Raw genomic sequence first — 56814 nt, 5'->3', positions numbered from 1 at the left:
GGCCGGCACCGTCGTCGCCCCAGGCGGCGACGGTGCCGTCCTCGCGGAGCGCCACGCTGTGCCCGTACCCGGCGGCGACCGCGACGACACCGGTCAGCCCGGCGGGGACGTCGCTCTCTCCGTCCCTGTCGCTCCCCTCGGCGACGACGCTGCCGTCGGCGCGGACGGCGAGGTCGTGGGTCCGTCCCGCCGCGACCGCGACGATGTCGGAGTAGCCCGCGAAGATGTCGTCGGGGCCGTCGTAGCCCCAGCTCACGACGCTGCCGTCTCTCGTGACGGCGAGGGTGTGGAAGGACGCGGCGGAGATCGCCACGACGTCGTCCAGACCGGGAGGCGCCTCCAGCACTCGCCCCTGGTCGTACCCCCAGATCGCCACTGTCCCGTCGTCGCGGAGCGCGACGCTGTGGGTGCCGCTCGAGTCGATCGCGGTGACGCCGCTCAGCCCCGCCGGCGGCTCGGTGTACCGGTCCTCCGGGGGGAAGAGCGGCGCAACGGTGCCGTCCTCGAGAAGCGCCAGATCGGGGGAGACGGCCGCGACGCCGAGGAGGTCGTCCGCCGGGATGGGGCCGCCCTCGAGATTGTCACCCCAGACGGCCACTGTGCCGTCGCTCCTCGCCGCGACGCCGTAGTACTGGCCGGCCGCGATGGAGACGGCGTCGGTCAGATCCTCGGGGGCGCTCGTCCGACCGTCCTCGTCGTATCCCCAGCCCACGACGCGCCCGCCCGCGACGGGAGCGTCGGCCGCGTGAGCCGCGGCCGCGGTGCCGGTGAGCGGCCCGTCGAGGGCGGCGAGGCCGGTCCCGAGGAGGAGGGCGCCGGTGAGGAGCGCGAGCGGGCGGACAGTGCTTCGAAGGCGCATGGGGTCTTCCGGTCGGGTCGGCCGTCGTCGGCCGCCCTGCGACCGTGACAGCTGCGAGCGCCGTGGGCAACGCCCTCTTCCGGCCACGTCCGGAAGAGGGCGCCCAAGCGGACGTCCTTCGTCGGCCCCGCTCGGCTGATCCTGTTCACGACGGAGGAAGGATGAGGCTCCGGCGCCCGTTCCGCGCGGATCGCGGGGTCCTGGAGCAGATCCATCCTTCGTTGTGAACACCGTCTGGACGAGGTCCTGCGTCGGCGATGCTCCGAAGCCCGGCTTCGACCTCGTCAGGACCCGAACCCGGCTCCCGTCGGCTCCTCGGCGTTCCGGATGACGGTGAGCAGGAGGTCGTTCAGCTGCTGGGCGGCGGGGGCGCTCAGGCCGACGTCACTGAGGTCGTTGGTCGCGAGCGCGACCGCGCGCGCCGCGGTGAGGACGCGCTCCCCGTCGGCGGTCGTACGGATGGGTGTGCGTCGGCCCTTCCCGCGGACTCCGACACGCTCGATCAGCCCTCGCCGCTCCATGCCGTCGAGGACCTCGGACATCGACCTCGACGCGGCCGAGCGCCGGGGAGGCGTCCCCCTGCAGTCCGGCGACGCGCTCGTCGTCCGCAGCGGGTGGGGCTTCTCCTGGGACTCGGAGGAGCAGGCCCCCGGCATGACCGTCGACGCCGTGACCTGGATGCACGAGCGGGGCGTAGCGCTCTACGCGGGGGACGTCGGCGACAGCTTCCCCCCTCACGATCCCGAGATGCCGATGCCGATGCACATGGTCGCGCTCGCACGGCTGGGTATGCCCCTCATCGACAGTGCGGACGTGGAGCAGCTCGCCGTGGTCTGCGCCGAGCTGTCCCGCTGGTCGTTCCTGCTCAGCGTGGCCCCACCGCGCCTGCTCGGGCTCACCGGCGTTCCGGTCAATCCGATCGCCGTCTTCTGAGGTGCGGCGCCGCCGCCCCGCGGATCGCCGCCGAGGACCCGCCGCTCGCCCCTCAGCGGCTGAGGAGGGCCACGAGGTCGGTCGCGATGCGGTGCTCGACGTCGGCCGGGACGGGCTGCACGGCGGCGTCGAGGTCCGCGGTGACGACGGCGGCGAGGCTCCGTGCCTGGAGGGTCAGGCCGAGGTCCATCGCCTGGATCGGGTTGCCGCCGGCCGCCGTGAGGTTGATCATCCGGCCGTTCTCGAGGCGGACGATCCGCTTGCCGTTCTTCAGGCGGATGCCCTGCCGGCGCTGGCCGTCGGCGAACTCGGTGGTCGACTCCGTGGCGGCCGCGAGGGCGTCCTCGTCGATCTCCCACGGGAAGTGGCCGACGCCCGCGATCACGGCGCCGTCGGCGAAGGCGTCGATCTCCGCCGCGCCGATGACGCCGGGTGCTCCGGTGGCGGTGAAGACGAACTGCGCGTCCGAGAGGACGTCGGCGACGGGTCCGACGCGGTGGCCGCGGAGGATCGCCTGCAGCGAGCGGATCGGGTCGACGTCGGCGACGGAGACCCGCGCTCCGAGCTGCGAGAGGGTGTCGGCGACCCCGCGCCCGCACGGGCCGTAGCCGATGACCGCGGCGCGGGTGCCCGGGATCATGAGGTTCGTGGCGTTCATGAAGCCCTGGACGACGCTCTGGCCGACCCCGTACTCGTTCTCGACGATCAGCTTGAGGGGCGAGTCGTTGATGACGACGACCGGTCGCGGGAGGGTCGCGCTGTTCTCCCGCAGGCGGATGCCGCCGGTGGTGGTCTCCTCGGTGCCGCCGAGGTAGTGGTCCGGGACGCCCGAATCGATCAGGCGGAGGGTGAGGTCGGCGCCGTTGTCGAGGGTGAGGTCGGGATTGTGCTCGAGCACCTTCTCGATGTTGCGGAGGTGCTCCGCCTCGCCGTCGCTCTGCTGCGTGTGCACGTGCACGCCGAGGGCGCGGAGGTCGTCGGCGACGTCGTCCTTCGTGGTTCCGGGCGAGCCCGTCAGAGCGATGTCCATCCCGGCCTCGACGAGGAGCGAGACGAGGGCGGCGGTCTTGGGCTCGACGTGGAGGCAGATCGCCAGCTTCTTCCCGGAGAGCACCGGAGCGAGCTCCCGGACCGCCTGCGCGGTGAGGGGCATGTGGTCGAGAGCCCAGCGGCTCGCCGGGTGGGAGAGGGAGGAGGTCATGGCGGGTCCTGTCTGGAGTGGGTACGTGGGCGTCGAGTGGGGGCGTCGTGTGGCCGGCGGCGCGGGAGTCGCGTCAGGGCGCTCGGCCCCCGGCGGGCTGCCGCCGCGCCCGGCGTCGCGCGTGCGTCGAGTGCGCGGTCCTGCACGCGACGTCCTGAGGAGGCCGATCGCCGGGGACGGCCGCGAGGCCTCGCGCGGGGCTGATCTCCGTGCGACGGAGCCTGAGGTGCATCTCCTCACGCCGGGCCGAGGTCGGCACGGCGCGGATCGTCATCGGTGAGGACACCAGCCCAGTCTGTCGACCCGGACGAGCCCTCGCTCGGATGATCGTGCCCGGCAGCGGCACCCCGGGAGGGGCCGACCTGTCGTGCGGTGACGTCCCGCACGGATCGACAGGCGCGCCGCGTCCGCTCACCCTCTGGTGACTGGGCGAGGGGCGTCGAAGAAGAGGTAGGACACGAAGTGGATCGCGCGAAGCCGGAACCACGCGAAGGCTCGGTCGCGAGCGCGGCCCGACGGAGCGCCACCGCTACCCTGACGCCATGCGCCGCATCCTCGACGACCCTCTTCGGAACCGCGTCCGCACTGGCTCTCCGTCCGTCGCCTCGGCCTGATGGAGCGGCGACGGGCGGACCGCTCGGAGCCGGTTCGCGAGTTCCGGCCCTCGAGGGCCCGGCAGGAGAACGAGTCGCGACGCCTGAGGCCCGTCGCCGTCCTCCCCGCGCTGGTCCTGCTGGCGGGGAGCGTCTGGGGAGTCGTGATCGCCGACGACCGCGGTGCCGGGCTGGCCGTCTACCTCGGGCTGTTCGGCTTCGCCACCGTGGTGGCTCTGGTGATCGTCGGAGTGCTGGCGCTCCGCAACCGGCGGTTCCTCGCCAGCGCGTCGCTGCGGATCTCGAACCGGGCGATCGAGTGCACAGACGCTCGAGGCAGGGTCGTGACCTTCGAGCGGGCCGACCCGTCGGTGAAGGCGCTGCTCGCATGGGTGCCCGCCGGCCCCAACAGTGAGGGGATCGATCTGCCGCCGTCGCTCATCCTGTTCTTGTCGGACGGAAGCCGGTCGCTGCGGCTCCGCGGGGCGGACTGGGAGATCGATGATCTGCGGGCCGTCGTCGCCGCCGTGACGACGCCGCTCTTGCCGGCGGCGCGTGGCGTGCACACCGGTGGCCGGAGCGTGTGGGCGCGCCTGACCGGAGCCGCTCGTCGGCAGGAGATCGAGGCGCCGCCCGCCGCGGAGAAGACGCTCAGCCCCTCCGAGATCAACGAGCTGATCCCCGGCACGATGAGCTTCCGCGAGACCCGTCCGCTGACGTTCGCCCTCCTGATCGGGTTCGGCTCGGCGGCTCTCGTGCTGGGCGTCGTCGTCGGCGTCGCCTTCGTGGTGGTGCCCGGGTAGCGGAGGAATTCGGCGCCGTGCCGGGGACCGCTGAGCGGGAGACGCGGGCGACAGGCCCACGCCCCCGATCGGCGACCTCGCCGGGGTGATCCTGCCCGCGCCCTAGGCTCCACGCATGACACTCACCCAGGACTCCGGTTGGATCTGGTTCGGACTCGCGATCGTCACCGCCGGTCTCGCCGAGCAGAAGGGCCGCTCGCGCTGGCGGTGGTTCGTGCTGGGGCTGCTGTTCGGGCCGATCGCGACGGCCCTCGTCGTGCTGTGGGCGCGACCGGAGGGCGGAGTGGCGACGGACGTGCGCTGGAACTTCGCGATCGGCGCCGGCGTCGCTGCGGCGGCGCTCGTCCTCGTCGCCGTGACCTCGGCCCTCTGGCTGCTTCTCATCCCGGCGGCGATCGCGGCGCTCGCCGCCGGGCTGCTCGCCTGGCTGAGCCGCCGCGTCCCCTACGAGGACCTGCCCCGCTGACGACCGCTAGAGGCTGGTCGAGCATCGGAACTCGAGATCTCGCGGCCCGAGGCGGCAGGCGCGTCACTCCTCGGACAGGGTCGATGACCTCGCGAGAGTCTGCCGGCCGCGGCGTCAGCGTTCCGGCCAGGCCTCCCACGCTCGACTGAAGGGCGCGGTCAGCTGCTGCCCGTCGTGGCCGATCCTGTGATGTACCCCCACGTCGTTGCTGTAGCCGCTCGACCAGCCGAGCTCACTGCCGCTCCCGATGCGGTAGCCGACGATGATGCCGTCCTTGCCGGCGGCGATGCTCTCCTCGTAGCGGCCCGCGACGACATCGAAGACGCTGCGCTCGAGGTCGTCCGCGAGGGCGGTCCACTCGTCGTCGCAGGCGTCGCAGCCGCAGACGGGGTAGTTGAAGCGGTGCAGTGCTCCGGCGTGGAGGAGGACGCCGGGGAAGACGGTCCAGACGATCGTCAGAGGTGCGGCGTCGACCGCCCGCGGCGTCACGCGGACGGCGCGGGCGGCCCAGGAGATCTCCGCTTCGTCTCGTGAGGCCAGGGCCGGGTCGTCCTCGACCGTGACGTCGTAGGTGCGCTCGAGGTGCTCGAGCAGGGCGTCCGCGACGGTGTGCAGCGGCTGGAAACGCTCGAGATCGCTCGTGACGGAGTAGCTCTCGTCCGGAGGCGACTCACCCAGCCAGCGAGTGCCGTAGGGGATGGGTCGGCCGTCCTCGCCGATGAAGACGCGGTCCGCGACAGCCGGTCGAGCGTAGTCCGTCATGGACGAGAGGGTACGACGCGAGCCGTCCCGCCGTCGGCCGCTGAATTTCCGGTGACAGCTCACGGACGAGGAATCCGTAGCTGGAGTCCACCAACCATCGAGGTTGACGTCTTGGTCGTCAGAAGTCCCCGCCAGAACGGTTTGCAGCGTCTCGCAGACTTCGTTCGATGCCATTCCATGCCAGGCGACGGGGCCGGTGTCGGGAAGCTCGACCGGCCGGTTCGAGCCCCTATCGGATGGAACGATTAGGCGGTCACCTCCGTCGAGCTGAGCGTCGAGAGCTGATCAATTCTGGTGACCCGACCGGTGGGACGAGTCCAGACCGAATGTGAGTCGTCCCTCGTCGCGGCGGCTTAGCTGTTGAACTGCAGTCGGATCTGCCAGCTACCACCGGACGGGTGAGCGGCCCAGGTCTCGCTTCCGGGGCAGGTGTCTGAGCGGTGTTCGCGCTGAGTAGCCGCCGCCCTTCGTGTCCGCAAGCGAGTAATCCCATGTGCGTGGAGAGCGTTCCAGAGTCCTCGATCAGTAGCTGGACGCTCAACCTTGCTGGCGGGATACCCCTACTTTTTGCACGCCGTCTTGCGGTCAGCCTGCAGCTGGCGGGCGGCTTGGCCCTAGTCGGGAGCGGTTAGACGACCGAGCCGAGCGCGACCCTCCGCGAGCTTTCGTTGGTTCTCGGGATCGGCTATCCACTCAGCTCTGATGCGGCAAAGGTGACATGTCACCTCATCGAGAACGCTTGACGTCTGGTGTGGGCTGGTTGCGCCGCAAGGATAGAAGCCGCTGCGGCTCTCGAGGTGAACTTTCTGCATGCTTCCATTTTGAGTCCTCGAGCTACGAGCAGTTGATGCCACCACCTTCGGCCGTTGATCCAGCGACATGGACCGTCATGATCGTCCGCTACGAAGTTCCCGTCGGCGGGAGCTGGCGTGAGGACGTCGGCCTGTTCGATGTTCCTCGAGGTCAGCGCCTCTGAGACCGATTGTCTCGCGCGTCCACGGATCCTCGACGGTCGTGATGTCTTGAGGAACACTCCCGCGTCCCTCCCTCGGGACACTCGAACAGTCGATCCGACGGGGACCGCCTGAACCCGCCTCCCGCCTATCGGAGACGGGACTTTTCACCGTCGAAGCCGAGGTCACGCTGTTCACCTCGCGCCGCCGCCCCACCCAGCCGCACGTCCCCCTCCGGATACGCGTCGTGCGAGAAGCACAGCCGCACGCCCTCCGCCTCCACACGCTCGAGCAACTCGGACGTCCGCTCGTGCGCCCGCGCGTCGTCGCTGATGAACCGCGGCAGCCGGCGCAGGCGCCCGGACCAGCCGAGGAACTCCCGCCCCCACGCCGCGTCGCCGGCCACCAGCACGCGCCCCTCGACGAGCGCCCCCAGGTGCCCGCGCGCATGCCCCGGGAGCGGCACCACGAGCAGCGACCCGTCGCCGAACAGGTCGAATCCGGTCAGCCCCTTGATCGTCGTCGCGGGCTGCTCGTCCGCCACGATCCCGGCCGCGAACCACGGCGGCAGCAGCGCGCGGAAGATCCCCTCGCGCACGCGGTTCCGCCGCACGGAGGCGACCTGGCCCGACGACAGCACGAACGTCGCGTCCGGGAACCAGCGCACGCCGCCCACGTGGTCCGGGTGCAGGTGCGTGAGCACCACGAACTCGACGTCGGCCGGGGTCAGGCCGAGGGCGAGCAGCCGCTGGTCGACGGTCTCGTCGTCCGGCACCGTCGCGGGCAGGATGCGCTCGTACAGCCGTCCGACGAGGCCCGTTCCGCGGAACGTCGGCGGGTAGCCCGCGTCCACGAGCACCCGCCGGCCGCTCGCGTGCGTGTAGAGGAAGACGTTCGAGGGGAAGACGCGGCGGGGGAGCCCCTTCCCGCGGAACACCCGGGACAGCGGGAAGACGGTGCTCCCGCACGCCATCACCTGCAGCGACGACTCAGCCACGCGTCGTCCTCAGGTGCTCGCCGACCCGGCGGATGCCCTCGGCCAGCGGCACGGTCGGCTCGTAGCCGAGCTCGGTCCGCGCCCGCGAGATGTCGAGGGTCTGCGCGTAGGCGAGGGTCGCCACGGTGTAGCGGGTGAACGGCGGCTCGCGGCCGGGCAGCAGCCGGTAGACCCGCTCCAGGATCTCGGCGAGCGCGGTCAGCACGCGCAGGTCCACCCGGATGAAGCGCGGCTCCTCGCCCATCGCGGCGAAGAAGCGCTCGAGGAGGTCGCCGAGCGGAGCGGGCTCGCCGTTGGTGATGTTGTAGACGCCGCCGTCGGCCACGGGAGCGTCGGCGGCGAGCACCAGCGCGTGCGCGGCGTTCTCGACGCAGGTGATGTCGACGGGGTTCCGACCGCCGTCGAAGAGGGGGATGCCGCGGCGGCGGCTCGCGGCGACGAAGCGGGGGAGGAGGCTGGGGTCGCCGACGCCGATCAGGCCGCGGGGGCGCAGGATCACGAGCTCGGGGATCCGGCCGGCGCGGTGCGCCTCCTGCAGCAGCCGCTCCGCCTCGATCTTGCTGCGGATGTAGAGGCTCATCCGGCTGCCGGCGTCGACCTCCTCCTCCCGCACCAGGTACTGGTGGCGCCGGGCGGAGTAGATGCTCGGCGAGGAGACGAAGACGAAGCGGCGGATCCCGCAGCGCTCGGCCAGCGCGATCATCGCCTCCGTCCCCGCGACGTTCGCGCGCTCGAACTCGCTCCACGTGCCCCACGGGCTCGACAGAGCGGCGGCGTGCACGAGCACGTCGGCCTCGACGTCCGTCGCGCCCAGCTCGGCGAGGTCGGCGCGGAGGACCGTGGCGCCCTCCTCCTCCAGCCGCGCCAGCGCCTCGGGGGCGCGACCGGTGGCGAGCACGTCGTCGCCCGCGGCCAGGAACTCGCGCACCGCGTAGCCGCCGAGGAAGCCCGTCGCCCCGGTGATCAGCACGCGGCGCCGGCGCTCAGCGGACATCGACGACCTCCAGCCCGCGCTTGCGGCCCCAGTACCAGAGCAGGATCCCCAGGTACCCGAGCGCCTTGCCCTTCCGGATCGACATCAGCACGACCGCGTCCTTGTCGAGCAGCGCCTCGCTCCGCCCGATCACCTGGCAGACCTTCAGGTGCAGCTCCAGGTCCTCGTCGGTGTCGTCGATGCTCGAGCGCGGGAAACCGTCGACCTGGAGGTACAGCGCGGCGTCGATCGCGAGGTTGCAGCCGGCGGCCATGAACATCCGGTACCGCTGGCCGGGGCGGCGGTAGAAGACGCCCGGGGCGTGCTCCATCAGGCGGATCAGCGCGGTGCCGAGCACGCCGTCGTACCAGCGGTAGACGGCTTCGTCCCGCCGCGGGGACAGGCGGCCGCCGACGAAGCGGGCGCCGCCGCGGAGGTCGGCCTTGAGGCGCGCCACCCAGTCGGCGCTCGGCAGGCAGTCGGCGTCCGTGCGGGCGACGGCCGTCGCGCCCTCGGCGATCGCGTGGCGGAAGCCGGTGTCGGAGGCGGCTCCCGTGCCCTTCTGCGCCTCGTCGATCACGGCGACCTGCCGCTCCGGGCACCGGCGGCGGAACTCCTCGATCACGGCGCGCGAGCCGTCGGTGCTGCCGTTGTCGACGAGCAGGAGGGTGAAGTCCGGATCGGTCTGGCGGGCGAGCGCGTCGAGGGCGCCGCCGAGCAGCTTCTCCTCGTCGAGGAAGGGCACGACCACCCAGAAACCGCGCGCGTCCATCCGTCCCCCGCTCCGGGACCATGGTGTCGGCGGGGGCCCGTGCCGTCAAACCGCGCCGAACAGTGCGCGCGGAGGTGCAGAGGCGCGCTATACAGGGATTCGCTCCGCACGTCCCGGGGCAGGAAGGGGCCCGCGTGCCCGACCTCCTCCCGCTCCGCGTCCTCGGCACGGGCGAAGCGCTGCCCGAGCGGATCGTCACGACCGCCGAGGTCGCCGCGCTCTGCGGCCTGCCCGCCGACGAGGCCGAGCGCCGCTCCGGCGTGCGCACCCGCCACTGGGTCACCGACGACGAGGACCCGCTGGAGCTCGGCCTGCTCGCCGCCCGTCGGGCGCTCGCGGCGGCCGGGCTCGACACGGTCGACGTGGTGCTCAACGCCTCGGGCACTCAGCTGCAGGCGATCCCGGACGGAGGCGCGCTGCTCGCGGCGGGACTCGGCCTCGACGACGTCTCGGCGTACAGCGTCGGCGCCACCTGCCTGTCGTTCCTCTTCGCTCTGCAGGAGGCGGGGTTCCTCCTCGCCACGGGTCGCGCCGACACCGTGCTCATCGTCTCGACCGACTGCGGCAGCCGCGGCATCGACCCGGGCCAGCCCGAGAGCGCCCTGCTCTTCGGCGACGCGGCCGCCGCCGTCGTGATCGGACGCGCCGAGACTCCGGGGCAGGGCCTGGTCACCACGCACTTCCGCACCCGCCCGAGCGGTGTGCGCCACGCGGAGCTGCGCGGCTTCGGCTCGCGGATCCGGATCGAGGAGGCGCCCGACCGGCTCGCCGACTTCCGCTTCGACATGCAGGGCAAGGCGCTGCTCGTCGACGCGCTGCGGCACTTCCCGGCGTTCCTCGAGGAGGTGCGGCCCGGCCTCTCGACCGGGCTCCCCGGCATCGACCGCGTGGTCCCGCACCAGACCAGCGCGGCCGGGCTCGAGGGCATGGCCCGCCTCTGGGGCCGCGACCGGATGACGATCACGCTCGGCGAGGTCGGCAACACGATCGGCAGCGCGATCCCGCTGGCCCTGCACCGCTCGCGCGTGCGGCCGGGGGAGTCGGTGCTGCTGGTGGGCACGGGCGCGGGCACGCACTACGGCGCGGTGGTCCTGCAGGCGTGAGCGGTGGCAGCGCCTAGCCGAGGAGCGACAGGGCCGAGAGCCCGAGGAACGGCGCCATCACCACGAGGCAAACCGCGGCGGAGCGACCGAACCCGTGGGAGGAGTCCCGCCCGCCGACCAGACGGGCGAGCAGCCCCGTGACCAGCGGCGGGAGCAGGAACAGCAGCAGCCACGGAGCCAGGACGTCCGCGGCCGGTGCCGTCCAGTCGGGCTGGTCGTCGCGGTCCAGGGGAGGGAGGCGCACGAGGAAGAACGCGGCCGTGAGGACGATCGCGGGGAGGACCGACAGGCAGGTGAGCGTGATCGCGGTGAACCTCGCCCCGTCGTCCCGGGAGTACCGGGCACGGTCGGGGTCGGGCGCGGGCCCCCGATCGGTGTCCTCGTCCCAGCCCGGACTGCTGAATCGGATGCTTCCCATGAGGCGATCATGCCGTTCCGGAGCGGGGCCCCGGCCCGGCCGACGGAACCTCCGTCATCCCCGCCGTTCGACCAGTGCCCGCAGCGCGTCGCGGACGAACCGGGCGCCGGCGACTCCGCCGTAGTGCGCCGAGAACCGCTCGTCGTCGACGTACATCTCGCCGAGCCCGAGCAGGTACTCGTCGCTCGGGCCGCCGGGCGCGTCGCGGGGCGTGCCCGGCACCTGGGCGAGCCAGGCGCGGTGCCGCTCGGCGAGCGCGAGAGCCTCCTCCCCGGTCGGATCCGCCCCGCTGGCCGCCGCGGCGGTCCAGGCGCCGGCGAGGTCCGCCTGCCTCCGCTGCCACTGCTCGCGGTCCTCCGCGCTCATCGAGCGCCACCAGCGGTCGCCGTCGGCGTACGCCGGGGCACCCCAGCGGCGCTCCACCTCCTCACGGTGCTCCGCGTGGTCGAACCCGTCGAACATCTCCTCGGCCATCGGCCCGTTCCCTTCTCTCATCGTGGTGATCGTCCCGGCGACCGCCCGGATGCGGCGGTCGAGCCGTCGGCGCTCCTCCTGGAGCACGTCGAGGTGCCGCTCGAGAGCGGCCACCGGCTCCGCGTCGCGCCGCAGGATCCGCCCGATCTCGGGCAGTCCGAGACCGAGGTCGCGCAGCAGCAGGATCCGCTGCAGCGTCACGAGCGCGGCGGCGTCGTAGTAGCGGTAGCCGTTCGCGCCCACCCGGCTCGCCGGGAGCAGTCCCTCGGCCCCGTAGTGCCGAAGCGTCCGGCTGGTCGTGCCGGCCAGCCGCGCCACCTCGTGCACGGTCCACTCCTGCTCCACAGCGCCCTCCGTCTCCGCGTCGCCGGGGACTCCGGCGGCGATGGAAGCGACGGTACGGGTTGACGCGGCGTCAACGTCAAGCGGCGGGGACGGATCCGCTAGCGGGCGCCGATCCTGCGCGTTCCCACCCGGAGGACGAGCTCGGTCACCGGCACCGCGGCGATCAAGCAGCAGGCCGCGGGCACCACGGTCAGCAGTGCGACGACAGCGTCCGTCCCGTCGCCCGCGTCGGTCCACGCCGCGATCGAGACCACGATCCAGGCGATCGCGAGGATGCAGACCGTAGAAGCGGTCCAGAGGACCGGCCAGGGCGCGCGACCCCGTCCCGCGGAGTAGGGGAGCCCGCCGACGGCCGCCGTCACGGCGGTCGCCAGAAGCGCTCGGGCCAGCGGGAGGAGCAGCTCGCCGGCGTCCCGGCCGGTGTCGAGGGAGGACAGGGCGAACAGGACCGAGGTCGTCGCGAGCGAGAGGACGCCGGCGACGGCGACGAGCGTCAGCAGGGTCCGGATCAGGAGCCTCACCGGTCGCGTCCGGCGAGGAACGCGCCGCGCTCCTCCAGCAGCCGCCGCAGGTGCCGGTCGAGCACCAGCCGCTCCGCGATCCGCCCGAGGACGCCGAGCGGGGCGGAGTACTCGAGCCGGTCGATCATCACGGAGCCGGAGCCGTGGGGCTCGAAGCGGTGCTCGTGCCGGAAGGTCGCGAAGGGCCCGCGGGTCTGCTCGTCGACGAAGGAGTGCGGGGCGTCGAGCGCGGTGACGGTGCTGGTCAGCCGGAGCGGGACGCCGAAGTGCCGGGCGCTCCAGGTCACGTGCTCGCCCAGGCCGATCAGCCCGGTGGTCGTCCCGGAGACCGCGCGCTCGCGAGCGCCGGCCTGCGAGGCGGTGTGCAGGTCGATGTCGCGCGCCCGGTCGAACATCTCGGCGGCCGGGCGGGCGGAGCGGGTCACGACCTGGAGGAGCACGGTGTCGATCCTGCCCGCCGCGCCCGCAGCCGGCCACGGACGCGCCGGTCCGCCCGCCTCACCAGCTCGTCACCACGGTCCGCGTGATCACCCACCCCTCGTCGCGGCGGACGAGGCGGCTCGTCAGCTGGAGCCGCCAGGTCGCGTGCAGGCGGCCGATGGTCGCCTCGGTGATGGTGCGGGAGGTGAGCACCGGGTGCGCGGCGCCGCCCGAGAGGGCGCTCTCGACGTGGTCGATCTCGTGGTACTCCTTGCGCGCCTCGTCGATGTCGGCGAGCCACTCCTCCCGCGACTGCACCAGGCCGGTCGGGTGCTCGATCACGAAGCGCTCGTCGAGCAGCGCCTCGAGCGCGGGCAGGTCCACCAGCTCCAGCGCGTCGAAGAGGGCGGCGTGCACCGCGGTCGGGCCGTCGTCCTCCAGCTCGTCGCCCCTGCCGGCGGTCCCGTCGCCGCTCATGCCGGCGGTCCCGTCGTCGCGCGGCGGACGAGCTGCGTCGGCAGCTGCACGTGCAGCGAGCGCGGCTCGCGCCCGGCCATCAGGGCGATCAGCATCTCGGCGGCGGTCGCTCCGAGCGTCTGCATCGGCTGGCGGACGGTGGTCAGCGGCGGATCGAAGCGCGCGGCCTCGGGCACGTCGTCGAAGCCGATCACCGACAGGTCGTGGGGCACGGCGAGGCCCAGGTGCGCGGCGGTCTCGATGATCGCCAGCGCCGAGACGTCGTTGGCGGCGAAGACCGCGGTCGGGCGGTCGGGCAGCGACAGGAGCGAGGAGGCGGGCCGCCGGGCGGTGTCGCGGTGGTAGTTGCCCACCCGCAGCAGGCGCTCGTCGAAGGCGATGCCGGCCTCCGCCAGCGCCGCCCGGTAGCCGGCCTCGCGCAGCCGCGCCGAGCGCAGGTCGCCGCGACCCGCGACGAAGCCGATGCGGCGGTGCCCGAGGGCGACGAGGTGGCGGGTGGCGAGCAGGGCGCCGCCGAAGTTGTCGGACTCGACGGTCGGCAGGTCGGCGCGGCCGGTGTGCGGGTCCACGGCGACGAGCGGGATGTCGGAGGGGGCGCTCACCACGCTCGGCGTCACCATGATCGCCCCGTCGATGAGGGTGCCGCTGAGCCGGCTGAGCGAGCGCCGCTCCCAGCCCTCCTGCTCGCCCTCGTGGGAGCCGGAGTAGGCGAGCAGGTCGAACCGCGACTCCGCCAGCACCGACCCCACGCCCTTCAGGATCTCGGCGCTGAACGGCTCGAACCCCGCGACGAGCACGCCGATCACGCCCGTGCGCCGGGAGCGCATGCTGCTCGCGACGAGGCTCGACTCGTAGCCGAGCTCGCGCACGACCTCGAGCACGCGGGTGGCGGTGGAGGGGGCGATGCCGTAGCGGCCGTTCACGGCCTTGGACACCGTCGCCACCGAGACGCCGGCGGCAGCGGCGACGTCGTGGATGGTCGGTCGGGTGGTCATGTGGCCGACTGTAACCCGTGCTTCGAAAACCATTTCGAAAACGTTTGACCACTTTCGCAAGCACTGCGGACACTGACTCCACCCGCGAAGGCGGGAACCCCCACGGCGCCGGTGCACCAGGCGGCGCCCTCGATGAAGAGAACGGTTGGACGATGAAGTTCAGGAAGATCGCAGTGGCGACAGCAGCCCTGCTCGGCACGGTCGCGGCCCTCACCGGCTGCTCGGGCCAGGACTCGGGATCGAGCGACGGCACCGTCGCGATGACCCTCTGGCAGAACTCGACCACGGGCCCCGGCCAGGAGTTCTGGGACAAGACGATCGCGGACTTCGAGGCCGCGAACCCCGGAGTGACCATCGAGTCGCAGGCCATCCAGAACGAGGACCTCGACGGCAAGCTCCAGACGGCGCTCAACTCGGGCGACGCCCCCGACGTCTTCCTCCAGCGCGGAGGCGGCAAGCTCGCCGCCATGGTCGCGGGCGGACAGCTGAAGGACCTCACCGGCGGCATCTCGGACCAGGCGCGCAGCGAGATCCCCGAGGGCTCGTTCTCGGCGAACACGCTCGACGACAAGGTCTGGGCGATGCCGGTCGCCGTCCTCCCGGGCGGCCTGTTCTACAGCCAGGACCTCTTCACGGCGGCGGGCGTCACCGAGACGCCGAAGACCATCGACGAGCTCGACTCGGCGATCACGAAGATCAAGGGCAGCGGAGCCCAGGCCGTCGCGCTCGGCGCGAAGGACGCCTGGCCCGCCGCGCACTGGTACTACTTCTTCGCGCTCCGCGAGTGCAGCGCCGACACCATGGCCGAGGCGGCCGACACCAAGGACTTCTCGGACGACTGCTGGGTCCGCGCGGGCGAGGACCTGCAGGACTTCTCGGCCACCGAGCCGTTCAACGAGGGCTTCCTCACGACCGCCGCCCAGCAGGGCGCGGGCAGCTCGGCCGGACTCCTCGCCAACCACCAGGCGTCGATGGAGCTCATGGGCGCGTGGAACCCCGGCGTGATCGCCTCCCTCACCCCCGACGAGAAGCCGCTGCCCGACCTGGGCTGGTTCCCGTTCCCCGAGATCGACGGCGGCGACGGCGAGGCCGGCGCGATCATGGGCGGTGTCGACGGCTACTCCTGCTCCGTGGGCGCTCCCGACGAGTGCGTCGACTTCCTCAACTACCTGGCCACCTCCGACGTGCAGAAGGAGTACTACGCGGCCTTCAACGCGCCCCCGGTGAACACCGTTGCGCAGGAGGCGGTCACCGAGCCGTACCTGCAGCAGATCCTCGAGGCCTACAACTCGGCCCCGTACGTCTCGCAGTGGCTCGACACCGTCTACGGCCTCAACGTCGGCAACGCGCTGAACGTCGGAGTCGTCGACCTGCTGGCCGGCAAGAGCGACCCCGAGCAGCTGGTCGAGGCCGTCAACGCCGCCGCGGCGAAGGCCTAGCCACCATGGCACTCCGCGAGAGCCCGCTCCTCGGAGTGGATGAGCCCCGCGGGACCGCGCGCACCGGAGGCGTCACCTCGACGCCTCCGGTGCGCCGGCGCCGCCGCAGCGTGGGCTGGGCGGGGCGCTTCGAGATCGCGCTCCTGGTCGGCCCGGCGCTGATCGTCTTCCTCGCCTTCGTGATCTTCCCGGTCGTGATGGCGGCCTACTACGGCTTCTTCAGCTGGCAGGGCTACGGAGTGCCGACGGACTTCGTCGGCTTCCGCAACTACCTGACGATCCTGCAGGACCCCACCTTCCACGACGCCCTCGCGCACAACGGCATCATCGTGGTGCTCTCGCTCGTGCTCCAGGGGCCGGTCGCGATCCTCCTGGCGCTGCTGCTGAACCGCAAGCTGCGCGGGCAGTCGATCATCCGCGTCCTGATCTTCGTGCCGTACGTGATCTCGGAGGTCGTCGTCGGCACCGGCTGGAGCCTGATGCTCCAGACCAGCGGCGCGGTCAACGGCCTGCTCGAGAAGGTCGGCCTCGGCGCGCTGAAGCAGGACTGGCTCTCGGATCCGGCGATCGCGATCTGGACGCTGATGCTGATCATCACTTGGAAGTACATCGGCTTCGCCGTGATCCTCTTCCTCGCGGGTCTGCAGGGCATCCCCGAGGAGCTGTCCGAGGCCGCGGCCATCGACGGCGCCTCCTACTGGCAGGTGCAGCGGCGGATCACCCTGCCCCTGCTCGCGCCGACCCTGCGGATCTGGGCGTTCCTGTCGATCATCGGCGCACTGCAGCTGTTCGACCTCGTCTACATCATCTGGGGCCAGTACGTGTCCTCGACCGCGGGCACCTCGACCATGGCGATCTACCTGGTCACCAACGGCCGCAACGCCGGCAACTACGGGTACGGGAACGCCGTCGCGGTGGTCCTGTTCCTGATCTCGCTCGTGGTGGCGCTGCTCTACCAGCGCTTCGTGCTCCGGCGCGACACCGCGGGCGCACTGACGGGAGACAAGCGATGACCGGCACGACGATGACGGCCCCGCCTATCACTCCGGAGACCCCTCGGCCTCTCGCGGCGAAGCGGCGCCGGCAGCCCCTGGGCCGCGGCACCACGATCGCCTACGTCGTGGCGATCGTCGTGATCGCGCTGATGCTCGCCCCGGTGGCGTACATCATCCTCGGCGGCTTCCGCACGAACGCGCAGATCACCACCGACCCGGCGGGCCTGCCCTCGCCGTGGAACGTGCAGAACTACCTCGACGTGATCACCGGCGGAGTCTTCTGGCAGGAGGTCGGCAACTCCACCATCGCCGGCCTCGCGACGACGCTCGGCGTGGTCGTGCTCGGCCTGATGGCGAGCTACGTCCTGGCCCGCTACGACTTCACCGGACGCGGCGTGTTCTACGCGCTCTTCGCCGCCGGCCTGATGTTCCCGATGACCGTGGCGATCACTCCTCTCTACCTGGTGATCAAGAGCCTCGGCCTGATGAACTCGCTCGCCGGAGTGGTGCTGCCGCAGATCGCGTTCGGCCTGCCGACCACGATCATCATCCTGGTACCGTTCCTCCGCGCGATCCCGGACGAGATCCAGGAGGCGGCCTTCATCGACGGCTGCAGCCGGATCGGCTTCTTCTTCCGGATGGTCGTGCGCCTGGCGATGCCCGGCGTGATCACCACGGGGATCCTCGCGTTCATCGCGAGCTGGAACAGCTACCTGCTGCCCCTGTTCATCCTCAACAACGAGTCCACCTTCACGCTCCCGCTCGGAGTCCAGGCGTTCTCGTCGCAGTACTCGGTCGACACGGCGAAGGTGCTCGCCTTCGTGTCGCTGTCGATGATCCCGGCGCTGATCTTCTTCAGCGTCTTCGAGCGCCGCATCGTCGGCGGGCTGACGGGGGCGGTGAAGGGATGAGCGGATCGCTCCGCCCGTCCGCCGCGTCCCCCGTCCCGTCCGCACCCGTCGCCCCACCCGCAGAGAGGGTCGCACCGTGACCGCACCGCACGCACCAGAGGACCCACAGGCTCCGTCCGCCCGCACCACCGAGCTGCTGGGCCGGATGACGCTGGAGGAGAAGCTCTCCCAGCTGGTCGGCTACTGGGTCGACCAGGGCGGCGAGGTCGTCGCCCCGCTCGCCGGCGAGATGGCCACCTCGACCGGGTACGCCGAGGCGACCCGCGAGGGGATCGGCCAGCTGACCCGCGTCTACGGCACGCGCCCCGTCGATCCGCTCGAGCGCGCTCAGTGGCTGTGGGCGGAGCAGCGCCGGCTCGTCGAGGAGACGCGGCTGGGCATCCCGGCGATCGTCCACGAGGAGTGCCTGACCGGGCTCGCCGCCTGGCAGGCCGCGACGTTCCCGACTCCGCTCGCCTGGGGAGCCTCGTTCGACCCGGAGCTCGTGGCCGAGCTCGGCGCCGTGATCGGCGGCTCGATGCGCGAGCTCGGGATCCACCAGGGCCTGGCGCCCGTGCTCGACGTGATCCGCGACCCCCGCTGGGGCCGGGTCGACGAGTGCATCGCCGAGGACCCGTACGTCGTCGGCACGATCGGCACCGCGTACGTGCAGGGGCTGCAGTCCACCGGCGTCGACGCGACGCTGAAGCACTTCATCGGCTACTCCGCCTCCCGCGGCGGCCGCAACCACGCGCCGGTGCACGCCGGACCGCGCGAGATCGCGGACGTGCTGCTGCCGCCGTTCGAGATGGCGATCCGCGACGGGGGCGCCCGCTCGGTGATGAACTCCTACGCCGAGATCGACGGGGACCCGGTCGGAGCGACGCCCGCCTACCTCACGGGCGTGCTGCGCGAGCGCTGGGGCTTCGACGGCGTGGTCGTCGCCGACTACTTCTCCGTCGCGTTCCTCCACCTCATGCACGCGGTCGCCGCCGACCTGGGCGAGGCGGCCGAGCTGGCGCTCGCCGCGGGGATCGACGTGGAGCTTCCCACGGGCGACGCGTTCCTCGCGCCGCTGGCCGCGCGGATCCGGGCCGGGGAGGCCGACGAGGCGCTCGTCGACCGGGCTGTGCTGCGGGTGCTCGCGCAGAAGGAGCGGCTCGGACTGCTCGACGCGCGCTTCGACGACGCCCCCGAGTCGATCGACCTCGACTCGCCGGCCCACCGCGACATCGCCCGCCGCCTGGCCGAGGAGTCGGTGGTGCTGCTCGCGAACGACGGCGTCCTGCCGCTCGCTGCGCCGCGCCGCCTCGCGCTGATCGGTCCCAACGCCGACAGCGCGCCCGCGCTCATGGGCTGCTACTCCTTCGCCAACCACGTGCTGGCGCACCACCCGGGCGTGCCGCTGGGCTTCGAGATCCCGACGGTCGCGGACGCGCTGGCCGGCGAGTTCGGCTCGGCCGAGCTGCTGCTCGCCGAGGGCTGCTCGGTCGAGGGCGACGACGCCTCCGGGATCGCGGAGGCGGTCCGGGCGGCCGCCGACTCCGACGTGGCGATCGTAATCGTCGGCGACCGGGCGGGCCTGTTCGGCCGCGGCACGGTCGGCGAGGGCAACGACGTCGAGAGCCTCGAGCTCTCGGGCCGCCAGCGCGAGCTGGTCGAGGCCGTCGTGGCGACGGGGACCCCGGTCGTGCTCGTGCTGCTGACCGGCCGCCCCTATGCCGTGGGCTGGGCGCTCGACGGGCCGTCGGCTCCCGCCGCCGTGCTGCAGGCGTTCTTCCCGGGGGAGGAGGGCGCCGGCGCGATCGCGGGCGTCGTCTCGGGACGGGTCGACCCCTCCGGCCACCTGCCGGTCTCGCTGCCGCGCTCCGCCGGAGCGCAGCCGTTCTCGTACCTGCACCCGATCCTCGGCGGGCCGTCGGACGTGACCTCCGCCGACAGCACGCCGGTGCGGCCGTTCGGCCACGGCCTCTCGTACACGGCCTTCGCCCGGACGGAGCTGGCGGTCGAGGAGTCCGCCCCGACGGACGGCTCCTTCACGGCGACCGTGCGCGTGCGCAACACGGGCGAGCGGGCGGGCACCGACCTGGTGCAGCTGTACGCCCGCGACGTGTTCGCGAGCGTGACCCGGCCGGTGGCGCAGCTGCTCGGCTACGCGCGGGTCGCGCTCGAGCCCGGCGAGGAGGCGGAGGTCCGCTTCGAGGTCCCGGCCGCGCGCCTGGCCTTCACCGGACGTGAAGGCGTGCGGATCGTCGAGCCCGGCCGCGTCGAGCTGTGGGTGGGCCCGGACTGCGCGACGCGCGAGACGGAGGCGGCGCTCGAGCTGGTCGGCCCGGCCGCCGCGATCGACGCCTCGTCGCAGCGCCTCGTCGGCACGCGGGTCCAGCGGGCGGGAGCGGGCGTCCCGGCCTGACCCCGTGCACAACGCTGGAAGGATCGCTCCGGCGGGCCGTGGATCCGCGGATCCCGGTGCCCGCGGGGCGATCCTTCCTGCAGTGTGAGCACGGCTCCGGCTCCGGCACCGCTCTGGCGCGGCTCGGACGGGCGCGGCAGGCTGGGGGGATGAGCGACGACGCGAAGCAGACCCTCCTCCGCTACCTGCAGGAGGGGCGCGACGCCCTGCTGCAGAAGCTCGACGGGCTCGACGAGTACGACGTGCGGCGGCCGCTGGTCTCGACGGGCACGAACCTGCTCGGCCTGGTGAAGCACGTGGCGGGCACCGAGGCGGGCTACCTCGGCGCCGTGTTCGGGCGGCCGTTCCCGGAGCCGATGCCGTGGATGGAGGACGAGTCGGAGCCGAACTCGGACATGTGGGCGACGGCCGACGAGTCGACGGCCGACGTCGTCGCGCTGTACCGCCGCGTGTGGGCCCACTCCGACGCGACGGTCGCGGCCCTCCCGCTCGACGCTCCCGGGCAGGTCCCCTGGTGGACGAACCGCGACGTGACGCTGCACCGGATCCTCGTCCACATCACCGCGGAGACGCACCGGCACGCCGGCCACGCCGACATCGTCCGCGAGCTGATCGACGGGCGGGTCGGACTCCGGACGCCCGGCGACAACCTCCCGCCGGTGCCGGAGGAGTGGTGGCCGGAGTACCGGGAGCGCCTCGAGTCGCTGGCGCGCGCCGTCCGCGACCGGGCCTGACGTGCCGGCGTCCGTCGGCATCGCGGTCACGCCCGCGCGCGCGGCCCGGCTGCTCGACGAGCTCGATCCCGCGACGGAGGCGGCGCTCGACGCGGCCCTGGGCGGTCGCGGTCGGGGCCGGGCCGCCCTGCAGCGGCGCCGCGACGGGGCGTCGCCGGAGGAGCGGAGGCAGCGGGCCGCGCTCGAGCGCCGGGCGTTCAGCGCGGAGGCGGACCCCGCGGCGCTCGAGGAGCTGGCACTGCTGCGGGCGCAGCGCCGCGAGCGGGAGGAGGCGCTCGACGCCGCGGTCGCGGGACTGGCCGCGTCCGTCGGGCCCGCAGCGGCCCAGGGCCGGATCGGCCGCGGGACGGCGAGCGGCCGGACCGGTGGGGACGAGACCGGCGAGACCACCGGAGGCGACGACGCCGACTCCCGCACCTCCGCCACGCCCCGCCCGCGCCGCCGCCTCGAGGTGATCGCCGCCCTCGTCGCCGTGCTCGGGCTCGCCGCCCTCGGCACGGCCGCCTCCGTCGCGCTGGCCCCTCGCCCGTCGCTGGAGGTCTTCACCGAGCCCTGGGCCGTCCCCGACGACGTCGCCACGCGCCCGCTGTCGACCCTCGCAAGCCTCCGCGTCTTCCACTGGGGGCCGACGCGCTACCTGGGCAGCATCGCCGGAGTCGACTACTTCGCCACCCTCAGCCTCGACTCCTTCTCGGCCGCGGAGCTCGCCGACGAGTCCGTCTGCCTCTACGGGCTCGCGCGCTCCGACGGCGACGTCGTCGTCACGGACTGCGCGGCGACCGCCGACTTCGTCGCGAGCGGCATGACCCTCTCGCCCGACGACTACCAGGGCGACGCGGGCGGCACCGGAGTCGCCTGGGGTCCGACCGGAGGGATCCGCTCGGCCGGCTGAGGCGGCTCCGCCCGACTCCACCGGGCCCGCCCGCCGTCCCCGATCAGCCCGCCCCAGGCCCCGCCCGTCAGACCCGCCGCGTCGACGCCCGCTCCACCAGCGGCATCGGCACCAGCACCCGCTCGCCCGGCGCGCCGCTCAGCAGCAGCTCGACCGCCCGGCGGCCCATCTCCTCGTGCGGCAGCGCCACGGTCGTCAGCCCGGGGCGGAGGTAGGCGGCCAGCTCGTCGTCGTCGAACGACACCACGGCGACGTCGCCGGGGATCGAGAGCCCCGCCTCCGCGACCGCCTGGTAAGCCGCCTCACGCCGAGCGGCTTCGGGCACGACGGCGCGGGCGGACAGGTCGCCTTCGCCGACCCGGACGCGGGAGTCGGCTTCGCGTTCCTCACCAACCGGATGGAGGGGGTCGGCGACGTGCGCGCGACCCGCGTCGTCGAGGCGCTCGCGACCGCGCTGCGACTGCCCGCTCCGCGCGGACTCTGACCCCTCCGCGCGGACTCTGGCCCCTCCGCGCGGACTCTGGCCCCTCCGCTCCACCCCCGTCAAGGGGTGGGGCGCCCGGTCGGCGCCGTCCTAGCGTCGGGGGACGGGCCGACCGGAGGGGCGGTCCGGGATCCAGGGGAGGGCGAGATGCAGAAGCTGTACTACGCGAGCGGATTCGTGCTGCTGGGCGACGAGGTGTGCTCGGCGGTCGTCGAGTACGCGCAGGCGCTGGCGAACGTGGGGAAGTCGGACCTGGTCGTGGTGCCGTCGCTCTCGGACGAGGGGCTGCGAGGCGAGACCCGTCTCCTGGTCGGACCGGCCAGCCAGCTCTTCACCAGCCCGGCGCTCGACCGCGGCGTCGACCTCGACGACCCGGAGGCGGTGGAGTCGATGCGCGAGAAGACCCGACGGCTCCAGCCCGCGCGGCCGACCGTGCAGCCGCGCGGCGAGGGCGACGACAGCGAGGACGACGGCGGGACCGACTACCTCTGACGCCTCAGGTGTCGAGCGTGGTGCTGGGGCGCTCGCCGAAGCGGTGGGCGTACGAGGCCGAGAACCGGCCGAGGTGCGCGAAGCCCCAGCGCCGTGCGACCTCGCTGACGCTGACGACTCCGGACTCGCCCGCCCGCAGCTCCTTCTGCACGCCGTCCAGCCGGATCCGCCGCAGGTAGTCGACCGCGGTGAAGCCGAACTCGCGCCGGAACTCGGTCTGCAGCGTCCGCAGGCCGATGCCCGCCGCGTCGGCGATCTGCTCGGTCCGGAGCGGCTCGTGGGCGTGCTCGTACATGTACTCGATCGCCTGGCGGAGGCGCCCCGAGCGGGGTACTCCGAGGTCGCCGGGAGTGTCCAGCGTCGAGTGCGGGAAGGTCTCGAGCAGGGCGACGGCGACCGCGCGGTCGGCCTCGCGGCGCAGCAGCGGCGAGCTGTCGGCGTCGTAGATCACCCGGGCGACCGTCGCGACGGTCGCCGACCAGCGCCGCAGCGCCGCGCCCTCGGGCCGTGAGGTCGTGTCGAAGAGGAGGGGGCCGCGGGTGCCCTCGACCTCCTCCGCGATGCCCTCGAGGTACGCGCCGTCGAAGTGGATGAGGTTCTGGCGGTAGTCGTGGAACTCGAACCGGCTGGGACGGTCGTTGACGAAGATCGCCGGCTGCCCGAATCCGAGGGTCACCGCGTCGCCGTCGAGATCGGTGACGCCCGCGCCGGCGGTCAGCCACGAGACGACGTACTCGCCCTCGGTCTGGATCGAGCCCTGCACGGAGCCGGCGAACTGGCTGCCGCGGAGCGTCACATCGCCGTCGCCGACGGAGGTGTAGCGGTACGAGAAGTCCTCGCCGGGCTCGACGACGAAGCGGTGCCCGTTGTACGACTGCTCGAAGAGGGCCCGCGCCTGCTCGATGTCACGCCCGCCGATGTCGGAGCGCATGACCTCGTCCTTCTCGTTCATCCCGATCAGGGTCGCACGAGGAGCGCTCCTCACCGCGTGCCCCGAACGGGGAATTCGTTAAGCGGATAAACCAGTCGCGGGTCCGGCGGCGCGGGTCATGGCCTGGACGGTCGCCGCCTGGAACTGCGTGAGCAGCACCACGGTGTGCCGCGCTCCGGCTTCCACGGCGAGCGAGAAGGTGGCGCCGGCCGGAGTGGCCCGCCAGGAGCGGATGTCGCGGGTGCCGACGCGGGTCGAGTCGCCGGTGCCGGCGCTCCGCAGCACCAGGGAGTCGGGCAGCACGCAGAGCGCGCCCGTCACGCCGTCGACAGTGGAGGAGCACTCGAAGCCTGCGTCGTCGTGCACTGCACCGGCGAGCTCGACGAAGTCGGTGACCTCCATCGGCTCGTCGTCGTCGCGCCTGGACACGGCGCGCTCAGGCAGCGTGCGTGAGCCCGGAGGACTCGGGCTGCTGCGCCGGCTCGGTGACGATCCGCAGGCCCCGGCCGCTGTTGGCCTCCTCCATCAGTGCGCGCACCCAGGTGGCGTTGATCGCCGGCATGCGGCTTCCGTGGAACGAGAACTGGAGGGGGATGGTCGGGTGCAGCCACAGCGTCTGGCGTCCGGTGCCGTGCGCGCTCGAGGCGTCGAGCTGGAAGGCGAACGCCTCGTCGCGGCGGAACTTGTTGATCATGACGATCTGGAGGTGCGCGAGCGCGCGGTCGTCGATCTCGTGCGAGGTGGGGGGAGTGCCGTAGAGGAGAGCGCCCATGGTGCGTGCCGCCGTTCTGTGCTGTGTCGCGGGTGCCGACCGCGACGGTGGGGTGCCCCGGCGAGTGCCGCCGGGAGGGGGAGTGCGAGATGGTGGGGGTGTTCGCGGGGAGCAGGACCCGGGGTGTGCTGTGCCGCCGAGTCGAGTGTCCGGAGTGTCGATCCGGGGGTGCCGGGCTCCGGGATGTCGAGCCCGGATGCCGTCGCGCCGAGCCGTCGATCCCCGTTGACGCCTGCTCTGCAGGCCCGTGGAGTCGGGCGGTCGGGCCGTCCCTCCGGCTGTTCTCCGAAAGTACGCCCCTCGTTCGGAGCGCACGTGCCGCTATCCGGAATGCGAAGCAGTGGCCCCGGCCGCCGGGCGGACTCCCAGCCGGGTGACTCCGGGGCTCAGTTGCGGGGTGCCGCCGGTGGGCGGTGCGGCTGCGTCGAGACGGCGCGCTCGTGCGCGAGACGCCGTCTCGGCAGTGGTGTCCCGGCGAGACGGCGGTGTCTCGGCGTGTGCGGCCGGGAGGGGGAGGAGCGCTTCTGAGCGAGTCGTCACGCCGCCGTCTCGGCGCTCAGAAGGCGTAGCGGACGCGGCAGTAGGGGAGGCGCTCGGCGAGGAGGGCGCGGAAGCGGTCGAGGCTGGCGCGCTTGAGGTCGCGTCGGTAGCGGATGTTGACGGCGCCGTTCTCGGAGAGCTTCTGCTCCTGGCGCCCCGGCTGCCAGAGCAGCGACTCCGCCTTCGGGTGCCAGCCGAGGTTCACCTCGTGCAGGCCCTCGTTGTGGGTGAGGAGGATCACCTCGGCCGCGAGCTGCGCCTTCGACCGCGGGTGGAGGGCGGCGTCGAGCTGGTCGAAGAGCTCGGTCCAGTCCTGCTGCCAGGTCTCGGTGAGGATCACCGGCGAGAAGTTGACGTGCACCTCGTAGCCGGCGTCGACGAAGTCGTTGATCGCCGCGATCCGCTCGGCCATCGGCGAGGTGCGGATATCGGTGACCTTCGCTGTCTCGGCGGGCATCAGCGAGAAGCGGATGCGCGTGCGCCCGAGCGGGTCCCACTCGAGGAGCTCGCGGTTGACGTACTTGGTCGCGAAGGACGCCTTGGCGGTGGGCGACATCCGGAACAGCTCGCAGAGGTCGCGGACGTTCCCGCTCAGCAGCGCATCGACGGAGCAGTCGCTGTTCTCGCCGATGTCGTAGACCCAGGCCTCCGGGTCGCACTGGTTCGCCTCGGCCTTGGGGCCCTGCTTGGCGATGTGCCGGGCCAGGTGGCGCTGGATCTGCTCGATGTTCGTGAAGAGCGTGATCGGGTTGCTGTAGCCCTTCCTCCGCGGCACGTAGCAGTACACGCACGCCATGGCGCAGCCGTTGGCGGTGGAGGGGGCGATGAAGTCGGCCGAGCGGCCGTTCGGGCGCGTGACGAGCGACTTCTTCACCCCGAGCACGAGCGCCTCCGTTTTGATGCGCACCCAGCGCGCGACGTTCGCCTCGTCGCCGTGCACCTCCGGGATCAGCCAGTGCGACTCGACGGGCACGATCTCGGCGCCCGGCCACCGCGCCACGACCTCCTGCCCACGGGGCAGCTCGAGCGCGGCCGGCTCGGCGTAGATCCGCCGGATGTCGAGCAGGCGCAGCTCGCGGACCTGCCCGGACGCGGGGTTCGGAGCGGTGTCGGACATGAGTCCGTTCTACCGGCGACCACCGACATCCGCGGGGGCGGGGCCGTCGCCCGCCCCACAGGTCCTGCGCCCGCCTGCAGGCACCGTTCCGCCGCTCCCTCAGGATAAAGGCATGCCCTCCTCCGCCGACCGCTTCCGCCGCGCCGCCGTCGAGCTCGCGCAGACCTCCGAGCGGCAGGTCGAGTGGGCGCTCGCCGTCGCTGACGACGCGCGCCTCCTCGCCCTGATCGACGAGCTGCCCGCGCAGCACCGGCAGCCGTCCCTCCTCTTCTCGGTCGCGCGGCTGCTCGGCGTGCCCGACGTCGACGGCGCCGGATTCGCCGCGTGGCTCCGGAGCGAGTGGGCGCGGGTGGCGCCGGTCGCCGCCGAGCGGAGGACGCAGACCAACGAGGCGCTGCGGTGCGCGCCCCTGGTCGCAGCGCTGGAGCGGATCACGGAGCCCGGCGAGCCGGTGGCGCTCGTCGAGATCGGCGCCTCCGCGGGGCTCTGCCTGGCGCCGGAGCGCTACTCCTACGCCTTCACGGCGAGCGACGGCGAGACGCGGCTCGGGTCGGGCGCGCCTCTGCTGCGGTGCGCGGTGAGCGGAGGCGCGGCGCCGGCGCGGCTGCCGGTCGTCGCGTGGCGCCGGGGGCTCGACCTGGCGCCGCTCGACGTCCGCTCGCCCGAGGACGTCGCCTGGTTGGAGGCGCTGCTCCCGCCCGACCGCCCGGAGCGGACCGCGCGGCTCCGCTCGGCCGTGGAGACTCTGCAGGACGACCCGCCGACGATCGTCGCGGGCGATGCGGCCGCCGAGCTGCCCGCCCTGCTCGACGCGGTGCCGCCGGGTCTGCGGACGGTCGTCGTCTCGCTCGGGACCCTGGTCTACCTTCCCTGGGCCGCGCGCGAGAGCGTCCTGGCGACGGTCGCCGATCGCGGCGCGAGCCTGGTGACGCTCGAGGCGGAGGCGCTGCTCCCGCACCTCGTCGCCGCGCGCGGGGACCGCACGGCACCCGAGCCGACCCCGTTCCTGCTCGCCGCCGACGGCGTCCCGCTCGCTAGCGCGGCCGCCCATGGCGGCACCCTCTCCTGGCTGGCCTGAGGCGCGCTCCCGCGCCGTGTGCGGGGTGCCCCAAGCTCGGGAGGTGCCCGGCGCCCGGTGCTCGCTCCGCGCCGGCGCTCGATCCGCGCCCACTGTTCAAGAGTTGTCGCACTCAGCGTCGAGTGCGACAACTCCTGGACTCTCGCGGAGGAGCGAGCCCGAAGCCCGAAGCCCAACGCGCAGCGACCAGAGCTCTGAGCTCAGGCGCTCGGCCCGATCGTCCGCCCACTGTTCACGAGTTGTCGCACTCAGCGTCGAGTGCGACAACTCCCGGACAGTCGCGAAGGAGAGGGCGTCGAAGTGCAGCGCTCAGAGCTCAGAGCTCGGAGTCCCGGCGCTCGACGCGCCCACTGTTCAAGAGTTGTCGCACTCGGCGTCGACTGCGACGACTCCTGGACTCTCGCGGAGGGGAGGACGGTCGAGCGCAGGACTCAGAGCTCAGAGCCAGAGCTCAGAGCGTCCAGCGTCCAGCGCCCCAGCGCCCTACAGCCCGTCGACCACGAGCTGCGTCGCGCGCGGGACGTACGAGGTGTTCGTCGTCGGGTCCCAGCCCACGAGCGCGACCGCGTCGCCGCCGACGCGCGCGGTGATGCCCACGAGCGAGAACGGCTTGCCGCCCACGGCTCCGGACACCTTCCAGCCGAGCGTCTCGTCGGCGCCGGTCAGCGTCTGCTCGGTGCGCTCGACGGTCGTCTCGACCGGCACGCCCTGCATGGCGAAGAGCGTCGAGCCGGAGGCGCAGCGGGTGGTCGCGTCGGTGGCGCTCGCGAGGAGCGAGGCGGCCGCGTCGGCGGTGCCGGTGCTCGACACGACGGCGGTCATGGAGCGGTCGGCGCTGGTGCCGTACGAGAGTCCGGCGGCGGGCTGCGCGGTGTCCCAGCCCAGGCCGAACGGCGAGAGGCAGCTCGCGTCGGTCGCGGTGAGGCCGGGGTAGATCGAGTCGAGCATCTCCTGGATGCTCGCGTACTCGCCGGGCACGAACTGCACGCCGGTCAGCACGGCGGCCACCTGCTCGCTGGTCTTCTGAGCGGTGTCGGCGGTCGGGGCGGCGGCCGTCGCGGTGGCGGACGGGGCGGCCGACGACGAGGGGAGCGTCGGAGTGAACGGGCGGAGCGTCGATCCGCTCGTCGCGGTCCCCGCGCAGCCCGAGAGGACGAGCAGCAGCGCGCCTCCGATCAGAGTCGTGCGCAGCAGTGTCTTGGACATCATGTCTCCCCCTTCGCCCGCCGGCGCCGCACCGGGGCGCCTGAGGCTAGCAGAGCCCCGCGTCCCGGAGGCGGCCCGGCGCCGCCCGCAGGACGGAGGCGGCCCGGTGGCACCCGCAGACCGGAGGCGGTCCGGCAGTGCGTGCGGATCGGAGTCGGCCCGGCCCCACTCGCACAACGGAGCCCGGAACTCCGAGCCCACGCCTCCGACGGCCGTTCCCGCCGCCTCCGCTCCGCAGCTCAGATCTCGGTGTGCCCGAGCTCGGCTCCCGCGAGCAGGCGGATCTCCGGCTCGGCGATGCCCTCCAGCTCGAGCACCACGACGCGGTTGCGGCCGGCGCGGGTGACCGGCGAGGGGACGATCAGCGTCCGCTGCGGTCCGCGGCGCCAGTAGCGTCCGAGGAGGAAGCCGTTCACCCAGACCAGGCCCTTGCCCCAGTGCAGCGTGTCCACGTACAGGTCGGCCTGCTCGTCGAGGTCGAACGAGCCGGAGGCGAGCTGCGGCCCGGCCGAGAACGCCGGTGCCGCGACGGCCAGGTCGGGGAGGCACTCGAGCGCGAGGGCGCGCGCCGCCCAGCCGGTCAGCGGGGCGCCGTCGAGCGTCACGCCTCCGATCAGGCCCTTGTGCTCGCCGATGCGCGTGCCGTAGTTCACCCGGCCCTGGTTCTCGACCAGGATCGCGAGCTCGCCCCGTCCGCTCGGCAGCGTCAGCGCCCGCTCGTGGTGGTCGCGCGCCAGCACGCCCACCGGCACGCCGTCCAGCAGCACCCAGGCGCGGTCGCGCACCTCCTCGCCCACCACGAGGCGGGCCGGAGCGGAGGAGCCGTCGAGCGTCGTCGTGAAGAGCACGAAGCCGTCGTCGTGGCCGAGGTCGTCGAAGCTGGCCATCGCGTCGAGGTGCGCGGCCGGTCCGAACGCCTGGCCGAGGCCGAGGAGCGCCGGGCCGGGGACGAGCGGAGCGGTCAGGGCGGGGGCCGGCGGGCGCACCGCGGGCACCTCCTCCGGCACCGGCGCGTAGCGCGCGATGACGTCGCGGAACGCCCAGAACTTCGCGGTCGGGTCGCCGCCCTCGTCGAGCGGGGCGTCGTAGTCGTAGCTCGTCGTGATCGCGGCGTAGCGGCCCTTGTCGTTCGCGCCGCTGGTCAGGCCGAAGTTGGTGCCGCCGTGGAACATGTAGATGTTGACCGAGCCGCCGGCCGCGAGCAGGGTGTCGAGCTCCTGCGCGGAGGCATCGGCGTCCGTCGTGTGGTGCTGGGTGCCCCAGTCGTCGAACCAGCCGCACCAGAACTCCATGCACATCAGCGGCCCGGTGGGCTGGAACTCGCGCAGCGTCGCGAGGCGCTCCGTGGTCCGCGAGCCGAACGAGCCGGTCAGGTGCAGGCCCGGCAGGCTGCCGTCGGCGAGCATCTGCGGAGTGGGCTGGTCGATGGTGGTCAGCGGCACCGTGATGCCGGAGTCGCGGGTCACCCGCACGAGCTCGGCGAGGTATTCCTTGTCGGAGCCGTACGCGCCGTACTCGTTCTCGATCTGCACGAGGACCACGGGCCCGCCGGCGTCGATCTGGCGCGGGGCCACGATCGAGTACACGCGGCGCAGGTAGTCGCTGACCGCGGCGAGGTAGTTCGGCTCCGAGCGGCGCACGCCCACCTCGGGGTCGCGGAAGAGCCAGGCCGGGAGGGCGCCGTTGTCCCACTCCGCGCAGATGTAGGGGCCGGGGCGCACGATCGCGTGCATGCCCTCGGCGGCGATCAGGTCGAGGAAGCGGCCCAGGTCGAGCCCGGCGTCCTCGCGCCACTCGCCGCGGCGCGGCTCGTGCGCGTTCCAGGCGACGTAGGTCTCGATGGTGTTCAGGCCCATCAGGCGGGCCTTGCGGATCCGGTCGGCCCAGAGGTCCGGGTGGATGCGGAAGTAGTGCAGCGCCCCCGACAGGATGCGGTGCGGGCGGCCGTCGAGCTCGAAGTCGACGGTGCCGATGGCGAAGCGGCTCTCGGGAGCGGTGGTCATCTGGATCCCCCTCAGGATCGGTGCCCGGTGTGTCCGAGCGTGAGAACGACGCGGGGCCGACCGGAGCGATCCGGCCGGCCCCGCGTCGAGCAGTGGTGCTACTCCGAGACGGTGAAGCCCTGCGCGTTGCCGTACTGGACGAGCTTGCTCTGCCAGTCGGCGAGGCCCTGGTCGAGGCTGGTGCCGTTGGCGTAGGCCTGGCCGACGGTGTCGCCGAAGACGCTGTTCGCGTAGACCTGGTAGGGCAGGTACGACCAGCCGGAGCGGACGTCCTTCGAGGCCTGGGTCAGCACCTCGTTGATCTTCTGGCCGCCGAAGTACTCCGACTCCTGACCGGTGAAGTCCGAGCTGTCGAGGTCGGCCGTGGTCGACGGGAATCCGCCGCTCTGCAGGAAGACGTCGACCGAGGCCTGGTCGCTGTTCAGCCAGCGCAGGAACGCGGCGGCCAGCGCCGGGTTCTCGCTCTGCTTGGTGACGGACTGGCCGCCACCGCCGTTCTCGGCGCTGACGGCGGTGCCGTCGTAGGTCGGGATCGGCGCGACGGCCCAGTCGCCGGAGGCGTCGGGGACGCTGGACTCCAGCACGCCGGGCATCCAGGCGCCGGTCACCAGCGAGGCGATGGAGCCGTCGGCGAGGCCCTTGTACCACTCGTCGCCCCAGGCGGGGGTGTCCGAGAGCAGCTTCTTCTCGACGAGCTGGTTCCAGACGCCGGTCCACTTGGCGGTGCCCTCGTCGGCGAGGTCGATCTTCACGTCCGTGCCGTCGGTGGTGAACGGCTCGCCGCCCGCCTGCCAGATCATGCTGGTCGCGAAGCCGGCGTCGCCGGTGTCGGCGGTGATGTACTTCGACGGGTCGGCGGTGTGCAGCTTCTCGGCCGCGGCCACGTACTCGTCCCAGGTGGCGGGGACGGCGATGCCGTACTGGTCGAAGACGGTCTTGTTGTAGAACAGCGCCATGGGGCCCGAGTCCTGCGGGAGTCCGACGAGCTTGCCGTCGATGTTGACGCTGCCCCAGGTGGAGGCGGAGTACTTGTCCTCGAGGTCGCCCATGCCGTACTGCGACAGGTCGAGGAGCGAGTCCGACAGCGCGAACTGCGGCATGGCGTAGTACTCGATCTGGACGACGTCGGGGGCGCCCGAGCCGGCCTTGATCGCGTTCTCGAGCTTGGTGTACTCGTCCTTGTTGGTGCCGGCGTTGACGAGCTCGACGTCGACCTTCGGGTAGGCCTTCTCGAACGCGGCGACCTGCGCCTCGGCGCTGGGGGTCCAGCTCCAGTACGTGATCTTGCCACCGGCCTCGAGGGCGGAGTCGAGGTCGGCGGCGGAGCCGGCGCTCGTGGTCGTGCCGCCACCGGAGGTGGACGAGCAGGCCGCGAGGGAGCCGGCGGCCAGGGCCGCGACGGCCGCGACCGTCAGGGTCCGCCTGAGGGCGGAACGGGCGATCTTCATGGTGGTGTTTCCCTTCACTTCTTCGTGCTGCGGGTGCTGTGGACGGGGCAGGACGCTCCGGCCGGGGGATGGGTAGGGGGAGGGCTCAGCCCTTGACGCTGCCGGCGCTCAGACCGGACTGCCAGAAGCGCTGGAGTCCGAGGAAGGCGACGACGATGGGGATAATCGTGAGGAGCGAGCCCGTGATCACGAGGTTGTAGATCGGCTGCGCGCTGACGCCGGTGGCCTGCGCGTTCCACTGGTTGAGGCCGACGGTGAGCGGGTACCAGGTGGGGTCGCTCAGCATGATCAGCGGGAGGAAGTAGTTGTTCCAGGTCGCGACGACCGAGAACAGCAGCACGGTCACGATGCCGGGGGCGAGGAGGCGGATGGAGATGGTGAAGAAGGTGCGGAACTCGCCCGCCCCGTCCATCCGCGCCGCTTCGAGCAGCTCGGTGGGCACCGACTCCACCGCGTAGACCCACACCAGGTACAGGCCGAACGGGCTGATCAGCGAGGGGATGATGATCGCCCACGGGGTGTTGGTCAGGCCGAGCTGGCTGAACATGAGGAACGTCGGGACGGCGAGGGCCGTGCCGGGCACCGCGATCGCTCCGAGCACCACGGCGAAGACCGCCTTGCGGCCCGTGAAGCGGAACTTCGCGAGGCCGTAGCCGGCGAGCGTGGCCAGGAGCGTCGCTCCTCCGGCGCCGACGACGACGTAGAGCAGGGTGTTGCCGAGCCAGCGGAGGAAGATCCCGTCGCGGTAGCTGAGGGTGTCGGCGATGTTCTGGAAGAAGACGAAGTCGCCGTCGAACCAGAGGCCGAAGCTCGAGAGCAGGCCGGCCTGCGTCTTCGTCGCGTTGATGACCAGCCAGGCCAGCGGCACGAGGCTGTAGAGGATGAAGACCGACATCAGCAGGGTGAAGGCGATCGACTTCTTGGGCTGCACCGAGGAGCCGCGGCGGGCGGCCGGGCGCTTCGGGGCCTGGGCGGGCGTCCGGGGAGCGGTCGCGAGGGCCATCAGTTCTCCTTCCGCGCGCCGCGGAGCTGCACGACGTAGGCGATCACCGCGGTGATCACGCCCATGACGATGGCGACCGTGGCCGACGCGTTGTACTGCTGACCGGCGAAGGACAGGTTGTAGGCGTACATGTTCGGGGTGAAGTAGGTGGTGATGATGTTCGGCGCCAGCGTCCGGAGGATGTTCGGCTCGTTGAACAGCTGGAAGCTGCCGATGATCGAGAAGATCGTGGCGATGACGATCGCGCCGCGCAGGGCGGGAAGCTTGATCGAGCGGATGACGCGCATCGGGCCGGCGCCGTCGATCTCGGCCGCCTCGTAGAGCTCGCCGGGGATCGTCTTCAGCGCGGAGTAGAAGATGAGCATGTTGTAGCCCACGAACTCCCACGTGACGATGTTGCCGATCGAGGCGAGGATCCAGTCGCGCGAGAAGGGCTGGACGACGTCGGAGCCGAGCAGGTCGTTGACGTTCGCGGCCAGGCCGAAGTTGTCGCCGTAGATGAAGCCCCACATCAGCACCGCGACGACCGCGGGGACGGCGTAGGGGAGGAAGACCACGATGCGGAAGAAGCCGGTGCCGTGGAGGCGGCCGCTGTCGATCGCGAGCGCCGCGACGAGGGCCAGCACGAGCATCACGGGGACCTGCACGACGAGGAACAGCAGGACGCGGCCGAAGCCCTCCCAGAAGTTCGGGTCGGTGAAGATCGCGGTGTAGTTCGCGAAGCCGACGAAGGAGTTGCCGCCCACCAGCTGCTCGCGGAAGAGGCTGAGGTAGATCGAGTAGACGACCGGGGCGATGAAGACCAGGAGGAAGACGACGAGGAAGGGGGCGACGAACGCCAGGCCCTTCCACTCGCTCTTCGCCCGCGACTTCGGGGCCGCGAGGGGGGACGCCGGAGGGGCGACCTCGCTCAGCGGGACGGGGGGAGACGTCGTCGTCATGGGATTCCGTTCGGGGAGTAGTGCGGGCCCGCCATGTTCACGTCAACATGGCAGAGCGTCACCGTAGCATGTCCACGTCGCCACCCGCGACTGTTCCTGCGTCACGGTTCGGCGCACGATGCACCACGGCTGACGGGCGGCGCGCTATAAAGGGAAGCCCATGTCACTCGAGACCGACCGCCCGTCCCCGTCCACCCGGCCGCGACGCGGCGTCTCGATGGCCGACGTGGCCCGGCGCGCGAACGTCTCGGGCCAGACGGTCTCGCGGGTGTCGAACGGCAAGCAGAACGTCGACGGCGAGACGCGCGAGCGGGTCCTCGAGGCGATGCGGGCCCTCGGCTACCGGCCCAACAGCGCGGCGCGGGCCCTGCGGACGGGCCGCTTCCACAGCATCGGCGTGATCATGTTCACGCTGTCCTCGTTCGGCAACATGCGCACCCTCGACGCCATCGCGATCGCGGCCGCGGATGCGGGCTACTCGATCACCCTCATCCCCGTCTCCCACCCCACCCAGGGCGAGGTGTCGGTCGCGTTCCACCGGCTGAGCGAGGAGGCGGTCGACGGCGTCATCATCATCGTCGAGGCGCACCTGCTCGACGAGGCCGACATCGTCCTCCCACCGGACCTGCCCGTGGTGGTCGTCGACTCCGCCGGCGGCGAGAAGTACCCGGTGGTCGACACCGACCAGATGTCGGGCGCCCGCCAGGCCGTCGAGTACCTGCTCGGACTCGGCCACCGCACCGTGCACCACATCGCCGGCCCGGACCGCTCCTACTCCGCCGAGCGCCGCCACGAGGCGTGGGAGTCGACCCTGATCGAGCGCGGCGCCCCGGTGCCGGAGGTGCTGGTCGGCGACTGGTCCACCGACTCCGGCTACCGCCTCGGCAAGCGGCTCGCCGCCGATCCGGAGGTCACCGCGATCTTCGCCGCCAACGACCAGATGGCGCTCGGCGTGCTGCGCGCCCTGCACGAGGCCGGACGCGCCGTGCCCGGCGAGGTGAGCGTCGCGGGCTTCGACGACATGCAGGAGTCGGCGAGCTTCTGGCCGCCGCTGACGACGGTGCGCCAGTTCTTCGGTGACACGGGCCGCCGCTCGGTCGACATCCTCCTGCGCGAGCTCGAGTCGGGCGAGCGCACCGGCGTCTCGCTCGTGCCGACCCGCCTCATCGTCCGCGAGAGCACCGGCCCGGCCCCCGCCGCCTCCTGACGCTTCCGCGGAGCCGGCCCGCGGAGCCCGCCCGCCCTTCACGCTGATCGAGGAGCCGGCCCCGCCGGCGTATCGAGATCCCCGCGACCGGACCCCCTCTGCCGCACCCACGCCCCTCCCCGTGCCCGCTCGACCGCGGAGCTCGCGATACTGTGAGCCCTCTCACCCCGGACCTCCAAGGAGACGCACATGTCGGTCGGCCTGCTCGCGGTTGTCGATGACATCCTCACCGCCGCCCTGAAGGCGAGCGCCAAGACGGCGGGCGTCGTGATCGACGACGCGGCCGTCACCCCGCAGTACGTGCAGGGCCTCACGCCCGCGCGGGAGCTGCCGGTGGTCGGGCGGATCGCGCTGGGGAGCCTGTTCAACAAGTTCGTCATCATCATCCCGCTGGCGCTGCTGCTCTCGGCGTTCGCGCCGCAGGTGCTGCCGTACCTGCTGATCCTCGGCGGCGCCTTCCTCTGCTTCGAGGGGGCGGAGAAGGTGCTCGAGTGGTTCGGCGTCTCGCACGGCGGCCACGAGACGGAGGCGCGCGACGAGAAGAAGCTCGTCTTCGGCGCCATCCGCACCGACCTCATCCTGAGCACCGAGATCATGCTGATCGCGCTCGACGGCCTCGACCCCGACTTCGGGATCTGGCCCACGCTCGGCGCGCTCCTGGTGGTCGGGCTCGGGATGACCGTGCTCGTGTACGGCGCCGTCGCGCTGCTTGTGAAGATCGACGACGTGGGCCTGCGCCTGATGAAGAACGCGGCCCGCGGCGTGCGGCGCACCGGAGTGAGGATCGTCGCGTCGATGCCGGTCGTGTTCCGCGCGATCAGCATCATCGGCACGCTCGCCATGCTCTGGGTCGGCGGGCACCTCGTCGTCGCGAACCTCGCCGAGACGGTGTGGCACGGTCCGTACGACCTCGTGCACGTCGTCACCCACGCGGTCGAGGGCGCGGGCCCGGTCGTCGTGTGGCTGGCCGACACCTTCGTCTCGATGATCTTCGGCCTCGTCCTGGGTCTGGTCATCGCGGCCGTCGTGATGGGCGTCTCGCGCCTGCGCACCCGCGACGAGGCGGCCGCGGGGCACTGAGCGGGGTCTCGGTACTCCGCGTGCCGCGGCCGGTCGACCGGCATGGGGGTGCGCGGTCGCTCCACCGGCGCGGAGGTGTGCGGCTGCCCGACCGGCACGGATCCATGCTGATCGAGTAGCCCGCGCCGCGGTCGTATCGGGATCCCGCGACGCGCCGCCCCCGCAGCGCCGCTCTCGATGAACGACGGACCGCCCCCGTCCCCGGAGGGGCGGAGGCGGTCCGTGTCGGAGGGGGCGTCAGCAGCTGCGGGCCGCGTACGCTCCCGTCGCCACCGAGGTGACCTGCTTGCCGTCGACCGTGCCCGTCGCGGTGACGGTGGCCTGGCCGGCTGGCACCGAGGCCGCGCGCGTGGTGAACGCGGCGCTGCCGCTCGCGCCAGGCGCGACTCCGGTGACCTGCTTCGACCCGGAGGGCGTCGCGATGGTCATCGAGACCGGCACGCCGGACTCGTTCTTCGCCGCGACGGTGAGCGTCACCTTGCCGGCGATGCAGCGGGTGGTCGCCGTGACCGCGACCGCGAGGGCGGCGGGCGCCTTCAGGGTCACGGTCACCGTCGTGGTCGAGGTGACGGAGCCGTCGGCCGCGCGGACCGCGATGGTCGCGACTCCGCCGTTCGCCGTCGTCGGCTGGGTGATCCGCACGGTGGCCGCCGAGTCGGTCGCCACTGCTCCGATCACCGGCAGCGCCGTGCCCTCGACGGTGACCGCGTAGGAGGTGCGGGCCGGGTCGAACCCGGCGATGCCGGCTCCTCCGACGCGCAGGGCGCCCAGGGTGGCGACCGCGGCGGGCGAGGCGACCGACTCGTAGAGCTTGGTCTCGGCCACGATCAGGTGCGTGTTGTCGTAGGCGTTCATCACGACGCGGAAGGCCTTGGCCGTGACGGGCGCGAACGACGCGACCAGGGTCGGAGCCGTTCCGCCGGCCGGCGACGCGAGGGCCACGGCCGACTCGTAGCCGGGGACCGCGGTCCAGGTCGTGCTGTCAGCGGCCTGGTACTGCAGCTGGTAGGTCTGCGCCCAGCTGGTGCCGCCGTCGGCCAGGAACTGCACCGACACCTTCTCGACCTGGTGGGTCGAGGGGAAGGTGTAGGTCAGCGAGCTCTGCGCGGCCTTGGTGCCGTTGGTCCAGTTCGACCAGCCCTTGTCGCCGTCCACGCCGTTGCGGGTGCGCTCCGGTCCGTAGCCCGACTCCGACGACGACGCGGTCGCGACGATGCCGGCGTCCGGGTTGAAGTTGCGGAGCGTGCCCGTGGTGACGAGCACCGTGAGCGTGGCGGGGAGCGTCGCGCCGTCGGCGGTCGCCGTTCCCGAGACCGTCACCTGCCCGGCCCGGGCGAGGGAGGCGGTGGTGAGCGGCGTCCAGTCCCAGACGACCGGCACCGGGAAGGTGCTGGCCGAGGCGCCCACGCGGGCGGGGACCGTCGTCGGGGCCGAGGCCTTCACTCCGGCGACCGAGGCGCCCGCGGCGGCAGTGACCGACACGGGGTCGGTCGCGGTCAGTCCGCCGACATCGACGAGCGCGGTGACCGTGATCGTCTGGCCGTAGAGGTCGGTCGCGGTGCCGGGCACCTCGACGCGGCCGGTCGCGCCGTACGCCGAGTCGGCGGGGCGCTGCCAGGTGACGGCGAGCGGTGCGCCGGCTCCCCAGGAGTACTGCGGGGTGATGCTCGCGGGCAGGGTCGGAGCGACGCCCGCGGTGGTGCGGACGGCGATCGTCTGGCCGGCGGTCGGGGCGAGGTCGCGGAGGGACCACGACTGGTTCGCTCCACCGTTGGAGGTGTAGACGCCGACCGACGCGTTGTCGGCGCTGGAGCCGCCGTTCACGTCGAGCGACTGGGCGATCGACTCGTTGACGAGCGAGAAGTTCACGCCGTCGGTGGTGTTGACGATCCAGCGGGTCGCGGCGGTCGTCTTCGCCGCGTCGACGGACAGCGAGCGCAGGTCGGTGCCGGCGGTCGTGGCTCCGAGCACGCGTCCGTCGCCGTTGACGAGGACGACGCGGCGAGTGGCCTCGCGCTCGCCGGCGGCGACCTCGCGGACCGTCCAGGTCTGCTTGGCGGCCGTGGCGGAGTCGGTGGCGAGGCCGGTGATCGTGGTCGCGGCGCCCGAGGGGTTGCCGGTCAGGGCCTTGCCGCTCTGGGTGCCGACCAGCTGGTAGCGGTGGCCGTCGCGCAGGGCGGGGGCGGAGTCGGCGACTCCCGAGACTCCGTCGATCGAGAAGCTCGTGACCGACTTGGCGGGCACGGTGATCGTGGCGGTGCGCGAGATGCGGTCGACGCTCACCGGCGTCTTGGCGACCAGGGCGTTGCTCGTGGGAGCGGCGGCCGAGGAGGCCTTCGTGGTGATGTAGGGAGTGACCGTCGCGGTGTCGGCGATGGTGCCGAAGCGGGAGAGGTCGAGCACGACGGTCTTCTCGGTCGCGGTGCTGTTGGTGTGCACGACGGTCGCGCCCGAGCCGTCGCCGCGGACGGCGGCGGTGGAGGAGCTGTCGTTGGAGGGCATCAGGTGGTCGCCCTCGTGGATGAATTTGGTGAAGTTCCGGATGGTGTTGAACTTCGAGTTCGTCTCGACGCCGCAGACCGGGGCCTTGGTGGAGTCGCCACCGGCGTCGGCGACGCGGCGGACCGACTTCCAGACCTCGGTCCCGTTCTCCTGGTACGGCTTGCAGTCCAGGTCGATGTAGACGGAGCCCCAGTTGAGGTTCTCGCCCTTGGGCTTGGGCTGCTGCATGTTGTAGTAGTCCTCGACGGGCTGCCAGAGCACCCACGCCTTGGGCTCGAGCTCGCGCAGGTCGTCGTTGATGCGGCCGGCGATGCCGAGGCCGTTCTCCATGTTGGTGGGGTCGAAGCCGGTGACCCAGTTGCCCTCGATCTCGCTCATCCACAGGTCGGTGTCGGCCTGCTTCGCGAGGTCGCGGACCTTGAGGCGGCCCGAGGTGCCGTAGGTGTGGACGTTCATCCGGTCGACCTCGGCGCGGATCGCAGCGGAATAGGCGGCCCAGTTCGTCGCGAAGATGTCGGGGTTGGTCTCGTCCATCGCGGCGATGCCGGCGTCGGTGGTCGAGGCGTCGAGCGCGGCGGTGACGTCGGGGATCAGTCCCGCCTGGCGCGTCGGGCCGACGTGCATGCCCTCCTGGCGTCCGCCGGTCGGGACGCCGTTGGAGAGCTGCGTGCCCCAGTAGTTCGTGTTCGGCTCGTTGAAGGGGTCGAGCGTGTCGAACTCGATGCCGTACTCGTCCTCCATGTGCTCGGTGACCTTCACGAGGTACTTCGCGAACTGCTCCTCGGCGGCGGGCTTCAGCTGCTCGCTGTTCGCGTCGAAGCCGCCCGAGACGTAGCCGCTCTCGGTCATGAAGTACGGGGCGGAGTTGGAGAACGCCTCCCAGTGCGAGATCTGCTTCTCCTCGGCCAGCCTCTCGACCCACCAGCGCTGCGTCTGGTCGGCGGTCCAGTCGTAGGAGGCGGGGTCGTCCGCGTTCCACTTGGCCAGGAGCGCGTCGCGGTCGGCGAGCTTCGTGGAGGTGCCGCCGTAGGTCGACGCGTCGCCGGCCGGGTTCTGCTTCCACCAGCCCTCGACGGCGCCGCCCGGGCGGAGGTAGTCCTTCACGTCGGAGGCGTTGCCGCCGCCGATGTTGTAGCGGGCGATGTTGAGGTCGAGGCCGCTGTCGCCGAAGACCTTCTGGTAGAGGTCCTCGCGGAGGGCCTCGGGATAGCCGCCGGTCGCGTTCGCGAACCAGACGAGGCTGGTGCCCCAGCCCTCGAACGCCTCACCGGCGGCGGCGGGGTTCGGCGTGATGCGGAACGCGTCCGCGGCCTGAGCGGGGGCCGCTGCGGCGGGGATCGCCAGCAGTGCTCCTGTGGCCAGGGCGGCGCTCGTGGCGAGCGCGGCGACCCTTCTGAAGGACATCGACATTGATGCGGTCTCTCTTTCGCCATCGAAATGCGGGCATGTTCACGTGAACGCGCCCTGACGGCCGACTGTACATGTTCACGTCAACAATCGGAAGGTGCTCAGGGGTGGGCGAGGCCCGCAACGTCGAGAAGCCGGGAGTCGTCGCAGTCGGCGCCGAGTGCGACGACTCCTGGAGTGTCGTGGGCATGCGGAGGCGTGCGGCCGCGCGCCGCGACACCCCCGCGCTCAGACGCGGTGCGTCGTCTCCGGGAAGGCCTCGGGCTCGCACTGGATGGTCGCGTGGTCGATGCCGTGGCGCTCGCGGAGGACGGCGAGCACCCGCGAGAGCGCGGTGCGGTAGTCGGCGTCGGGGGCGACGACCACGTGGCCGGTGGCGCTCTCCATGCCCGAGGTGATCGTCCACACGTGCAGGTCGTGCAGCGCGAGCACGCCGGGGACGGCGCAGACGTCGCGCTCGAGCGCTGCGAGGTCGACGTGCGCGGGCGCCGACTCCATGAGGATCCCCAGCGCCTGCCGCGTCAGCGACCAGGTGCGGGGAAGGATCAGCAGCCCGATCAGCACGCCGACGATCGGATCCGCCCACGCCCAGCCGGTGGTGAGCAGCACGATCGACGCGACGATCACGCCGATCGAGCCGAGCGCGTCGCCGAGCACCTCGAGGGAGGCTCCGCGGAGGGTGATGCTCTCCTTCGCCCCGGCGGACAGCAGGCGCAGGCTCACGAGGTTGACCGCCAGGCCCACGACGGCGGTGATCAGGAGGGGGCCGCCGGGCACCGCGGGCGGCTCGGCGAAGCGGCGGACGGCCTCGACGATCACGAACGCGGCGACCGCGAACAGAAGCAGGCCGTTGGCGAGGGCGGCCAGCACTTCGAGGCGGTAGGAGCCGTAGGTGCGGCCCTTCGCGGCGGGGCGGGCGGCGAGGGAGATCGCGGCGATCGACATTCCGAGGGCCAGCACGTCGGTGCCCATGTGCGAGGCGTCCGAGAGCAGCGCGAGCGAGCCCGTCGCGACTCCGACCGCGAACTCGACGACCATGAACGCCGCGGTCAGCACGAAGGCGGCCACGAGCGGACGCCGGTGCCGTGCGGCGGCGGAGCCGGCCGGAACGCCGTGAGAGTGGCCCATCGGCTCCTCCGATCCCTGTTCGTATAAACAGTCTTGCATGCGTCCGGAGGCGAGCGCGAGGGCCCTCAGCCGACCAGCGGGTCCAGCGCCTCGCCGAGGTAGGGCGCCAGGGTCCGGGCATAGGACTCGGTGAGGTGCCCGAGGTCGCGGTACACCTTCACTCCGCCGATCACGAGGGGGCAGCCGCGGTCGTCGCAGAACCAGCGGGTGAGGTCGACGGCGGCGGCGCCCGGCCAGCCCTCGGCCGCGGCGGCCATCAGCTCGCGGTCGGCGAAGGCCTCGTCGAGCGGCACGCTGCAGTCGGCCGCGGAGCCCGGCTCCTCGGCGCAGGCCAGCAGGGAGAGCGAGGGCAGCACCGGATTGTCGCGGATCGCGACCACCGTGGATCCGCGGGCGATCAGCGGCGCCCACGACTCGTGGAACCCGTCGATGCCGGCCTGCTCGTCGGGGGTGCCGGACGCGTCGACGAACACGGACTTCTTCGCGGAGTAGGCGGTGACGACGAGCGCGTACGGCTCCTGGCCCGCGAGCTCCTCCTGCAGCTTCCCGTTCCAGACGTCGCAGGAGCGGCGGGAGGAGGCGGAGTCGTCGCGCCGCTCCGCGGTCGAGAAGACGCAGCCCGTCTTGTAGTAGGTGTGCAGGTCCCAGCCGCGCTCCTCCGCGACGCCGCGCAGCGCCGGGAAGAACGACGCCGCGTGCGAGTTGCCGATGAGCAGCACGCGGAGGCCGGCGGGATCGCCGAAGCGGCACTCCTTGAGCGCGGTGCCGGAGTTGCCCGTGCTGCACTCGTCGGTGTTCAGGGCGGAGCCGTCCTCCGAGGCGTCGACGGCGGGCAGGCTCGTGGTCCAGGAGTCGGGGCAGGCGTTCGCGAGCGCCGCGGCTCCGACGCAGCCCTCGGTCGAGACGGGGAGGGCGTGCGCGCGGGTGAGGTCGGCGGCGATCGCGGCGTTCGTTCCGGTGAGGCCCGTCGCTCCGACCAGGGCGGCGACGGCCAGCAGGGCCGCCGGGGCGAGCGCGCGGAGGCGGTGCGGGCGCTCGGCGGGGGCGCGGCGGTGGAGGGGGTCCTCGAGGAAGCGCTTCGAGGCGGCGGCCAGGAGGATCGCGGCGGCGATGACGCCCAGGCCCGCGAGGGCGGTCGGGTCCTCGCCGGTGCTCTCGCGCCAGAAGACCAGGAGTGGCCAGTGCCAGAGGTAGATCCCGTAGCTCAGGCCGCCCAGCCACACGAGCGGGCGCAGGGCCAGCAGTCGGCCGACGCCGCGCTCCGGGGCGGGGCCGGTCCCGGCGACGAGCACGAGCACCGCCGAGAGGGTCGGCCAGAGCGCGGCGGCGCCCGGGAACGCGCTCGAGACCTGGAGCACGAACCCGCAGGAGACGACTCCGATCAGCCCCAGCCACCCGGCGACCGTCCGCAGGGCCGCCGGGATCGCCAGTCCCGGGAGCACGAGGGCCGCGAGCGAGCCGAGCCCGAACTCCCACGAGCGGGCGAGGGTGCTGTAGTACGCGGTCGGCTGGTCGATCCCGACCAGCACGACGGAGAACGCGAACGAGAGGACGGTGAGCGCCGCGACGAGCGCCAGCAGGAACCGCGGCAGCTGCGCGCGTCGCCGCAGCAGCACGGCGGCGAGGGTCGCGACGAGCACCAGGGCGAGCCAGACCAGATAGAACTGCCCCTGCACCGACATCGCCCAGAAGTTCTGCACCGGCGAGTGGAAGTCGTCCTGCGCGAGGTAGTCCACTCCGGCCCGCGCGAGCGCGACGTTCTCGACGTAGAAGGTCGAGGCGAGCACCTCGGTGAAGGTCTGCAGCAGCTGCGAGGGGCGCAGGAGGAGCGGAGCGAGCGCCGCGACGACGACCAGCACCACCGCGGCCGCCGGGAAGAGCCGCGAGGCGAGCCTCCGGAGGAAGGCGATCGGACGCACGCGCCCGAACCGCCGGATCTGGCCGAGGAGGGTCAGGGTGGTGAGGAACCCGGCGATCACGAAGAAGACGTCGACGCCTCCGGAGACGCGGCCCAGCCAGATGTGGAACGTCGCGACCATGAGGGACGCGACGGCGCGCAGTCCCTCGATCTCGGGCCGGTAGCCGGACGCGTCGGCCTTGCGCACCAGCGCGGACCGGCCGGAGGCGGCGGTGCGGGCGGAGTGGCGGGGCAACGGGTTCCTTCCGTGACGGTCGGCGGGCGGTGGGGCGGGAGCCGTCGATCGTCGGTGTTCAGGATCGCGCTCTCCCGCCCTCAGGGGAACCGTGTCCGGGGTGCTGTCCACCTGGTTGGGGGCTGCGGAGGCGAGGTGCGCGACAGGTGTCCGCTTACTCGGCTGTTCCGGGCCTTCTAAGTGCATCGAGAACTCGGAGGTCGCCGTTCTCGCGCGCGACCACGGCGACTCCTGCGGAGTCGCCGGCAGGCGGGACCGAGGGTGGATCGAAGGCGGGTGGCGCGGATCGACTGGCGCGGATGGACGGGCTTAGGTGAGGTAAGGCTATGCTTACCCGGGCTCCGCGCCGAGACGCGGGTGCCGCCCGCCGACGGACCGGGCCGACGAGCCCTGCCGGCGAACCGGGCCCATGAACCGGGCCTATGAACCGGGCCGACGACCGACGCCCACGAACCACGGGAGATCCATGTCCACGCACCGACGGCGCCCCGCCGCCCTCGCCCTCGCCGCCCTGACCCTGCTCGCCCTCACCGGCTGCGGCGCCTCCGAGCAGATCGAGCCCGAGAGCACGGCCGCCGCGGGGGAGGGCACGACTTCGTACCCGCTCATGCTGGACAACTGCGGCACCGCGACCACCGTCACCGCCCCTCCGCAGCGGGTCGTCTCCCTCGACCAGAACTCGACCGAGATCCTGCTGTCCCTCGGCCTCGAGGACCGGATGGTCGGCACGGCCTCCTGGACCGACCCCGTGCTCGAGACCCTCGCCTCCGCGAACGAGAGCGTGCCGCGCCTGGCCGACAACGCGCCCACCTACGAGGTGCTGCTCGGTGCCGACCCGGACTTCGTCACCGCCTCCTTCGGCCGCCACTACGCCCCCGAGGGCGTCGCCTCGCGCGACCGCCTCGCCGAGACGGGGATCGGCTCCTACCTCGCCCCCTCCGACTGCGACAACGGAGCGAGCGTCAACGGCGGGAGCGGCACGCGCACCGTCCCGCTGACCGTCGACGTCCTCTACCAGGAGATCCACGAGCTGGCCGAGGTCTTCGACGTGCAGCAGCGCGGTGACGCCCTGGTCGCGCAGCTGCAGGAGCGTGCCGCCGCCGCCACCGAGGGGGTCGACCTCGGCGGCCGGAGCGTCGCCTTCTGGTTCGCCGACACCAAGACGCCCTACATGGCCGGCGGCTACAACTTCGCCTCGATGCTCGGCACCACGACCGGCATGACCAACGTCTTCGCCGACCGCACGGAGGACTGGCCCGCCGTCGGCTGGGAGAGCGTCGTCGCGGCCGACCCGGACGTCCTGGTCCTCGGCGACCTGCAGCGCGACCGCTTCCCCGGCGACCGCCTCGACGACAAGACCGCGTTCCTCCGCTCCGACCCGCTGACCAGCAGCCTGCCCGCGGTGCAGGACGGCCGCTTCATCGCGCTCCACGGCGCCGAGATGAACCCGTCGATCCGCTTCGTCGACGGGCTCGAGAAGATCCGCGCCTGGTGGGACGAGAACCGGGCCTCGCTCTGAGCACGGGCAGGGGCACGGGCACGGGCACGGGCGCGGTCCTCGTCCGCCGGGTGCCGCGGGGCCTTGCCGCCGCCGCGCTGGTCGTCGGCGGGCTGCTCGCGCTGGCGCTCTCGGTCGGCGTCGCGGTGACGCTCGGCCCGGCCGACGTCTCGCTCGTGAACGTCCGCGACATCCTCCTCAACCACCTCGGGCTCGCCTCCGTCCCGGTGCGTGCGGCCGAGGACGCGATCGTCTGGCAGGAGCGCCTCCCGCGCGCACTCGTGGCCGCGGCCTGCGGGGCGGGGCTCGGCGTGTGCGGAGTGATCCTGCAGTCGCTGCTGCGCAATCCGCTCGCCGACCCGTTCGTGCTGGGCGTCTCCTCCGGAGCGTCCACGGGCGCGGTGCTCGTCGGCGTGCTCGGGGTGGGCGGAGGAGTGGTCGGGCTCTCCGGAGGCGCCTTCGTCGGCGCGCTGGTCGCCTTCGGCTTCGTGCTGCTGCTCACGCGGTTCTCGGCGGGCGGCACCTCGGGCGTGATCCTGGCGGGGGTGGCGAGCACCCAGCTGTTCTCGGCGCTGACCTCGCTGATCGTGTTCGCTCTCGCCGACTCGGACGAGACGCGCGGCGTGATGTTCTGGCTGCTCGGCTCCCTCGAGGGCATGCGCTGGGACGACGTGGCGCTGAGCGGAGGAGTCGTGCTGCTCGGCTCCGTGGTCTGCCTCGCCGCGGCGCGCACGCTCGACGCGTTCGCCTTCGGGGAGGACGTGGCCGCGTCGCTCGGCGTGCACGTGGGCCGCACCCGCCTCCTCCTGCTGGTGGTGACGGCCCTGCTGACGGCGACCCTGGTGAGCATCGCCGGCGCGATCGGCTTCGTGGGGCTGGTGCTGCCGCACGCCGCGCGACTCGTGTTCGGGCAGCGGCACTCAAGGGTGATCCCGGCGACGATCCTGCTCGGCGCGGTGTTCCTGGTGTGGGTCGACGCCGGATCGCGGGTGGCGTTCGCGCCGACTCCGCTGCCGGTGGGGGTCGGCACGGCACTCGTCGGCGTGCCGGTGTTCATGCTGCTGCTCCTGCGGCGGAGGGGCCGCTCGTGACGCTCGAGGCCGACCGGGTCTCGTGGCGCCGGGGCGGCCGCCTGGTGGTCGACGGGGTCTCGCTCCGCCCCGCTCCCGGCTCGACAGTGGGACTGCTCGGGCCCAACGGCTCGGGCAAGTCGTCGCTGCTGCGGCTGCTGCAGGGCACCGCGGCTCCGGACGCCGGCGTCGTCACCCTCGACGGCGCGCCGCTCCGCTCGCTCCGCCGCCGCGAGGTCGCCCGGGCCGTGGCCACGGTGACGCAGCAGGCCGAGACGGAGGCGGACCTCCCCGTCCGCGACGTCGTCCGGCTGGGGCGCACCCCGCACCGCTCCCTCCTGGGCGGAGACACGGCCGAGGATCTGAGCGCGATCGATCGCGCCCTCGAGCAGGTGGGCCTCGAGGCGAAGGCCGACCACCTCTGGCACACCCTCTCGGGCGGCGAGCGACAGCGCGCGCACATCGCCCGGGCGCTCGCGCAGGAGCCGCGCGAGCTGCTGCTGGACGAGCCGACCAACCACCTCGACATCCGCCATCAGCTGGAGCTGCTGGCCCTGGTGCGGGCGCTGCCGGTGACCACGGTCGTCGCGCTGCACGACCTCAACCTCGCGGCCCTCTTCTGCGACGCGCTGCTGGTGCTGCGCGAGGGGCGCGTGGTCGCGGGCGGCACCCCGGAGGAGGTGCTCACCCCGGCGCTGATCGCGGACGTCTACGGGGTGCGCGCCCGCGTGATCGTCGACGCCGGACGGCCGCACGTGCTGTTCGACTCCTGAATCCGCTGCCGCATCCTGACCCCACTGCCAGACGATCGTCGATCAGTCAACGGTCTCGTCCGTAGTGAGGAGCGCGTTCTACCGTCGGTGAACCGGCTTCGAGACCTCACAGGAGAGGTCCCCCTCGCGCTGGGCGAGGTGCTCTCCTGACGGAGGGCGATGGACGTGCCGGTGACGACGAGGGGAGTCGAGAGATGTCCAGAGACGACGTGGCACCGGGGCGGTTCGCGCGGTTCGTGAAGTGGGTCAACAAGGCCGACGGCTGGGAGCCGCAGTACCTGCGCGGGCGGGTCGTGGCCAAGAAGGACGGCGAGTGGATCGTCGCGGTCGACGGCGAGGAGCGCCGGATCGTGAAGAAGGAGTGGAGCGTCTACCGCTGACCCTCGGGGAGGACTCGTGATGCTGCCCGACCGGCGCACTCCCGAGATCAGAGAGGCGCGTCCCGGAGTCTTCGTGCTCGAGCTGCGCCGCACCCGCCGCCGGCCCGCCGAGGAGCTGGGCGTCCTGATCCGCACGGGCACGACCTGGACGGTGCTGGGCCCCGAGGGCGTGCTCTCCGACGTGCCGAGCTTCCACGACGCCGTGGCGGCCCTGCGCGAGTAGCGAGGCATCACCGAGGTACCCGCGGCCCCGCTGAGTCGCCCGAGACGGTCGCCCTCTCCGGCGTGTCGACGGCCGTCCCGGGCACCTCAGCGCGGAAGGGGACGGCGCGGCGGTGGTGCTGCCGAGGCGTGGGCCCGCCGCGCCTACAGCTGGCGGCCCGGCCGCTGCAGGCCCACGACGGTGACGGTGAGGGTCGCGGAGGTGCTCTGCGCGGCGGACGGCGCGGACTCCGAGAGGCGCACGGTCAGGCGGAGGTGGTCGGTCGCTCCGACGGAGAGGGCGGGGGAGCCGGGCAGGTCGAGGCGGGAGGCGGCGGGGCGGTCGGCCGACACGGTGGTGACGGTGCCGGGGCAGGTCGCGGCATCGGCCGACCAGGACAGCGAGCAGCGCTCGATCGCGAGCTGCAGGCCGTCCGAGAGGTCGGTGCCGGTGGCCGTCTGCAGTTGGAGGGCCGACATCGGCAGGGTCCCGGCGTTCGTCAGGTCGAGGAGGCGCCGGGCCGTGCCACCGGGGACGAGGCCCGCGACGGGGACCGGCACGGTCGTCGCTCCGGTGCCGGTGAACGTCGCGATGACGGTGCCGGAGGCGACCCGCGCGCTCACGGAGCCCCGGTCCAGGAGCACGGCGGTGGCGGTGGCGGCGGCGCCGAGGACGAGCGCGCCGGCGACGAGTCCCGCCAGGCCGGCGCGGGAGACCACGCGGCGGCGGACCTCGGGGGAGTGGCGCGGGGCTCCGCGGTCGCGGGAGGACGGCCGGGCGCTGTGCCGTCCGTGCTCAGCGGGCGGACGCAGGGGCTCCGGGGGCGGCGTGCCGTCCGACGAGCGGTGCGCGCCGCTCACGGGGCGACCTCCGCGGGGCGGCGCCAGATGGCGATCAGGAGCGCGCCCACGATGACCGCGCCGCCCGCGGCGAAGAGCGCGAACCGCGCCTCCGGGTGGGCGAGGCCGATGCTCGGCCAGCCCAGCAGCGGCACCACCGAGCTCTCGCGCCAGATCCGCTCGTCCGCGATCGTCACGATCCACGGGTCGGCCGACTCGTTGTTGTCGCCCTTGGTGGTGAGCGCCAGCTGGCCGGGCTCGCGGCCGCGGAGGGCCGCAGCCTCCTCCTCGGAGTAGACGAGGGTGACGCGGTGGATGACGCGGCGGCCCGGATCGTCCGGGTCGGTGAAGACGATCACGTCGCCGGCGCGGATCGCGGCCTGGTCGACGGGCAGGGTGACGGCGAGGGAGCCGACGGGCATCCCGGGCGCCATCGAGTTCGACAGCACCGGCACGAGCCGCACGAGACCGAGCGCGGAGAGGACGAAGACGGCGATGCCGGCGACGGCCACGATCGTGACCAGTCCGCCGAGGAGAGCGCGGAGGGCCTTCACGCCTGCTCCCTCCGGTGACGACGGCGCGCCGCCGCGGCGAGCAGGACGCCCGAGCCGAGGGCGAGCATCCCGCCCAGGAGCGCGGCGCCCAGGTCGCGGCCGGTGACGGCCAGCCCGCCGCCCGCCGCTCCGGGGAAGGAGCCGGGGCCGGGCGTCGCGGAGGGATCCTCCTCCGTCGTGCCCACGAGCACCCGCAGCGACGCCGCCGCGAGCTCGGTCCCGTTGCCGGCCGACTCCGGGAACAGGACGCGGACGCGCACGCCCACGGTGGCCCCGCGCTCGAGCGGACGGACACCGTCGAGCCGGCCGAGCGTCGCCGCGGGTCCGGATCCGAGCGGCATCGCGTCCTCCGGGCAGAGGTAGCGCTCCCCGTCGACGACCTCGGCGACCGTGAACGCCGAGTCGCAGAGCTCGACGGACAGCTGGAGGCCGTCGCGCGGGTCCTGCGCCAGCGTCCCTCCGTCGACCGCGAAGGCCACGGAGACCCCCTGCGGCGACAGGCCGGTGCTGGTCACCTCGACCGCCCACTCGGCGCGGTCGCCCGGAGCGAGGTCGGTGAGGGATCCGGGCGCCGAGAGCTCGCGCACGTCGAGCACGCCGACGGGCTCGGCGCTCGCCGCGGGCGCGAGGAGCACCGCCGCGAGGACGGCGACGAGCGCACGGGCGTGGGGCATGGGGACGACTCCGGGAGGAAAGGGGGATGCCTCCGCCCCGCGCCGGTGGCGGCCGGGCAGGACGGAGGCGGTGGGGGACGGTCTACTTCTGGATGCCGGCGCGCTGGATCGCGGCGGCCGTGAAGGTGACCGTGGCGGAGGCGTTCTCGTACGCGTTGTCGGCCGCGGTCGGCAGGACGAGCTCGATCAGCGTGTTCAGCGTCACGTCACCGGCGTCCGAGGGGAAGGTCCCGGTCGCGGTGGGGGTGATGCCGAAGTTCGCCGGGGTGAAGTTCGCCGCGTTGGCGACTCCGCCGATGGTCGAGAGCTTGCCGGTGCCGGTGACGGTCTGAGTGCCCGCGCAGGTGTAGGGGCCGGCCTCCGCGGGAGCGGCGGCGGGGACCCAGGCGGTGGAGCAGGTCAGCAGGCGGTAGTCGAGGCCGTTCGCGCCGGTGACGAGGGACGCGCCGACGCGGCCCGGGTCGGTGGTGTCCGAGCCGACGACGTCGTTGGTGACGTCCTGGTAGAAGCGGACCGACGAGACGAGGTCGCCGTCGTTGGTCGCGTTCGGCAGCACGAGGCTGATCGGGCGCTGGACCGTGTCGCCGGGCGCGATGTTCGCGACGGTGAACGCTCCGGTCACCGAGATGTCGGTCTGGCCGGCGTCGACGTTGCCGACGGCGGTCCCGGAGTCGGTGAACACGGCGAAGGCGCCGGCGCCGGCAAGGGCTCCCGCGGCGAGGAGGACGCCGCCGGTGAGGGCGATCTTCTTCCAGGGGCTGCGACGGGTGGGTGCTGTGGTGGTCATGGCGACCGTTCCTTTCTGGTGGGTGGTGCCCGGTGCGGGCGTGGTCTCCCTCACGAGGACACGTGCAGGACGAGAGGGGTGTCGGCGGGGAGGCATCAGCAGCCTCCGGCGGTGGTGACGGCCGGCTGGGCGACGGCGGTCGAGGCGGCGGACGCGACTCCGAGCCAGCGCTGCAGGTCCGGGCGGACCCGCCACTGGTAGCTGCGGCCCTCACCGACCCGGTCGTCGGTGAAGCTCGTCGCGGAGGCGGCGGGTGCCGCGATCACGGTCCAGGGGCCGGGCGTCGTCCCCGCGAGGCGGCGCTCGAGGGTCCAGCCGGTCGCTCCAGCGGCGGCCGACCAGCTCACGAGGGTGCTCGGCCGACCGGCCGTGCAGCTCGCGACAGGCGTGGCGACCAGGGAGGAGCTGGTCCAGGCGCCGAGCCCGACCGCTCCGCTCGTGCTGCCGGTGCCGGAGAAGCCGCGCCGGACGAGGGGAGCGGGATCGACCCACACCGTGATCGTGCCGCCCGCCGTGAGGGCGCCGTCCGTGACCGTGTACGCGATCGTCGCGCTCCCGGTCCAGCCGTTGGCCGCGGGCGTGTAGGTGCACGTGGATCCGGAGCAGGAGAAGGTGCCGCGCAGCCCGGCCGGGACGCTCGTGCCGGCCAGGGCGAGGGTCGTGCCCGGGTCCTCGTCGGTGTCGTTCGCGAGCGGAGCGACGGTGACGGCGGGGCCGCCGGTGGTCGCGACCACGCGGTCGGGTCGGGCGACCGGCGCGCGGTTCAGCGCGGTGACGGTGACCGTGACCCGCACGTTCCAGGTGCCGTACTGGCCCGAGAGGGAGTAGTCGAAGACGTCGGTGCCGACGAAGGCGGCGATCGGGCGGTAGGTGCACTGGCCGCGGGTCGCTCCGCTCGCAACGCAGGAGACGGACCCCTGCACGGGAGTGGCGGGGGCGGGGGTCGCCGCGCCTCCGATCGCCTTCGGGGTCGCCGAGAGCTGCGCGCGCGAGAAGATCGCTCCGGTCGCGGCGGGCCCGTCGTTCGCGAGCACGTCGATCACGACCGATCCGCCCTGCACGACCGTCGCGGCGTCGGCCGCCGGATCGGGGATCACCGAGATGCTCACCGAGGCCGTGCGGGTGAACGCCCCGCCGGTCGGGCCGGTCGCCGTCGCCGTGGCGGTGTTGGCGATCGTGCCGGCGGTGACGTCGGCGGCGGTGGTCGTGTAGGCGGCGGTCGCGGTGACGACCTGGCCGGGCAGCAGTCGTCCGGAAGTGCCCGGCCAGGAGTAGGTGAGAGCGGAGAGTCCGCTCTTGGGGTCGCTGATCGCGACCGCGGTGAGGGTGGTGGTGCCGGTGTTGGTCGCGCGGAAGGTGTACGTCACCACGGTGCCGGCGGCGCTGATGAAGGCGGGGTTCGCGGTCTTGGCGAGCGCGAGGTCGTTCGTGCGGGTGATCGTCACCGTCCGCGAGGCGGTGGCCGTGACGGCGGCGCCCGTCGGAGGGGTGCCGGTCGCGGTCGCGGTGTTGAGGACCTGGCCCGCGTCGACGTCGGCCTGCGTGAGCGTGTACGAGGCGGTCGCGGTGACCGACTGGCCGATCTCGAGGCGCCCGGCGGTCCCCGGCCAGGAGTAGGCGAGCGCGGAGAGCCCGCTCTTGGGGTCGGTGACCGCGACGGCGCTCAGCCCGGTGTTGCCGGTGTTGGTGGCGGAGAAGCTGTAGGAGACGGTCGAGCCCACGGCGGCCCCGGTCGGGATCGTGCCGTTCTTCGTCAGCGAGATCGAGGGCGCGTAGCGGATCGGCGTGGTGGCCGTGGAGGTCGCGGTGACCGTCACGGGCGCGGCGGCCAGGGTGCGGCCGGAGACGGTCGCCGTGTTGACGAGCGACGTGTTCTTGTCGATGTCGGTCTGAAGGACCGTGTACGGCGCCGACGTGAAGGTGGCGCTCGCTCCGGGGGCGAGCTGCGTCGAGGCGGGCGTGATGCCGGTGACCTTCGGGTCGGCGACGGCGACCGTCTGCAGTGTGACGTTGCCGGAGTTGAGGGCGAGGAAGGAGTAGCGGATCTGCTCTCCGGCGTCGGCCTGGGCGTTGCCGTTCGTGTCGGTGAGCAGGGCGGTCTTGGTGAGGGTCAGAGCGGGAGCCGGGGCGGCGATGGGGGCGGTGGCGGTGGCGGTCCTGCTCGTGACGGGGGTCGTCGTCACGACGTTCGAGATCGTCTCCGTCTTCGTCGCTGCAGCGGTCGCCGTGTTGACGAACGAGCCGGCCACCGCTTCGGCGGCCGTGACCGTATGGGATCCCGTGCAGATGGTGGAGGCGAGCGGGAGCAGGGTCGTCGTCGGACAGGAGATGCTCGCGGCCTTCGGGTCCGTGACGACGATCCCGGTGAGCGTGCCCCGGATAGACCCGTTCGTGACGACGAACTGGTAGGGGATGACGGATCCCTCGGCGTAGGCGACGGGCTGCGTGGTGGTGCGGTCGATCTGCTTGACCAGAGTGATGTCGTCGAGAGTGTTGATGGACGAGACGGAGACGTTGCGGACGAGGTGGGTGTCGTTCGATCCACCGGTGGACGCCGTGAAGCCGAGCTTGTAGGTCGAGGGCGCTGCGGTCGGCATCGTGAACTGCATCAGCTGCGTCAGCGCGGAGGCGGCCATTCCCGCCGAGGTGCCCCAGTAGACCGTGACGACGGGGGAGGCCGTGGCGGACACGGTGATCCGCACGGTCCTGCCGTAGCTCGCGGGCGGATTGCCCGACGAGACGGTGATCGGGGTGCGGACGGAGGTGAGCGTCGGCGGCGGCGCGGCCTGCAGGAAGCAGTAGCCGGTCTGGCCCTGGCCTGCACCGCGGGCGACGATCTGATTCGCGACCTGGCCCTGGCCTGAGCCGGAGGGGCACCCGAATCCGAGTCCGTAGGTGGGCGGGGCGTTGGGTGTCGTGCTCTGCGTGGGAGGTCTGGCCGAGAAGTTCCCGTAGGCGTCGATGCCGATGCCGAGATAGCCGCCGTTCACACCCTCGACGGTCGCGGACTGACCGTAGCCGAGCGAGCCGCCAGGGGCTCCGGCCGCCGTCAGGGACTTCGAGCCGTCCGTGAGGAAGAAGCCGATGCCGTCTGCTCCGAGGAGGCCGAGGGCGGAGCTGTACTGGTACTGGTCGAACTGGACGTCGATGCCGCCCATCGCGGGGATCGGCCGGTTGAAGACCGCGCCGCCCTTGGCGTTGTTCCGGGCGTCGGTGAGCTGCAGGAAGCCCGGACTCGTCGCGGCGGCGGGGGCCTGAGTCCGGTTGGCGCAGACGCCGAGATTCGAGGAGCCGGTCGGCGGAGCAGTGGTCGCCGCCGTGATGCAGGCGCCGTCGAGCGCCTGCCACGCCGAGTCCGCGACGCTGGTGCCGCCGAACCCCTCCTGGAGCAGGACCGTGGCCGCCGCGGCCCTCGACGCGGGCAGGACCACGAGGACGGCGGCGAGCAGGAGCAGGACGAGGCCGAGGGCGATCGAGCGGTCGTGGCTCGGTCGAGCATGCGCGTTCGACACGGATCGACCTCCCCCCGGGGCGCCTCGCCGGGCCTTCCGGATGGAGCGGGATCACGATAGGTCGCGGCTCGGAGGCGCCCTGTCCCCCTGAGACGGGACGTAGGCGGCGGACGACGGGCCCCTGATCCGGTCGGCACTCAGAGGGGGGAGAGCAGGCGCTGAACCAGCGATCAGGTCGTGCTCAGATAACGAGACTCATCCGGGGGTCTCCCGCGAGAGTGTTGACGTGCGCATGGCCCTCGCGCCGGGCGCAACGCGGCCTGGATCCGTGCCAGCCCCGTGCCGCCCCGGTGTCCCGCCACCGGGGCGATGCAGTTCCGCCCCCGTGGCGGGCATCTCCAGAGCAGTGGCGCGAGATAGCGCTCTCACCAGGACCTTCTCCGGATCGCTCCGCTGCTCGACGCCAGGTGGGAGCGCCGCCGCGGGTGTCCCTGAAGTGGGTCTGGTGGTCGCGCGGCGGACGCGGGAGGATGCATTCGCGCCTGCCCGCCCGCACGGTCCCCCGAAGGACCGCACCGCGCCCCCTCCACGGTGGTCCGATCCGGACCGCAGCACCCCCCTCACACCTTCCGGTCAGGCTCCGCCGACCGAGCAGCCCTCTCCACGTCGGGATCCCATGTCCTCTCCTGCGCGCCACAGCCGCCGTCTCGTCCTCACCGGAGCCGCCCTCGGCGTCGGATCCGCCTTCGCCTACGCGATGACCGCGTCCGCGGCGCCCGACTACAGCGTGATCCCGCCGCTGCCCAACGAGCTCGGGCGCAGCGACACGGCGATCTCGCGCGTGGGGAAGAAGCCGTACCAGATCATCGACGTGATGATCGGCACCGACCGCGCGCGGCTCTTCGTTCCGCACACCGCGGTCCCCTCGCAGCGGATCGGCCGGGTCGTCTACTGGTACTACCACGCCAACGGGAGCACCTACGCGGCCCTGTCCGGCGCCTACCAGTACAGCGCCGACCAGGCCGTCGACAAGGGCGTCATCTCGATCTGCCCGAACTACGGCGGCAGCATCTACACGAACAAGCGGGCCGTCGCCATGCAGGTGGACGCGGTCGCCTGGTTCCAGAAGACGTGGCGGATCGGGGCGAGCTTCCTCCGCTCGAACTCCGGCGGTGGCGCACTGCTCTGCTGGGCGTACGGCAACAAGCTGGTCCCCGAGATCCGCGGCGCGTACCACGCGGCCGGCGTCTACGACATGGCCGACATGGCCCGCCGCGATCCGGGGCGCGTCCTGCCGGACTACGACAACGACCCCTCGACGATCCCGGCGACCGACCCCGCGCTGCTGCCGCAGGCCTCGTGGGCGGGGGCGCGGATCCGCACGACCGGCTCGACGGAGGACGTCCTCGTCCCGATCGCCGTGCACGGAGGGGCCTGGGTCGCGCTCGCGAAGCCCGTCGCGAAGGAGGCTGTGGTCCTCTACACGCCGACCGAGGGCGCTCCGAACGGCCACAACGTGCCGAGCCTGACGAACAAGGACATGCTCGACACGTTCGACCGCTGGCTCGCGGAGCAGCCGGTCGTTCCGCTGCCCGACGAGCCCGCCTCGTCGATCCCCGGCGAGGGCACGTACCAGAACTACTCGCCGCTCATCACGACGGCGGGCACCTGGAGCACCATCTCCTCCTCCGCCGACAGCGGTGGGAGCATCAGCTACTCCAGCTCGGCCGGAGCGTCCGCGAGCTTCCGCTTCTCGGGCACGGGCGTCAGCTGGGTGAGCCGGATGACGGCGACCTCCGGCATCAACGAGGTGCTGCTCGACGGCGTCCTTGTCGCCACCGTCGACCGCTACAGCCCCACGACCCGCTCGGGTCAGACGGTGTGGACGAGCGGGCCGATCGCCGCCGGCACCCACACGGTCACGATCCGCCGGGGGACGACGCGCAACCCGGCGTCCACCGGATCCACGCTGATCCTCGACGCCTTCGTCGTGACCGCGGGGACCGTCTCCGCGTCGACGCCCACCCCCACCGCGACGGCGTCTCCGACCAGCACGCCGACGCCCACCGACACGCCGACTCCGACCGAGACCCCGACGGCCACGTCCACGCCCACCCCGACCTCGACGCTGCCGGCGGCGGGGACGTACCAGAACGGAGCCGCCGTCATCGCGACGGTCGGCACCTGGGCGACGCTCTCGAGCACCGCCGACAGCGGCGGCAGCATCTCGTACTCCAGCACCTCCACGGCCTCGGCGACCCTCCGCTTCCGGGGCACGAAGGTCAGCTGGGTGAGCCGGATCACCCCGACCTCCGGCATCAACGAGGTCCTGATCGACGGCGTGCTCGTCGCCTCCGTCGACCGCTACAGCGCCACGAACCGCTCGGCCCGCACCGTGTTCACCAGCAGCACCCTCGGTGCCGGTGAGCACACCATCACCATCCGCCGCGGCAGCAAGCGCAACGCCGCCTCCACGGGCAACTCGCTGATCCTGGACGCCTTCGTCGTCGTGTGAGCCGCTCGAGCGCCCGAGCCGCCCGCGTGATTCCGGACAGAGGACGCGGGCGGGCTCGGGTGGTCGGGTGTGCGGGGGCTCGTGGAGGGGGCCCTTGTCGCTGAGGCGCTCGCTCGGCGCCCACTGCGTCGAGTCGCCCGGGAATGCAGTTGTTTCAGCGTTCTCGGGACCAACTCGGGCACCTCAGCGGGCTTCGCGCGAGGCGGCCCGTGCGAGCATGCGGGGATGAGAACGCTGATTCTCGGAGGCACGGGCTGGCTCGGCGGGCACCTCGCGGAGGAGGCGCTGCGGCGCGGCCACGACGTGACCTGCCTCGTGCGCGGGACGGCCGTGCCCGCGAGGGCGTCCCTCGTCCGGGCCGACCGCGACCGCGACGACGCTCTCGACGCCGTGGCTGCGGCATCGTGGGACGCGGTGATCGACGTCTCCTCGACCCCGCAGCACGTCCGCCGATCCGTCCGCGACCTGCGCTGCAGCGCCTACGTCCTCGTCTCGACCACGAGCGTCTACGCCGAGAACGCGGTCGTCGGTGCGGACGAGGACGCCGAGCTGCTCCCTCCCTCCGACGACCCCGCCTCGTACGGCGCCGCGAAGGCCGCCTGCGAGCAGGCCGTGCTGGCCGGATCCGCGCCGTCCCTGATCGCGCGCGCCGGCGTGATCGGCGGCCCCGACGACCCGACGAGCCGCTCCTCCTACTGGCCCTGGCGCTTCAGCGCGCGGCCCGGCCCCGTACTGGTGCCGGATGCGCCCGAGCTGCCCACGTCCGTGGTCGACGTGCGGGACCTCGCCGCCTGGCTGGTGGCGTCCGCCGAGGCGCGGGTGGAGGGCGTGATGAACGTCTGCGGGACCCCCGTGCCGTTCGGCGAGCACCTGGCCCTGGCGCGCGGCGGGTCGTCCGCCGAGCCGGTCGCCGTGCCGGAGGAGTGGCTGCTCGAGCGCGGCGTCGGCCAGTGGGCGGGCCCCGGCTCGCTCCCGCTGTGGATCGCGGACCCCGACTGGCGCGGCATGAACGCCCGCTCGACGGCACGGGCGGAGGCCGCGGGCTTCGAGCGCCGCGACCTCGCCGAGACGCTGCGGGACGCTGCGGCCGCGCACGTGCCGGGACGCGGCGCCGGGCTGGGGGAGGAGCGGGAGCGGGAGCTGCTGGGGG

General features: G+C 72.7%; 52 protein-coding genes (1 of these 52 only partly in view). 21 read left to right on the top strand and 31 right to left on the bottom strand.

The genetic code is table 11. From position 1 onward, the window contains the following. On the bottom strand, window positions 1-859 hold the 5' end (the start) of the coding sequence (locus C5C37_RS13755) for a putative Ig domain-containing protein (RefSeq protein ID WP_104339095.1). It extends 968 nt beyond the left edge of the window; the window shows 859 of its 1827 coding nt (coding positions 1-859); it begins with the start codon at window positions 857-859; the stop codon falls past the left edge of the window. Window positions 860-1143: 284 nt separating this feature from the next. Beyond that, window positions 1144-1401, bottom strand: coding sequence for a hypothetical protein (locus C5C37_RS17760; RefSeq protein WP_219813087.1), 258 nt, complete (start codon window positions 1399-1401; stop codon window positions 1144-1146). Here C5C37_RS17760 and C5C37_RS13750 point away from each other — a divergent pair. After that, complete coding sequence (locus C5C37_RS13750; RefSeq protein WP_219814489.1) at window positions 1379-1792, top strand: cyclase family protein; 414 nt, start codon at window positions 1379-1381, stop codon at window positions 1790-1792. The genes C5C37_RS17760 and C5C37_RS13750 overlap by 23 nt on opposite strands. Before the next feature lie 52 nt (window positions 1793-1844). On the opposite strand, the gene C5C37_RS13745 is transcribed toward C5C37_RS13750, so the two are convergent. Continuing rightward, window positions 1845-2993 carry an adenosylhomocysteinase gene (locus C5C37_RS13745; protein WP_104261366.1) on the bottom strand — a complete coding sequence of 383 codons (1149 nt, stop codon included), beginning with the start codon at window positions 2991-2993 and terminating at the stop codon, window positions 1845-1847. A 613-nt stretch (window positions 2994-3606) separates the two neighbouring features. On the opposite strand from C5C37_RS13745, the gene C5C37_RS13740 reads away from it, so the two are divergent. After that, window positions 3607-4389, top strand: coding sequence for a hypothetical protein (locus tag C5C37_RS13740; protein ID WP_104339093.1), 783 nt, complete (start codon window positions 3607-3609; stop codon window positions 4387-4389). A 115-nt stretch (window positions 4390-4504) separates the two neighbouring features. Continuing rightward, on the top strand, window positions 4505-4855 hold the full coding sequence (locus C5C37_RS13735) for a hypothetical protein (protein WP_104339092.1): 351 nt from the start codon (window positions 4505-4507) through the stop codon (window positions 4853-4855). 114 nt (window positions 4856-4969) lie between these two features. On the opposite strand, the gene C5C37_RS13730 is transcribed toward C5C37_RS13735, so the two are convergent. The 4 genes from C5C37_RS13730 to C5C37_RS13715 all read right to left on the bottom strand — a co-directional run bounded on the left by C5C37_RS13730 (window position 4970) and on the right by C5C37_RS13715 (window position 9312). Continuing rightward, on the bottom strand, window positions 4970-5617 hold the full coding sequence (locus C5C37_RS13730; RefSeq protein ID WP_104339091.1) for a DUF6226 family protein: 648 nt from the start codon (window positions 5615-5617) through the stop codon (window positions 4970-4972). Window positions 5618-6718: 1101 nt separating this feature from the next. Next, window positions 6719-7567, bottom strand: a complete 849-nt coding sequence (locus C5C37_RS13725; RefSeq protein ID WP_104339090.1) for an MBL fold metallo-hydrolase — start codon at window positions 7565-7567, stop codon at window positions 6719-6721. Beyond that, window positions 7560-8561 (bottom strand): NAD(P)-dependent oxidoreductase, encoded by a 1002-nt coding sequence (locus C5C37_RS13720; protein ID WP_104339089.1) that lies wholly within the window; start codon window positions 8559-8561, stop codon window positions 7560-7562. The genes C5C37_RS13725 and C5C37_RS13720 overlap by 8 nt, the downstream gene beginning before the upstream one ends. Continuing rightward, on the bottom strand, window positions 8551-9312 hold the full coding sequence (locus C5C37_RS13715) for a glycosyltransferase (protein WP_104261373.1): 762 nt from the start codon (window positions 9310-9312) through the stop codon (window positions 8551-8553). Before C5C37_RS13715 ends, C5C37_RS13720 begins: the two co-directional genes overlap by 11 nt. A 134-nt stretch (window positions 9313-9446) precedes the next feature. On the opposite strand from C5C37_RS13715, the gene C5C37_RS13710 reads away from it, so the two are divergent. Further along, on the top strand, window positions 9447-10415 hold the full coding sequence (locus tag C5C37_RS13710; RefSeq protein WP_219814488.1) for a 3-oxoacyl-ACP synthase III family protein: 969 nt from the start codon (window positions 9447-9449) through the stop codon (window positions 10413-10415). A 13-nt stretch (window positions 10416-10428) separates the two neighbouring features. Here C5C37_RS13710 and C5C37_RS13705 read toward each other — a convergent pair whose 3' ends face one another. The 6 genes from C5C37_RS13705 to C5C37_RS13680 form a co-directional block, all read right to left on the bottom strand. After that, window positions 10429-10833 carry a hypothetical protein gene (locus tag C5C37_RS13705; protein ID WP_104339087.1) on the bottom strand — a complete coding sequence of 135 codons (405 nt, stop codon included), beginning with the start codon at window positions 10831-10833 and terminating at the stop codon, window positions 10429-10431. 54 nt (window positions 10834-10887) lie between these two features. Next, complete coding sequence (locus C5C37_RS13700) at window positions 10888-11652, bottom strand: TipAS antibiotic-recognition domain-containing protein (RefSeq protein WP_104339086.1); 765 nt, start codon at window positions 11650-11652, stop codon at window positions 10888-10890. A 98-nt stretch (window positions 11653-11750) separates the two neighbouring features. Continuing rightward, window positions 11751-12173, bottom strand: coding sequence for a hypothetical protein (locus C5C37_RS13695; RefSeq protein ID WP_104339085.1), 423 nt, complete (start codon window positions 12171-12173; stop codon window positions 11751-11753). Further along, the gene (locus C5C37_RS13690; RefSeq protein WP_258066365.1) at window positions 12170-12613 is read right to left on the bottom strand and encodes an SRPBCC family protein; all 444 of its coding nucleotides are present in this window, start codon (window positions 12611-12613) and stop codon (window positions 12170-12172) included. The genes C5C37_RS13695 and C5C37_RS13690 overlap by 4 nt, the downstream gene beginning before the upstream one ends. Window positions 12614-12671: 58 nt before the next feature. Further along, on the bottom strand, window positions 12672-13070 hold the full coding sequence (locus C5C37_RS13685; protein WP_104234103.1) for a nuclear transport factor 2 family protein: 399 nt from the start codon (window positions 13068-13070) through the stop codon (window positions 12672-12674). After that, a complete protein-coding gene (locus C5C37_RS13680; RefSeq protein WP_104224902.1) occupies window positions 13067-14065 on the bottom strand; it encodes a LacI family DNA-binding transcriptional regulator in 999 nt (332 codons plus the stop codon). Before C5C37_RS13680 ends, C5C37_RS13685 begins: the two co-directional genes overlap by 4 nt. A gap of 152 nt (window positions 14066-14217) precedes the next feature. Between C5C37_RS13680 and C5C37_RS13675 the strand changes: the two genes are divergently transcribed. From C5C37_RS13675 to C5C37_RS13650, 6 genes are all read left to right on the top strand, one after another. Then, the gene (locus C5C37_RS13675; RefSeq protein WP_104339084.1) at window positions 14218-15504 is read left to right on the top strand and encodes an ABC transporter substrate-binding protein; all 1287 of its coding nucleotides are present in this window, start codon (window positions 14218-14220) and stop codon (window positions 15502-15504) included. 5 nt (window positions 15505-15509) lie between these two features. Further along, entirely contained in the window at window positions 15510-16517 is a 1008-nt protein-coding gene (locus C5C37_RS13670) for a carbohydrate ABC transporter permease (RefSeq protein WP_104226347.1), read from the top strand. Further along, the gene (locus tag C5C37_RS13665; protein WP_104308476.1) at window positions 16514-17410 is read left to right on the top strand and encodes a carbohydrate ABC transporter permease; all 897 of its coding nucleotides are present in this window, start codon (window positions 16514-16516) and stop codon (window positions 17408-17410) included. Before C5C37_RS13670 ends, C5C37_RS13665 begins: the two co-directional genes overlap by 4 nt. Before the next feature lie 145 nt (window positions 17411-17555). Then, window positions 17556-19802, top strand: a complete 2247-nt coding sequence (locus C5C37_RS13660) for a glycoside hydrolase family 3 N-terminal domain-containing protein (protein ID WP_104339083.1) — start codon at window positions 17556-17558, stop codon at window positions 19800-19802. A 149-nt stretch (window positions 19803-19951) separates the two neighbouring features. After that, window positions 19952-20536, top strand: coding sequence for a DinB family protein (locus C5C37_RS13655; protein WP_104339102.1), 585 nt, complete (start codon window positions 19952-19954; stop codon window positions 20534-20536). 1 nt (window position 20537) lies between these two features. Beyond that, a complete protein-coding gene (locus C5C37_RS13650) occupies window positions 20538-21428 on the top strand; it encodes a hypothetical protein (protein ID WP_104339082.1) in 891 nt (296 codons plus the stop codon). A 67-nt stretch (window positions 21429-21495) separates the two neighbouring features. On the opposite strand, the gene C5C37_RS13645 is transcribed toward C5C37_RS13650, so the two are convergent. Next, complete coding sequence (locus C5C37_RS13645) at window positions 21496-21966, bottom strand: substrate-binding domain-containing protein (RefSeq protein ID WP_258074139.1); 471 nt, start codon at window positions 21964-21966, stop codon at window positions 21496-21498. Between the two features lie 93 nt (window positions 21967-22059). On the opposite strand from C5C37_RS13645, the gene C5C37_RS13640 reads away from it, so the two are divergent. Further along, window positions 22060-22404: a hypothetical protein gene (locus C5C37_RS13640; protein WP_104223414.1), complete on the top strand. Its 345-nt coding sequence runs from the start codon at window positions 22060-22062 to the stop codon at window positions 22402-22404. Between the two features lie 4 nt (window positions 22405-22408). Here C5C37_RS13640 and C5C37_RS13635 read toward each other — a convergent pair whose 3' ends face one another. From C5C37_RS13635 to C5C37_RS13620, 4 genes are all read right to left on the bottom strand, one after another. Beyond that, window positions 22409-23356: an AraC family transcriptional regulator gene (locus C5C37_RS13635; RefSeq protein WP_104297620.1), complete on the bottom strand. Its 948-nt coding sequence runs from the start codon at window positions 23354-23356 to the stop codon at window positions 22409-22411. Between the two features lie 57 nt (window positions 23357-23413). After that, window positions 23414-23764, bottom strand: coding sequence for a hypothetical protein (locus C5C37_RS13630; protein ID WP_104223412.1), 351 nt, complete (start codon window positions 23762-23764; stop codon window positions 23414-23416). Between the two features lie 7 nt (window positions 23765-23771). Then, the gene (locus C5C37_RS13625; protein WP_104223411.1) at window positions 23772-24107 is read right to left on the bottom strand and encodes an ATP-dependent DNA ligase; all 336 of its coding nucleotides are present in this window, start codon (window positions 24105-24107) and stop codon (window positions 23772-23774) included. Window positions 24108-24663: 556 nt separating this feature from the next. Beyond that, window positions 24664-25764 (bottom strand): spore photoproduct lyase family protein, encoded by a 1101-nt coding sequence (locus tag C5C37_RS13620; protein ID WP_104339080.1) that lies wholly within the window; start codon window positions 25762-25764, stop codon window positions 24664-24666. Between the two features lie 112 nt (window positions 25765-25876). On the opposite strand from C5C37_RS13620, the gene C5C37_RS13615 reads away from it, so the two are divergent. Beyond that, the gene (locus C5C37_RS13615; RefSeq protein ID WP_104319963.1) at window positions 25877-26842 is read left to right on the top strand and encodes a DUF2332 domain-containing protein; all 966 of its coding nucleotides are present in this window, start codon (window positions 25877-25879) and stop codon (window positions 26840-26842) included. A gap of 483 nt (window positions 26843-27325) precedes the next feature. Here the strand turns inward: C5C37_RS13615 and C5C37_RS13610 are convergent, their stop codons facing one another. From C5C37_RS13610 to C5C37_RS13590, 5 genes are all read right to left on the bottom strand, one after another. Further along, window positions 27326-28051: a hypothetical protein gene (locus C5C37_RS13610; protein ID WP_104339078.1), complete on the bottom strand. Its 726-nt coding sequence runs from the start codon at window positions 28049-28051 to the stop codon at window positions 27326-27328. A 236-nt stretch (window positions 28052-28287) separates the two neighbouring features. Then, window positions 28288-30051: a beta-galactosidase family protein gene (locus tag C5C37_RS13605; protein ID WP_104282952.1), complete on the bottom strand. Its 1764-nt coding sequence runs from the start codon at window positions 30049-30051 to the stop codon at window positions 28288-28290. Between the two features lie 98 nt (window positions 30052-30149). Then, window positions 30150-31499, bottom strand: a complete 1350-nt coding sequence (locus C5C37_RS13600; protein ID WP_104223423.1) for a sugar ABC transporter substrate-binding protein — start codon at window positions 31497-31499, stop codon at window positions 30150-30152. An 85-nt stretch (window positions 31500-31584) separates the two neighbouring features. After that, entirely contained in the window at window positions 31585-32394 is an 810-nt protein-coding gene (locus tag C5C37_RS13595; protein WP_258062773.1) for a carbohydrate ABC transporter permease, read from the bottom strand. A 107-nt stretch (window positions 32395-32501) separates the two neighbouring features. Beyond that, window positions 32502-33443 carry a carbohydrate ABC transporter permease gene (locus C5C37_RS13590; protein WP_104226355.1) on the bottom strand — a complete coding sequence of 314 codons (942 nt, stop codon included), beginning with the start codon at window positions 33441-33443 and terminating at the stop codon, window positions 32502-32504. 160 nt (window positions 33444-33603) lie between these two features. Here C5C37_RS13590 and C5C37_RS13585 point away from each other — a divergent pair, with 160 nt between their 5' ends. Both C5C37_RS13585 and C5C37_RS13580 read left to right on the top strand, forming a co-directional pair. Next, the gene (locus C5C37_RS13585) at window positions 33604-34650 is read left to right on the top strand and encodes a LacI family DNA-binding transcriptional regulator (RefSeq protein WP_146085234.1); all 1047 of its coding nucleotides are present in this window, start codon (window positions 33604-33606) and stop codon (window positions 34648-34650) included. Between the two features lie 189 nt (window positions 34651-34839). Beyond that, on the top strand, window positions 34840-35730 hold the full coding sequence (locus C5C37_RS13580; protein WP_104339077.1) for a DUF808 domain-containing protein: 891 nt from the start codon (window positions 34840-34842) through the stop codon (window positions 35728-35730). A gap of 237 nt (window positions 35731-35967) precedes the next feature. Here the strand turns inward: C5C37_RS13580 and C5C37_RS13575 are convergent, their stop codons facing one another. The 3 genes from C5C37_RS13575 to C5C37_RS13565 all read right to left on the bottom strand — a co-directional run bounded on the left by C5C37_RS13575 (window position 35968) and on the right by C5C37_RS13565 (window position 42920). Continuing rightward, window positions 35968-39636, bottom strand: a complete 3669-nt coding sequence (locus C5C37_RS13575; RefSeq protein ID WP_181127426.1) for a glycoside hydrolase — start codon at window positions 39634-39636, stop codon at window positions 35968-35970. Between the two features lie 231 nt (window positions 39637-39867). Continuing rightward, complete coding sequence (locus C5C37_RS13570) at window positions 39868-40767, bottom strand: cation diffusion facilitator family transporter (protein ID WP_104339075.1); 900 nt, start codon at window positions 40765-40767, stop codon at window positions 39868-39870. A gap of 65 nt (window positions 40768-40832) precedes the next feature. Continuing rightward, the gene (locus C5C37_RS13565; RefSeq protein ID WP_181127425.1) at window positions 40833-42920 is read right to left on the bottom strand and encodes an acyltransferase family protein; all 2088 of its coding nucleotides are present in this window, start codon (window positions 42918-42920) and stop codon (window positions 40833-40835) included. A gap of 466 nt (window positions 42921-43386) precedes the next feature. On the opposite strand from C5C37_RS13565, the gene C5C37_RS13560 reads away from it, so the two are divergent. The 5 genes from C5C37_RS13560 to C5C37_RS13540 all read left to right on the top strand — a co-directional run bounded on the left by C5C37_RS13560 (window position 43387) and on the right by C5C37_RS13540 (window position 46864). After that, window positions 43387-44439, top strand: a complete 1053-nt coding sequence (locus tag C5C37_RS13560) for an ABC transporter substrate-binding protein (protein ID WP_104339073.1) — start codon at window positions 43387-43389, stop codon at window positions 44437-44439. After that, window positions 44412-45509 (top strand): FecCD family ABC transporter permease, encoded by a 1098-nt coding sequence (locus C5C37_RS13555; protein WP_374954046.1) that lies wholly within the window; start codon window positions 44412-44414, stop codon window positions 45507-45509. The genes C5C37_RS13560 and C5C37_RS13555 overlap by 28 nt, the downstream gene beginning before the upstream one ends. Next, window positions 45506-46261, top strand: a complete 756-nt coding sequence (locus tag C5C37_RS13550) for an ABC transporter ATP-binding protein (RefSeq protein WP_104260824.1) — start codon at window positions 45506-45508, stop codon at window positions 46259-46261. The genes C5C37_RS13555 and C5C37_RS13550 overlap by 4 nt, the downstream gene beginning before the upstream one ends. Window positions 46262-46455: 194 nt before the next feature. Further along, a complete protein-coding gene (locus tag C5C37_RS13545; RefSeq protein WP_104223398.1) occupies window positions 46456-46641 on the top strand; it encodes a hypothetical protein in 186 nt (61 codons plus the stop codon). Between the two features lie 16 nt (window positions 46642-46657). Further along, entirely contained in the window at window positions 46658-46864 is a 207-nt protein-coding gene (locus tag C5C37_RS13540; protein ID WP_104256374.1) for a hypothetical protein, read from the top strand. Window positions 46865-47007: 143 nt separating this feature from the next. Here the strand turns inward: C5C37_RS13540 and C5C37_RS13535 are convergent, their stop codons facing one another. From C5C37_RS13535 to C5C37_RS13515, 5 genes are all read right to left on the bottom strand, one after another. Next, window positions 47008-47703: a peptidase gene (locus tag C5C37_RS13535; protein ID WP_104308468.1), complete on the bottom strand. Its 696-nt coding sequence runs from the start codon at window positions 47701-47703 to the stop codon at window positions 47008-47010. After that, window positions 47700-48236 carry a signal peptidase I gene (locus C5C37_RS13530; RefSeq protein ID WP_104223395.1) on the bottom strand — a complete coding sequence of 179 codons (537 nt, stop codon included), beginning with the start codon at window positions 48234-48236 and terminating at the stop codon, window positions 47700-47702. The genes C5C37_RS13535 and C5C37_RS13530 overlap by 4 nt, the downstream gene beginning before the upstream one ends. Beyond that, window positions 48233-48910, bottom strand: coding sequence for a sortase (locus C5C37_RS13525; protein ID WP_104339072.1), 678 nt, complete (start codon window positions 48908-48910; stop codon window positions 48233-48235). Before C5C37_RS13525 ends, C5C37_RS13530 begins: the two co-directional genes overlap by 4 nt. Window positions 48911-48992: 82 nt before the next feature. After that, the gene (locus C5C37_RS13520) at window positions 48993-49697 is read right to left on the bottom strand and encodes a TasA family protein (protein ID WP_104339071.1); all 705 of its coding nucleotides are present in this window, start codon (window positions 49695-49697) and stop codon (window positions 48993-48995) included. Window positions 49698-49792: 95 nt separating this feature from the next. Beyond that, complete coding sequence (locus C5C37_RS13515) at window positions 49793-53209, bottom strand: Ig-like domain-containing protein (RefSeq protein WP_104339070.1); 3417 nt, start codon at window positions 53207-53209, stop codon at window positions 49793-49795. 616 nt (window positions 53210-53825) lie between these two features. Here C5C37_RS13515 and C5C37_RS17595 point away from each other — a divergent pair. Both C5C37_RS17595 and C5C37_RS13505 read left to right on the top strand, forming a co-directional pair. Further along, window positions 53826-55664: a hypothetical protein gene (locus C5C37_RS17595; protein ID WP_181127424.1), complete on the top strand. Its 1839-nt coding sequence runs from the start codon at window positions 53826-53828 to the stop codon at window positions 55662-55664. 225 nt (window positions 55665-55889) lie between these two features. Continuing rightward, window positions 55890-56814, top strand: a 925-nt coding sequence (locus C5C37_RS13505) for an NAD-dependent epimerase/dehydratase family protein (protein ID WP_104339069.1), incomplete at its 3' end; no start/stop codon positions are given.

Origin of the sequence: Rathayibacter sp. AY1F9 (genome assembly GCF_002932155.1) — a bacterium.
In the GTDB taxonomy this organism is placed as follows: domain Bacteria; phylum Actinomycetota; class Actinomycetes; order Actinomycetales; family Microbacteriaceae; genus Rathayibacter.
The sequence above is the reverse complement of the archived record's forward strand: the minus strand, read 5'-3'. Positions and strand labels throughout refer to the sequence as shown.

Coding starts and splice junctions, on each gene's coding strand:
- C5C37_RS13715 (WP_104261373.1), bottom strand. CDS start 9,312: ATGGACGCGCGCGGTTTCTGGGTGGTCGTGCCCTTCCTCGACGAGGAG.
- C5C37_RS13560 (WP_104339073.1), top strand. CDS start 43,387: ATGTCCACGCACCGACGGCGCCCCGCCGCCCTCGCCCTCGCCGCCCTG.
- C5C37_RS13520 (WP_104339071.1), bottom strand. CDS start 49,697: ATGACCACCACAGCACCCACCCGTCGCAGCCCCTGGAAGAAGATCGCC.
- C5C37_RS13740 (WP_104339093.1), top strand. CDS start 3,607: ATGGAGCGGCGACGGGCGGACCGCTCGGAGCCGGTTCGCGAGTTCCGG.
- C5C37_RS13620 (WP_104339080.1), bottom strand. CDS start 25,764: ATGTCCGACACCGCTCCGAACCCCGCGTCCGGGCAGGTCCGCGAGCTG.
- C5C37_RS13680 (WP_104224902.1), bottom strand. CDS start 14,065: ATGACCACCCGACCGACCATCCACGACGTCGCCGCTGCCGCCGGCGTC.
- C5C37_RS13730 (WP_104339091.1), bottom strand. CDS start 5,617: ATGACGGACTACGCTCGACCGGCTGTCGCGGACCGCGTCTTCATCGGC.
- C5C37_RS13720 (WP_104339089.1), bottom strand. CDS start 8,561: ATGTCCGCTGAGCGCCGGCGCCGCGTGCTGATCACCGGGGCGACGGGC.
- C5C37_RS13605 (WP_104282952.1), bottom strand. CDS start 30,051: ATGACCACCGCTCCCGAGAGCCGCTTCGCCATCGGCACCGTCGACTTC.
- C5C37_RS13675 (WP_104339084.1), top strand. CDS start 14,218: ATGAAGTTCAGGAAGATCGCAGTGGCGACAGCAGCCCTGCTCGGCACG.
- C5C37_RS13545 (WP_104223398.1), top strand. CDS start 46,456: ATGTCCAGAGACGACGTGGCACCGGGGCGGTTCGCGCGGTTCGTGAAG.
- C5C37_RS13585 (WP_146085234.1), top strand. CDS start 33,604: ATGTCACTCGAGACCGACCGCCCGTCCCCGTCCACCCGGCCGCGACGC.
- C5C37_RS13570 (WP_104339075.1), bottom strand. CDS start 40,767: ATGGGCCACTCTCACGGCGTTCCGGCCGGCTCCGCCGCCGCACGGCAC.
- C5C37_RS13750 (WP_219814489.1), top strand. CDS start 1,379: ATGCCGTCGAGGACCTCGGACATCGACCTCGACGCGGCCGAGCGCCGG.
- C5C37_RS13670 (WP_104226347.1), top strand. CDS start 15,510: ATGGCACTCCGCGAGAGCCCGCTCCTCGGAGTGGATGAGCCCCGCGGG.
- C5C37_RS13600 (WP_104223423.1), bottom strand. CDS start 31,499: ATGAAGATCGCCCGTTCCGCCCTCAGGCGGACCCTGACGGTCGCGGCC.
- C5C37_RS13685 (WP_104234103.1), bottom strand. CDS start 13,070: ATGAGCGGCGACGGGACCGCCGGCAGGGGCGACGAGCTGGAGGACGAC.
- C5C37_RS13665 (WP_104308476.1), top strand. CDS start 16,514: ATGACCGGCACGACGATGACGGCCCCGCCTATCACTCCGGAGACCCCT.
- C5C37_RS13580 (WP_104339077.1), top strand. CDS start 34,840: ATGTCGGTCGGCCTGCTCGCGGTTGTCGATGACATCCTCACCGCCGCC.
- C5C37_RS13705 (WP_104339087.1), bottom strand. CDS start 10,833: ATGGGAAGCATCCGATTCAGCAGTCCGGGCTGGGACGAGGACACCGAT.
- C5C37_RS13610 (WP_104339078.1), bottom strand. CDS start 28,051: ATGATGTCCAAGACACTGCTGCGCACGACTCTGATCGGAGGCGCGCTG.
- C5C37_RS13635 (WP_104297620.1), bottom strand. CDS start 23,356: ATGAACGAGAAGGACGAGGTCATGCGCTCCGACATCGGCGGGCGTGAC.
- C5C37_RS13625 (WP_104223411.1), bottom strand. CDS start 24,107: ATGGGCGCTCTCCTCTACGGCACTCCCCCCACCTCGCACGAGATCGAC.
- C5C37_RS13525 (WP_104339072.1), bottom strand. CDS start 48,910: ATGCCCCACGCCCGTGCGCTCGTCGCCGTCCTCGCGGCGGTGCTCCTC.
- C5C37_RS17595 (WP_181127424.1), top strand. CDS start 53,826: ATGTCCTCTCCTGCGCGCCACAGCCGCCGTCTCGTCCTCACCGGAGCC.
- C5C37_RS13640 (WP_104223414.1), top strand. CDS start 22,060: ATGCAGAAGCTGTACTACGCGAGCGGATTCGTGCTGCTGGGCGACGAG.
- C5C37_RS13735 (WP_104339092.1), top strand. CDS start 4,505: ATGACACTCACCCAGGACTCCGGTTGGATCTGGTTCGGACTCGCGATC.
- C5C37_RS13590 (WP_104226355.1), bottom strand. CDS start 33,443: ATGACGACGACGTCTCCCCCCGTCCCGCTGAGCGAGGTCGCCCCTCCG.
- C5C37_RS13660 (WP_104339083.1), top strand. CDS start 17,556: ATGACGCTGGAGGAGAAGCTCTCCCAGCTGGTCGGCTACTGGGTCGAC.
- C5C37_RS13575 (WP_181127426.1), bottom strand. CDS start 39,636: ATGTCCTTCAGAAGGGTCGCCGCGCTCGCCACGAGCGCCGCCCTGGCC.
- C5C37_RS13615 (WP_104319963.1), top strand. CDS start 25,877: ATGCCCTCCTCCGCCGACCGCTTCCGCCGCGCCGCCGTCGAGCTCGCG.
- C5C37_RS13595 (WP_258062773.1), bottom strand. CDS start 32,394: ATGTCGGTCTTCATCCTCTACAGCCTCGTGCCGCTGGCCTGGCTGGTC.
- C5C37_RS17760 (WP_219813087.1), bottom strand. CDS start 1,401: ATGTCCGAGGTCCTCGACGGCATGGAGCGGCGAGGGCTGATCGAGCGT.
- C5C37_RS13745 (WP_104261366.1), bottom strand. CDS start 2,993: ATGACCTCCTCCCTCTCCCACCCGGCGAGCCGCTGGGCTCTCGACCAC.
- C5C37_RS13655 (WP_104339102.1), top strand. CDS start 19,952: ATGAGCGACGACGCGAAGCAGACCCTCCTCCGCTACCTGCAGGAGGGG.